Genomic DNA, 55440 nt, shown 5'->3' with positions numbered 1-55440 from the left:
AGCCCCGGCCAAATCCTCGATCGACTACTGTCAGCCCCACCACAAACCCCTGTTGCAACCAAACCTTGAATCCACCCCGGAAAACGTCGCAGCGGCTTATGTTTCGGCGAGGGAGCCGCGCCGCGCCGCGAGTCGGATACGTTGGTGAAGGCGGGGCGACTCGAGACGGGCCGCGCGCCCCGCAACTTGCGGCCAAGCGAGGAGCACGCGATGAATGCGTTCAGCCCAGATGCCATTCGCGCCGAAACGATCACCATCACCGGCCACGGCGGCGACGAGATCGAGGCCTACCGCGCGAGCCCGCTCGCCGAGGGATCACGCGGCGGGATCGTCTGGATCCACCACATGCCCGGCTACGACCGGGAGACCAAGGAGTTCGTGCGCCGACTCGCGGTCAATGGCTATCACGCCGTGGCCCCGAACTTGTATTCCCGCGAGGCCCCGGGCGCCGCGCCCGACGATGCCGCCGCGACGGTGCGGGCCGCGGGCGGAGTGCCCGACGAACGACTGGTCGGCGATGTCGCCGGAGCGGTGGAGCACCTGCGCACCCTGCCGGGCGCGAACGGGAAGTTCGGTGTCATCGGGCACTGCTCAGGCGGGCGGCATGCGTTCCTGGCGGCCTGCTCGCTGCCGTTCGACGCCGCGGTCGACTGCTACGGCGCGTTCATCGTCGAGGACCTGCCCGAGGGCATGCCCAAGGCCATGCAACCGATCCTGCATCTGGCGCCGAAGCTGAGTTGCCCGCTGCTGGGCCTATTCGGGCTCGACGACAGGTACCCGGCGCCGCCGGCGGTGGCCATCCTCGATGCCGAGCTGGCCAAATACGACAAGCCACACGAGTTTCACTCCTACGAGGGCGCCGGCCATTCGTTCTTCTCCGTCGACCGCCCGGCGTACCGGGTGGAGGCCGCGGTCGACGGCTGGCAACGCATCGACGAATTCTTCGCCACCCACCTGAAAGGCTAGGTGTCCCAAGTCATGTGCACATATCTCACCGAACACGTCGCGATCGACGGCAGCGGCAAGGGCGCAACCGGATGGTTTGGCGCCGACCGCGCGACGGTCTATGTCGATCACCCCGTGCACGCTCCCTACGGCCACACGGTCAACATCGACATCCTCAATCCGGCGCTGGGTCCGTCGGCGCGGGTCGCCCTCGAGCTCACCGAGGAGAGCGCGCTGAAGCTGGCCGACGCCATACACAAAGCGATCGCCCACGCTCCGGCCGGGCTGGCGTCGAAGGATCAGTAGGTGTCCCATGGCTAACGACATCGGGCACGGCGCCTTCCCGCAAATGGCCGCCAGCCGCGGCCGGATCGAGCCCGCGCCCCGCCGGGTCCGGGGTTTCCTCGGCCACGAACTCGTATTCGACACCACCTCGGCACGTTATGTGTGGGAATTGCCTTATTACCCAGCGTATTACGTGCCGTTGGCCGACGTCCGCGAAGGATTCCTGCGCGACGAGAACCATCCGCAGACGGTGCAGATGGGCCCGTCGCGGCTGCACTCGCTGGTGGGCGCGGACCAAACCTACCAATCCGCCGCGCGGGTATTCGACGCCGACGGCGCCAGCCCAGTGGCGGGCACCGTGCGCTTCGAATGGAATCCGTTGCGGTGGTTCGAGGAAGACGAGCCGATCTACGGCCACCCGCGCAATCCGTATTCCCGGGTCGACGCGTTGCGCTCACACCGGCACGTGCGGGTGGAACTCGACGGGTTGGTGCTGGCCGACACCCGATCGCCGGTGATGCTCTTCGAAACCGGTTTACCCACACGGTATTACATCGATCCGACCGACATCGCCTTCGAGCATCTGGAGCCCAGCCCGACGCAGACGTTGTGCCCGTACAAGGGCGTGACGTCGGGCTACTGGTCGGTGCGGGCCGGCGACACGGTGCATCCCGACCTCGCGTGGACGTACCATTACCCGCTGCCGGCCGTCGGCCAGATCGCCGGCCTGGTGGCGTTCTACAACGAGAAGCTCGACATCACGGTCGACGACGCCGCCCTGTCCCGGCCGCAAACTCAGTTCAGCTAAGGCATCGCGACGCGAACCGAAATGAATATTTAAACCGCCGCACACACGGTCGAAACATTTTCATTCGACGCTTCACCCGTCTACGGCGTCACTTCGCACCGCAGCTGATTTAAAGCCCGACGGCTCGAATTGGGGTGTGTCTGAACCATGTTGCCCTATCCCGACTGGCTAAATCCCGGAGACAACGCCTGGCAGCTAGTGGCCGCGACCTTGGTCGGCCTGATGAGCATTCCGGGAATCGCCGTCCTGTATGGCGGCATCGTCCAGAAGAAGTGGGCCGTCAACACCATGCTGATGGCCTTCACCGGGTTCTCGCTGGTGCTGGTCGTGTGGGTGCTGTGGGGTTTCAAGATGGGCTTCGGCGAGCCGCTGAAGCTCGGGCCGGGCATCCTGCAGGCCGCGGTCGGCAAGCCCCACACCATCCTGGGCTCGGCCAACCAGCAGCAGGCGGTGATTCCGCTCCTTGACGGGACGATGCCCAAGTTCCGCTTCTCTGAGACGACGCTGGCCTATTTCCACTTTGCGTTCGCGGCGATCACCCCACTGCTGTTCCTGGGCAGCGTGGTCGGTCGGATGAACTTCAAGGTCTGGCTGATCTTCGTGCCGCTGTGGTCGACGTTCGCGTATTCGGTCAACGCGTTCCTGCTGTGGGGTGGCGGCTGGTGGGCGCAAGCCCCGCACGCCGCCATGGACTACTCCGGTGGCTATGTGATCCACCTCGCCGCCGGCACAAGTGGTTTCGTCGCGGCGGCGGTCATCGGGCCCAGGCTGGCCCGAGACCGGGAACGAGCAGTGCCCAACAACCTGCCACTGGCAGCGATCGGTGCGGGCATCCTGTGGCTGGGCTGGAACGGGTTCAACGGCGGCGACATGTACTTCTCCGGCGCCAACGCGTCGCTGGCCGTGATCAACACGAACCTGGCCACCGCCGTCGGGGTCATCACCTGGGTGGTGTGGGACATTTTCGCGAGCAAGCAGCGCAAGCCGACGTTCCTCGGCGCCATCAACGGCATGATCACGGGCCTGGTCGCGATCACCCCGGCAGCCGGTTACGTCAACAGCTTCGGCGCGTTGATCATCGGCGTGGTCGCCGCTTCGCTGGTCTGGATGTCCTGGAATTGGCTCGGCAGGGCCAGGCTCTTCAAGAAGGTCGATGACACTCTGGGTGTGTTCCACACCCACGGCGTCGCGGGCCTGGCGGGCGGATTGCTCGTCGGGGTACTCGCCGACCCGAAGATCATCGTTTACCTGGGTGGCAGTACAGGGCAGGACGTGTCGATGTCGGGCTGGCTGTGGGGCCATCACCCGAAACAGCTATTGATCCAGCTCGGCGCGGCGGGCACTGTCATCGCCTGGGACGCGTTCGTCACGTTCGTCATCCTGAGAGTCCTTGGCCTCTTTATGAAGTTGCGGCTGCCCGACGAGGTCTTGGAAACCGGCGACCTCGGAGTGCACGACGAAGAGGCTTACCCCGACGAAACGCTTGTCACGGGTCGGCACGTCGAGCAGTTAGTGACAACGCGGGCTGAGGCGGTACCCTCCAATCCCGCTGAGCCAGTGGATGATTGACCATGAAGCTGATCACTGCGGTCGTCAAGCCCTTCGCACTAGACGAGGTCAAGCACGCCGTTGAGTCCGCCGGCGTGCTGGGCATGACCGTTACCGAGGTCCAGGGGTACGGCAGGCAACGCGGGCACACCGAGGTCTACCGCGGAGCCGAGTACAACGTTGATTTCGTCCCGAAGGCCCGTGTCGACGTCGTGGTCGACGAGGAATATGTCGAACGAGTCGTTGGAGCCATCGTCACAGCGGCCCGCACCGGCAAGATCGGCGACGGCAAGGTATGGGTCTGCCCGGTGGACAGTCTGGTTCGCATCCGCACCGGAGAGCGCGACCACGAGGCGCTTTAAGCGCTACCGGGACAATGCTTTTCGCTGCACTCGCGTGTGTCGAGCGGGAAATCTGCTGCGCGGCATCCCGTTTCGACCCTGCCCGCGATTAGGTAATTGTTCGGCTAACGACACGCGACAACGCATAAATGTGACGTTTGCCTCGTTTTAAGATTAATTATAAGAATTTCTTACTCGACGCCCGGCGACGCGGGCGCGCCAAGCGTTAGCGATCCCTACCAAAACAACTGCTGGAAGCGATACGCAATGTTCGCTGCGCCATAGGCTGGCGGATAACCGGCAATCGCAATCTAAGCGCAGCCTGAGTGGCCGGCGTGACGTGTGTAACAGCTCGCGAATTAGCCGCTTCTGCACCGATATTCCGTGACTAAACTCTGACGAAAGCAGTCACCTAAACGGTGCTGGAATCCGGTTAATCCCGTGTGGCGCACAGCGCTCGTCAAGAGCTTGCGCGCGCGTGGATGCCGACGAAAGGCGGTACCAGCATGACCAGTGTCAACGGCCCCACGGCCGCCCATGACGGCCTGGATCGCCCGGTCCTCGAGCTCGGCAACGCGCCCGGTTTCCCGATCGTCGTCGAGGTCGCCGTGCATGAGGGTCCCATCAGCGGCATCGCGACCAGCTCCGATGGCACCCGGCTGTTGGTGACCAACTACGGCAACGACAGCGTCTCGGTCATCGACACCCACTCCTGCCGGGTGGTGGAGACCATCGCGGGCCTCGACGAGCCATTCACGATCGCCGTGGGCAGCGAGAACGCCGAGCGTGCCTACGTCAGCGCGGTGTCGGCCGCATACGACTCGATCGCGGTCATCGACCTGCCCACCGGCGCGGTCGTTGCGACCCACCCGGTGGCGCTCAGCGTCACCGATCTGGCGGTCAGCCCCGACGGTAGGCACGTCTACATCAGCCGAAACGCCGCCCGCGGCGCCGACGTCGCCGCCTTGGACACCACGACCGGCGACGTCGAGGCGCTCGACATCGCAACCGCGCCGGGAACCTCCGCCGCATGCGTGCGCGTCAGCCCTGACGGCGACCGCCTGTATGTCGGGACCGACGGGCCGGCCGGCGGTCGGCTGATCGTGATCGGCACGCGCGGCGACTCCGGGCAGACCGGATTGAGCCTCCTGGGCACCGTCGACATCGGTTTGCCCGTTCGCGACGTCGCGCTTTCTCCCAACGGCGCCGTCGCCTACGTGGCCAGTTGCGATCCCGGGTTGGGCGCGGTGCTCGACGTCGTCGACACCGCGACCCGCAAGATCGTCGGGACGCGCAAGCTCGGCGAGATCGGCGGCACTCTCACCGGTTTGACGCTCAGTCGCGACGGCGACCGCGCCTACCTGGTCAGCGAGGACGGCATCGCCGTGCTCTGCACACTGACCCACGACGTTGTCGGCACCGTGACGGGGGCCAATCAACCATCGTGCGTGGTCGAAAGTCCGGACGCGAAGTACCTCTACATCGCGGACTACTCGGGCCGGGTCACCCTGGCGGCGGTCGCCGCGATCGTCGCGTTGGGTACCGAGACCGAGGCGCCTGAAACGCAGATCCCGACCGATTGGGTCACGCCCGAGCTGCTGCACTACGAGCCGGCGCTCGCCTAGCCGCGCGGCCGCAGGGCACGGGTAAACGCGCGTTGTCGGGGGAACCCATTTCTCATCGTTGCGCGCGGCGATAGCATTCGCCCGATTGATCATCAGGCGGTGCTGCGCCGAGACCCGTAAGGCGGTACATCGATGGACAGCACGATGCAGGACTTTCCGCTGACGGTCGCCGCGATCATGCGACACGGCTGCGGTGTCCACGGAGGACGCACCGTCACGACCGCCTCCGACGCCGGCTATCGGCACATCAGCTACCGCGAGCTGGGTCAGCAGGCCGCCCGCCTGGCCAACGCGCTACGCCGCCTAGGCGTCGCCGGGGACCAGCGCGTCGCGACGTTCATGTGGAACAACGCCGAACACCTGGCGACCTACCTCGCCGTGCCGTCGATGGGCGCCGTGCTGCACACCCTCAACATCCGGCTCTTTCCCGAGCAGATCGCGTACGTCGCCAACGAGGCCGAAGACCAGGTCGTGCTGGTCGACATGTCCCTGGCCAAACTCCTCGGGCCGGTGCTGGGCGAGCTGAAAACCGTTCACACGGTGATCGCGGTCGGCGAGGGCGACACGGCGCCCCTGAGCGAATCGGGCAAGAACGTGCTGCGCTACGCCGAGGTGCTCGACGGCGAGTCGACCGAGTTCGACTGGCCGCAGATCGACGAGAAGTCGGCCGCCGCGATGTGCTACACCAGCGGCACCACCGGCAACCCCAAAGGCGTTGTCTACAGCCACCGTTCGAGCTTCTTGCACACGATGGCGGCCTGCACGACCAACGGGATAGGGATCGGATCCAGCGACCGCGTGCTGCCCGTCGTGCCGATGTTCCACGCCAACGCGTGGGGCCTGCCCTACGCGGCGCTGATGGCGGGCGCCGACTTGGTGCTACCCGATCGCCACCTCGACGCCCGGTCGCTGATCGGCATGGTCGAGGAGCTGCGGCCCACCGTGGCCGGCGCGGTGCCGACCATCTGGAACGACGTGCTGCATCACCTCGAGAAGGACCCAGCGCACGACATGTCGTCGCTGCGCCTGGTGGCCTGCGGCGGCTCGGCGGTGCCGCTGTCGCTGATGCGCACCTTCGAAGACAAGCACGACGTCCAGATCCGGCAGCTGTGGGGCATGACGGAGACATCGCCGCTGGCCACGATGGCCTGGCCCCCGCTGGGCACGCCGGAAGACGAGCACTGGAAGTTGCGCGCGACCCAAGGGCAACCGGTGTGCGGTGTGGAGATGCGGATCGTCGACGACGACGGGCAGGTGCTGCCCAACGACGGCGACGCGGTGGGGGAGGTAGAAGTCCGCGGCCCGTGGATCGCCGGCTCCTACTACCTGGGGCGCGACGACTCCAAGTTCGACTCCGGCTGGCTGCGCACCGGCGACGTCGGCCGAATCGACGAGCAGGGCTTCGTGACCCTGACCGACCGGGCCAAAGACGTCATCAAGTCCGGCGGCGAATGGATCTCCTCCGTCGAGCTGGAGAACTGCCTGATCGGGCATCCCGATGTGCTGGAGGCTGCGGTGGTCGGTGTGCCCGACGAGCGCTGGCAGGAAAGGCCGCTGGCCGTCGTCGTGCTCAACGAAGGCGCATCGGTCGAGGCGGGCGATCTACGAATGTTCCTCTCGGACAAGGTTGTTCGCTGGTGGCTGCCCGAGCGGTGGGCCTTCGCGGACGAGATACCCCGCACCAGCGTGGGCAAATACGACAAGAAGACCATTCGGTCCCGCTACGCCGAGAACGCCTACCAGGTGATCGAGGCGCGCGACTGACCGGTGCCCGCGCCGATGGTGTAGAACGAGTCCATGGGACTGCGGGTCGTTCAATGGGCAACCGGGTCGGTCGGTGTGGCGGCGATCAACGGCGTGCTGGATCATCCCGAGCTCGAACTCGTCGGGTGCTGGGTGCATTCCGAAGCCAAGGCGGGCAAGGACGTCGGTGAGATCATCGGCACGTCGCCGCTCGGCGTGACCACGACTAACGACGTCGACGACGTGCTCGCGCTGGACGCCGACGCGGTGATCTACGCACCCCTGATGCCCAACGCCGACGAGGTCGCCGCGCTGCTGCGGTCGGGGAAAAACGTCGTCACCCCGCTCGGCTGGTTCTACCCGAGCGAAAAGGAGGGTGCCCCGCTGGAAATCGCCGCGCAGGCGGGCAACGCGACGCTGCACGGCGCCGGCATCGGCCCCGGGGCGGCCACCGAGCTGTTTCCCTTGCTGTTCACCATGATGTCCACCGGAGTGACTTTCGTTCGCGCCGAAGAGTTTTCGGACCTGCGTACCTACGGCGCCCCGGATGTGCTGCGCTATGTGATGGGTTTCGGCGGGACGCCGGACAGCGCGTTGACCGGGCCGATGCAGAAGCTGCTCGACGGCGGTTTCCTTCAGTCGGTGCGGCTGTGCGTCGACCGGTTGGGCTTTGCCGCCGACCCCGAGATCCGCTCTTCGCAGGAGGTCACGGTCGCGACCGCGCCGATCGATTCGCCCATCGGCCCGATCGAGCCGGGACAGGTCGCCGGGCGTCGCTTCCACTGGGAAGCCGTCGTCGGCGACAAGGTGGTCGTTCAGATCACGGTGAACTGGCTGATGGGGGAGGAAAACCTCGATCCGCCTTGGTCTTTCGGGCCCGCGGGCGAGCGCTACGAGATCGAAGTGCACGGCAACCCGAACGCCTTTGTGACGGTCAAGGGCTGGCAACCGGAGAGCGTGGAGGCCGGGCTGAAAAGTAACCCGGGTATCGTCGCGACCGCGGCGCATTGCGTCAACGCCATCCCCGCGACGTGCGCCGCACCGGCGGGCATCCAAAGCTTCTTCGATCTGCCGCTCTTCACCGGCCGGGCTGCCGCAGCCCTGCGGGCAGACAATTGAAAGGCATTGCAACCATGGCACATTCGCTCGTCGTCGAGGAATCCCTCGTCATCCCCGTCCCCGCCGAGCAGGCGTTCCACAACACGCTGCCGGCACCGCTCCCGGAGATTTTCAAGCGCTGGCACGGGCCCTTCCCGCCCGTCAAGGAGGTGCGCGAGCAGACGGGCGCGTGGGATGCGGCCGGCCAGACCCGCACCGTCCTGCTCGCCGGCGGGGGCAGCACGCGCGAGGAACTGACCAGCATCGACGCGCCCCGCTCGTTCGGCTACCGGCTCACCAACGTCACCGGCCCAATGGCGCTCCTGGTCGACCACGTCGAAGGCGAATGGCTCTTCACCCCGGCGCCCGACGGAACCGAGGTGACCTGGCGCTGGACCATCCATTCCAAGTCGCCGCTGACCTCGTGGCTGCTCCCGCTATTCGGCTCCCTGTGGAAGGGCTACGCGCGCAAAGCGCTGCGCGATCTCGCGACGACGCTGACGGCCTGACGTCATGTGCCGACTCTTCGGCCTGCACGCCGGGACGCACGCGTGCACCGCGACGTTTTGGCTGCTGGACGCCCCCGACAGCCTGGCCGAGCAGAGCAGAACGAACCCCGACGGCACGGGCCTGGGCGTCTTCGACGAGCACGCCCGGCCCCGGCTGCACAAGCAACCCATCGCGGCCTGGCAGGACGCCGCCTTCGCCACTGAGGCACACCGGCTGACCGGGACGACCTTCATCGCGCACGTTCGCTACGCGACGACCGGTTCGCTCGACCTCCGCAATACCCACCCGTTCCTGCAGGACGGGCGGATCTTCGCCCACAACGGAGTGCTCGAGGGCCTGGACGCCCTCGATGAACGGCTGCGCGAGGTCGGCACCGACGACCTGTTCCTGGGCGACACCGATTCCGAGCGGGTGTTCGCGTTGATCACCGCCTCGATCCGCGCGCACGGGGGCGAGGTGACGGCCGGTCTGGTCGATGCGACGAAGTGGCTCGCGTCGAACGTGCCGATCTACGCGGTCAATGTGCTGCTGACTACGGCGACGGACATGTGGGCGCTGCGGTACCCGGAGACTCATGAGCTGTACATCCTGGAACGGCCCGACGAATCCCGAACCGCGCCGCCCGAATTCGACCTACGCACCAAGCGAATTCACGCGCGGTCGGAACATCTGTGCACGCGGGCATCGGTGGTGTTCGCGTCCGAACCGATGGACGACGACCCCCGCTGGCGTCTGCTGGATTCGGGAGAGCTGGTCCACGTCGACGCCGCGTTGCGGGTCGAGCGCCGCGTGGTGCTGCCCGACCCGCCGAAACATCCGCTCCGGCGGGAGGATCTGAGCGGGCCGGTCCAGGCCGCGCAGCACGCCCTCCCGAGCACCCGGCGGCTAGCCTGACGCCGGGTCACGCAAATTAGGGCGGTACATATCGGGAACCAAGTTGTAATCTCGGGGGCCGGTACGCTAACTTCTACGCTATTCCAAGGATAGTTGGAGAATGCCTTGCCGGACCCGCGGAAACTCGGTCGATGCGCGAGTTTGTCAGCACGCGAGCTGTGCGCGTTGCAGCGCCGACACTGGCAAGACACTTATCGAGCACACCCCGACATGTACGGGTCTGCGCCGTCAGCCCCGGCGGTGTACGCAGCGAATCTGTTTAAGGCCGCTGGCGTCAAGCGGCTGCTGGAATTGGCTGCCGGTCACGGCCGCGATGCCATGTATTTCGCCAGAGAAGGCTTCACGGTGACGGCTATTGACTTCAGTGATGTTGCGATCGAACGAATCCGCGGAGTAGCCCAAGCCCAAGGCGTAGGGGCGCAATTGTCGACAGTTGTGCACGACATGCGCGAGCCCCTCCCCCTAGAAAACCGCGCCGTCGATGCGGTGTTCGCGCACATGGCGTTGTGTATGGCCCTGTCGACGACCGAGATACACGCCGTCGTCAGCGAGGTCCGGCGCGTGCTGCGGCCTGGCGGGATACTCGTTTACACTGTGCGCCACACCGGCGACGCCCACTGCGGTGCCGGAAAAGCATACGGAGACAACACTTTCGAGCATGGTGGCTTCGTTGTGCACTTCTTCAACCGGCAGCTGGTCGAGGCTTTGGCCGAGGGCTGGACGCTTAACGAGGTGTATGCCTTCGAAGAAGGAGACCTGCCTCGTCGGCTATGGCGCGTCACGATGATACGCGGTTGAGACGTCGTGGCATCGTCGTTCGGTGATCCCTAGCCGCGGTCGCCAAGAATGACGTGTCAGCCTGCTTGCCCCGTGGGTTCCTCTACCGGCAGTCCAGCGAGGCGCCATTCGAGCATGCCTTCGTCGAGGCGTTTCACCACGCGCCCAGCGCTTTTCACGATGCGAGCGGCCTCGGGTGCCATGACACAGTACGCGCCGCGGCAGTAGGCGACGATCTCCTGGCCGGCCGGCAGTTCGGATAGTCGGTCTACCAGCTCGGCGAGGGGCATGCTGATCGCGCCGGGAATGTGCCCGGCTGAGTACTCCTCATGCGGTCGCACGTCGATCAGCGTGACCTCGCCGGCGTCGAGGCGGCGTATCAGTTCCTGCCGCGTGATGGCGTCTTCGGGCGAACCAAGCACCGCGGCGGCCGCGACGGCCACATCGGCCAGGTGCGCCTCAGCGACTGTCTGTACCAGTGAAAACAGCCGGCCCACGTCCTCTCCGGCGAGCCGGTAGTACTGACGGGTGCCATCACGACGGGTTTCGACCAGACCGCCGGCCTTGAGCGATTGCAGGTTCGCCGAGGCGGTGGTCAGGTTCATCCCCGTCGCAGTGGCGATCGCGTCGACGGTGCGCTCGCCCTGAGCGAGCAAGTCGAGGATCTGCAGTCGGCGCCCGTTGCCCAGCGCCTTACCGACCCGCGCGATCTCGTCCAAAAGTGCCGCTTTGGAACCAGCCGGCTTTCCCATCTTGCTTCTCCAATAATCTTTGGAATATCGTATAGATCTTAGCACGCGGCGACGGTCCCACCAGATCATCGACGTCTGACCAACTCCGTCGGGAGGTGAGCGTCCATGAACAAGACCGTTGTCGTCCTGGGGGCCGGCGTCGGAGGCCTGACCGCGGCCGCAGAGCTGCGCAAGGTACTACCCACCCAAGATCGGATCGTGCTGGTCGACCGGAGCTTTACCGGCGGCTTGGGGTTGTCGCTGCTGTGGGTGATGCGCGGCTGGCGGACCGCGGAGCAAGTGCGCGTAAAACCCACGGCGGCGGCGCTTCCCGGTGTGCAGATGGTGACCGCGGAAGTCGATCGCATCGACGACGTCGAGCAGGCGGTGCACTGCCGCGGTTCGAGCCCGGTCCGCTACGACGCTTTGGTGATCGCCCTTGGCGCCGCCCTCGACGCTTCAGCCCTGCCAGGTTTATCGGAGGCGTTCGAATCTGGTATCGCGGACCAGTTCTACACACTCGAGGGTGCCGCGGATCTGCACCGCACGATCGGGACGCTGGAGTCGGGACGGGTGATCGTGCTGGTCGTCCGTGCGCCGTTCAAATGCCCGGCCGCACCATTCGAGGCGGCGTTCCTGATCGCCGACCAATTAGGCGCTAGGTATGCCAGCGGCGCGGTGCGAGTTGACGCGTTCAGCCCCGATGCGCTCCCGATGCCGGTCGCCGGCCCGGAAGTTGGTGAAGCCCTAGTCGCCATCATGGAAGCGAAAGGCATTGGTTTCCATGGTGATAAGTCCGCGACATGCATCCATCCGGATAACCACGTCGTGGAATTCGCGGACGGAACTACTGAATCGTTCGATCACCTCGCGGTGGTTCCGCTACACCAGTCACCAGCAACAGCGGTGATGTCGACCGAACTCCACGCTGGCGGCTGGATCCCTGTCGATCCGCAAACTCTCGCCACAAGGACGCCGAATGTCTGGGCGATCGGCGATGTCACCGCACTTGAGCTGCCCAACGGCAAACCGCTACCGAAGGCAGCGATCTTCGCCCGAGCCGAAGCCGAGATCGTCGCGCACCAGGTGGCCCGCCATCTAGGCCGTGACGCGCCCGACACCCGCTTCACCGGCGAGGGCGCCTGTTATGTCGAGATCGGCGGGGGTCTGTCCGCTAAGGCTGAGGGTAATTTCCTGACGCTGCCCGCGCCTCAGATCGCATTGCGTGACCCGTCGCGGGCGTATCACGTGGAAAAGGAGCAGGAGGAGCGAGATTGGCTGGTGCGCTGGAACATTCGCTAAGCAACCCGGAGACGCCGGCGCGACAACGGCACGGCCAGGAACCGTAGGAAACGGAAAACGGAGGACATAATGAAGCGCTCACTCACCATCGCCTACGGCGCCACGTGCTATCTCGTCTTTTTGGCGGCGTTCCTATACGCCATCGGCTTCGTGGGCAACCTTGTTGTGCCGCGCAGCATCGACAATGGTGTCGCGGCGTCGATTCGGGAGGCGGTCGTCGTCAACGCGGTGTTGCTCGCGTTATTTGCCGTGCAGCACAGCGTGATGGCACGACCGACGTTTAAGCGTTGGTGGACGCGGTTGATACCTGAGAATATCGAGCGCAGCACCTACGTGCTGTTGTCGAGTTTGGTTCTGTTCCTGTTGTTCTGGCAGTGGCGGACGATGCCGGCGGTCATCTGGGACGTCGCATGGCTACCGGGCCGGATCGGGCTGCAGGTCCTGTTCTGGCTCGGCTGGGCCACGGTTCTGGCTTCGACATTCATGATCAATCACTTTGATCTGTTCGGCCTTCGTCAGGTCTATCTGGCGTGGCGTGCAGAACCCTACAGCGAGACGGGCTTTCGTTCGCCACTGCTGTATCGGGTCGTCCGGCACCCTCTCATGCTCGGTTTCATTGTCGCGTTTTGGGCCGCCCCGACGATGACGGCAGGGCATCTGCTTTTCGCGTTGGCGACCACCGGGTACATCCTGATAGCGCTGCAGATTGAGGAGCACGACCTCACAGCGGCGCTCGGCGACGAATATCGCGAATATCGTCGCCGCGTGCCGATGCTCATTCCGGGACTTCAGCGGCCCGGTCACCGTACCGACGCTGAAGCCACTACAAATCGGGCTTGACAATTAATCGGCAGCATCTCGTGATCATTGACCGTCTGTGGGGGGTGCGTGAAAATGCGGGTATGGGCGAGGTTCGAGTCAAGAACCTGATGAGTCCGGACGAGACACTCGAGTTCAAAGGGATCAAGGTCCAGCAGGTCGATGTGGGTGACCTGACTGTCGGGCGGATCGTGACGCAGCCAGGATGGCGGTGGTCGACGCACGTGCGTCCACAAGTCGGCGGGGATTGGTGCGAGGCGCGCCACGTAGGGATCGTGGTGTCGGGCCGGTTCGAAGTCGCGATGCGCGACGGGACGACGCTGCAGTTCGGCCCGGACGACGTATTCGAGATCCCGCCCGGTCATGACGGATACACGCTTGGGAACGAGCCGTGCATCCAAATCGAGTGGTCGGGGTTGCGAGCCTTCGCGGGATTCCGGCTCATCGGCACTCAGAACCGGGCGCTGGTCACGCTGCTGTTCACCGATCTCGTTGACTCTACGGTGACGGCAAAGCGACTTGGCGATGTCGCATGGCGAGACGTGCTCTCGGCACACTATGAGGCGACGCGGGCCGCGTTGGAACGCCATCATGGCCACGAGATCAACACGACCGGAGACGGACTGCTCGCGACCTTCGATGGGCCGGCAAGCGCCTTGCGCTGCGCTGCGGCGATCGGCCGGGCCGCTCGGCGGGAAGGCCTGCAGATCCGCGCGAGTGTACACGTCGGAGAAGTGGAACTGGTTGGGAACGACGTGCGCGGCGTCGCGGTACATGAAGCGGCACGGATCCTCAGCGCGGCGACGGCCGACGAAATCCTGGTGTCGGCCACGACGCGGGCATTGGCGAGCAACGCGGGCTTTGTGTTCCGGCCCCGCGGTACACACACGCTCAAGGGCCTGCCGGGCGAATGGAATCTCTTCGCATGCTTCGAGGACGAGAAGCCCACACGCACTTGAACTGCGAGGACACCTTTGAGGTGCTAGAGGGGTATAAGCGCAACCCCAGGAGCGCGTACTTTCGCGCCGGCGTGTTGCTATGAGTAGCTGTTTGTGCCCGCACGGCGCATGACGCACGCAAGGCAGGCGTTGGGTCAGCAAATTAGGGCGGTACATATCGGTCGCGATGTGCCAGCATTAACTCGTGGGCGCACGTCGATTCGCACGTCTGCTGGTTGCCGCGGTGATGACAACCTGGGCGACGCTGCTGACCCCGCCGATACTCGTCGCCTCCGCGTCCGCCGCGCCCTGCCCCGACGTCGAGGTGACGTTTGCCCGCGCCACCACCGAAGCGCCCGGCGTTGGTGGGGTCGGACAGGCATTCATCGACTCGCTGCGCTCGCAGATCGGGGGTCGATCCCTCGGGGTGTATCCCGTCAACTACCCCGCCACCGAAGATTTTGGCCCTTCCGCATCCGCCGGTGCCCGCGATGCGAGCGCTCATGTCGAATCCATGGCCGCGACCTGTCCCAACACCAAGCTGGTGCTGGGTGGATATTCCCAAGGCGCGATGGTGATCGATCTGATCACCATCGCCCAAATAGAGGTTGCAGGTTTGGTCCCCTCGTCGCTGCCGCAGGACGTGGCTGATCATGTTGCTGCGCTCGCCCTCTTCGGGAATCCATCGGACAGATATCTAGGAGCGCCGGTGAGCACGGTCAGCCCGTGGTACGGGGCTAAGGCCATCGATTTGTGTGCGCCCGGCGATCCGATCTGCACTCCGGGCGGGGCCCTGGCACCGCCGACGCATGACGAAATGTTCTCCGCGGCGCACCTGTCCTACAAGCAGTCCGGGATGCCAAGCCAGGCAGCGACCTTCGTGGCCAGCCACCTCTGACGCGGGCGCGCCCGGCGCCGGCTGGCAGAGTGGGTCGACGTGGCAACCAAACGCGCGCTCGTGTTGGCCGGCGGAGGAATAGCGGGAATCGCCTGGGAGACAGGTGTTCTGCGGGGTATCGCCGACGAGTCGCCGGAATCGGCGCGGCTGCTGCTGGATTCCGACGTGCTGGTCGGGACCTCGGCCGGCTCGGCGGTCGCCGCCCAAATCAGCGGCGGGAGCACGCTCGAGGCGCTGTTCGACCGGCAGGTCGCCGCGGCATCCGTCGAGATCGATTCCGGCGTCAACGTCGACGACATCGCCGAGATCTTCCTGGTCGCGCTCGCCGAACCATACGACGAGACGGCGGACAAGACCCGCCAGCAGTTGCGGCGGATCGGAGCGGTGGCGCTGACGACCGAAACGGTCGCGGAGCCGGTCCGCCGCCAGGTGATCGCGCAACGCTTGCCCTCCCACGACTGGCCCGACCGGCAGTTGCGGGTGACCGCGATCGACACCGAGACAGGGGAATTGGTCGTTTTCGACAATCGGTCGGGTGTCGAGCTCGTCGACGCGGTGGCGGCCAGTTGCGCGGTGCCCGGAGCGTGGCCGCCGGTGACGATCGCGGGCCGGCGCTACATGGACGGCGGGGTCGGCAGCACGGTCAACCTCGGCGTCGCCCGCGACTGCGACGAGGCGGTGGTGCTGGTGCCCTCGGGCGTCGATACCCCGTCGCCGTTCGGCCCTGGCCCGGCGGCCGAGATCGCGGCCTTCCCCGGCGCCGCCTTCCCCGTGTTCGCCGACGCAAACTCGTTGGCGGCCTTCGGGCCCAACGCGCTGGATCCCCGCTGCCGCATCCCCTCGGCAACCGCCGGACGCGAACAAGGACGGCGCGAGGCCCGCGCGGTCGCGAAATTCCTGGGAGCCTAAGCGACTTAAGCGCGTTCAGCCCTCGATCGCGGGTGGGACCGGCTGGTCCTCCTCGCGCTCGAAGGCGTCCAGCGCCTGCGTGGCCAGCTCGCGGCCCGCGGCGATCACCTCCACCGCCCGATGAAATTCCAGGCTTCGGCACGTCGTGCGCGGCACCTCGATCAGCAGGTCGGCCGGGTAGGCGGCCAGCGTGTGGCGGGCCAGCGCCGATTGGGCGATGTCGATCGTCCGATTCATCACCTCGAAGCTGCCCAGCTTCGGCACTTCGGGAGCCTCCAGGGCGGCAAGGGCGTCGAGTTCGGTTGCGGTCGGTTCGATGTCGGCATCCGCGGACCAGGCATCCGGTTCCGCGGCCGCGCCGCCGAATCGGCTCAGCATCGCCCGCGCCGCGGGCCGGTCCAGCAGCGAGCGTGCCGCGGTGGCATCGAGCAGCGCGGAGGTGCTGCGCACCATGCGGTTCAGCCACTCGACGGTGGCGCCGGGCTCCTCCTCGCGGCTGACGATGGTCTCGCTGCCGTTGAGGCTCACCGCGATGGTCAGATCGGCGTTGACCGCGGCGATCGGGGCCATCGGCAGCGGATCCAGAATGCCGCCGTCGGCGAGCAGGCGCCCGTCGATCGCGTGCGGGGCGATCACCCCGGGAATCGCGATCGACGCCCGGATGGCCTCGTCGAGCGGGCCGCGCTGAAACCACACCGACTTGCCAGCGAGCAGGTCGGTCGCCACGGCGGTGTAGGGGATGGGCAGTTCCTCGATCGTGACCGGGCCGAGGATGTCGCGCACGGTGTCCAGGATCTTCTCGGCCCGCATCACGCCGGCCGCGCTGATGGAGAAGTCCAGCAGCCGCAGGATCGTGCGCTGGGTTAGCGACTTCGCCCAGTCGGCGAATTCGTCGAGGCGCCCGGCGGCCTGCAGACCGCCGACCATCGCGCCCATCGACGAGCCGGCGATGCCCACGATGTCGTAGCCGCGCTCGGCCAGCACCTCGATGACTCCGATGTGGGCGTAGCCGCGGGCGCCGCCGCTGCCGAGCGCCAACGCCACCCGTATCGGTGCTGATCGACGGTCGACAACTTCGCCAGGCACTCCCTCATTTTGCGCGGCGGAAGGCGCCCCGAGCGGGCCGGGTGGGCAGTTTTTTCACCCGTGATCTGAATTGCGTGAGGCCGGCCGCGGCTACCCGCATTCGTCGTTGGCGGCCGCGCGCGCCGCGGTGATCAGGGCCGCCTGCCGTGCCAGGGTCAGCTCCGCCCACCGGATGTTCCAGCTGCCCGCGGTGCCCGATGGCGAGGCCTGAACCATCGCCAGATACGGCTCGAACAGCGACTGACCCGTCTTGGGCTGGCCGTCCATCCACTCTTTCGCGGCATGACAGGCCTGGTAGTACTCCTCCTCGGTCGAATCCGCGGGGACGTCGACCCTGGTCGTGACGCCCGTGGGGGACAGACCCACGGCGCCCGGCGGCGCGCTGGCCGGGCCGGCGGGGATGCCCGACGGCCGCGCCGACGACGAGGTGGGCGCGCCGGTATGGGCGCCGCGCGAGCACCCGGTGACCGTCACCAAACCGGCCGCCAGGACGACCGCGACCCATCCTAGGAGCCAACGACTGCGCCAACCCACGATGTCAATCTATGCAACACTGGCGGCCGTGATGGAGCGCTTCGGATTTTGCGAGTGTTGTCGGCCCTAACTTGCCGCCGCTCGTCCCGATCCGTCCTCCCTGGAGCACTCCCCAATGTCTTTGCCCTCGTCCATCGAGTTGCGCCCCTACACCGTCGCATCGCCCTCCGCCGGCCCCACCCGGCTGCGGGTCCCCGACCTGTTGCACGCCACCGACCAGGCAGCCGACGACGTGCTCAGCGGGCGCTGCGACCACCTGCTGCCCGAGGGGGGCATACCGCACGCCGAGCGCTGGTTCACCCGCATCCACGGCGATGACGAGCTGGACGTCTGGCTGATCAGTTGGGTCCCCGGTCGGGCCACCGAACTGCACGACCACGGCGGTTCCCTCGGCGCACTGACCGTGCTGTCCGGTTCGCTCAACGAATTCCGTTGGGACGGACGCGGACTGCGGCGCCGCCGTCTCGACGCGGGCGACCAGGCCGGGTTCCCGCTGGGCTGGGTGCACGACGTGGTGTGGGCGCCCCGGGCCGTCACCGGGCCCGCCTCGGCGAGCACGATCAAGGGTCCGGTCGAGCCGACGCTGAGCGTGCACGCCTACTCGCCGCCGCTGACCGCGATGTCGTATTACGAAGTCACCGATGCCAACAGGTTGCGCCGCCGGCGCACCGAATTGACCGACCAACCTGAGGGGCCGCAGTGAGCCGCATCGACGTGGTGTTGAGATCCGCCCGGCGCAGGTACCGCCGCCTGCCCGCCGCCGAGGTGCCCGACGCGGTGCGACGCGGCGCGGTGCTGGTCGACATCCGGCCGCAGGCGCAGCGATTCCGCGAGGGTGAGATACCGGGCGCGCTGGTGATCGAGCGCAACGTCCTGGAATGGCGCTGCGATCCGACCAGCGACGCCCGGCTGCCGGAGGCCGTCGGCGACGACGTCGAATGGGTGATCGTGTGTTCGGAGGGCTACACGTCCAGCCTGGCCGCCGCGGCGCTGCTCGATATTGGCCTGCTCCGCGCCACCGACGTCATCGGCGGCTACCACGCGCTGGCGGGTGCCGGTGTGCTGGAACGGCTGGCCGGCGGCGCGGTCGACCCGCGCCCCGGCGGACTGGCCGACGCCGGGACGACCGGTCGCCGCTGGCTCTAGTCACTCGCTGGCGTGCAGCAGCGGGCGCAGCCTTTCCGTCTTGTCCGGCGTCCATCCGGGCGGTGACAGCACCGCGGCCCAGCCGTCGGCCACATCGGCGACGTAGCGGTGGCCATGCCCGTCGGGCACGTCCACGGCGACCGCCATATCCGCCGAGACTTGCAAGAACGTCACCACCGGAATCCATTGTGTCTGCGGCAGCACGTCGTATCCCCGTCTTTCGCGCAGCCAATCCGGTTCACTGAACAGCAGATCCGGCGTCCACCACGCGATCGGGTCCGACGCGTGCTGCAAATACACCACGCGGGGGTGACCCCACGTCGAATCCGGGCGCGCCAAATTGCTTGGGCGAGCGACGAATCGGACGTTCTTGCCGTCGTTGTAGATCGGCAGCCACTGCGGGGACCCCGCGTCGCGCGTCGACGTCAGGTCCGTCCAGATCGTGTTGTTGAAGGTCGGGCCGCTGAACAGCGCTCCGTCGGTGCGGGCCAGCACGTTGTTGAGGCTCATGAACGGTGCCTCGCCGCCGAAGGATCCGAGGCTCTCGCCGAACACGACGAGCTTGGGACGCTGCCCTTCGGGCATTTGGCGGATAAGCCTGTCGACCGCCTCGAACAGTGCCTGGCCGGCGTGCCGCGCGTTCTCCTTGTCCACCAGGAACGACAGCCAGCTCGGCAAGAACGAATACTGCACGCTCACGATCGCGGTGTTGCCGTTGTACATGTATTCCAGCGCCGAGGCCTCCGCCTCGTTGATCCAGCCGGTGCCGGTGGTCGTCGCGACGGCGACGACCTGCCGCTGCAGGCCCCCTTCGCGTTGCAGCTCGCGCGCCGCAAGCTCGGCGGCCGCCGTGATGCCGTCGGCGGACGTCAGGCCGGCGTAGGCGCGGATCGGTTCGGCGGCCGGCGCACCGTTGAAAGCGGTCAGCTCGCTGATAGTCGGGCCGCCGTTGACGAAGATGCGGCCCTGGTGGCCCAGCGATTCCCACGAAACCAGGGACTGTGGGCCGCCAGATCGCAGCGGGCTCTTCGGCGGCGCGATCTCGGGATTCATCTCGTTGTTCGCCGTGGCGAACGTGTTGTTCATGGTGCGCATCGCGAACTTGAGCACGACGCCGTTGAGCAAGGTGACCGTCAGGAACACCAGCACCACTACGACGATGGTCACCGACAGGCGGAAGGGGGCGATCCGGTCGACTTCGCCCACCAAAAATCTGACCAGCCAGCGAATGAACTGGCCGATTTCGACGACGGTGAACAGCACCACCACCGACAGCCCCGCGGCGATCGGGTAGTCGTACCACTGCAGGTGCGCCACGCCCATCAAGTCGCGCACGTCGTCCTGCCAGACGTGAAACCAGATCGCCATCAGCACCTGGCCGATCACGGCGATCGGGATCAGTACCTTCCACGCCCAGCGCGGCGCCGGCGGGCTGGACTTCGATTCACGCATGTAGCGAACCAGCCACACCGAAAAGACGCCCAGCCCATAGCCGATGGCGCCGGAGATCCCGCTGACCAGCCCCTGGAACAACGGGCCGCGGGGCAGCAGCGACGGCGTCATGGAGAACCAGATGAAGATGAGGCCGACCGCGGTCCCGGTGAACGTGTAATGCCTTACCCACCAAGGCTTTCGGATACCCTCGGGCGCTTCGGCGGTGCCGTGCGCGCTGGCCGGCGCCTCGGCGTCGGGGCTGGCGACGGATTCGTCGTCGGCTTCGGTACTGGTGACAGAGCCCGTTTCGCTCATGGAGCGTCCTACCGATGGGTGAAGTTGGGGGTGCGCTTCTCGATGAATGCGGCCATGCCCTCGGACTGGTCGTGCGTCGCGAAGGTCGAATGGAAGAGCCGGCGTTCGTAGAGAAGTCCTTCGGACAGCGTCGATTCGAAGGCCCGGTTGACGGCTTCCTTGGCCATCCGGGCCGCCGAGCGCGACATCTGCGAAATAGTGGTGGCAACGGCCTTGGCCTCGGTCAGCAAGTCGTCGGCGGGCACCACCCGCGAAACCAGGCCGCTGCGTTCGGCTTCTGCGGCGTCGATGGTGCGGCCGGTCAGGATCAGGTCCATGGCCTTGGCCTTACCGATGGCCCGGGTGAGACGCTGCGAGCCGCCCATGCCCGGCAGCACGCCGAGTTTGATCTCCGGCTGACCGAATTTCGCGGTGTCAGCCGCGATCAGCAGGTCACACATCATGGCGAGCTCGCATCCTCCGCCCAGGGCGTGGCCGGCGACGGCGGCGATCGTTGGGGTGCGGATCGCCGCCAATTTGCCCCAGGCCGCGAAGAAGTCGGCCTCGAACGCGTCGGAAAACGTCAACTCGGCCATTTCTTTGATGTCGGCGCCGGCGGCGAACGCCTTGGCTGACCCGGTGATGATGATTGCCCCGATACCGGGATCGTTGTCCAACTCCGTTGCCGCACTGGTGACTTCATTCATCACCTGACTGTTGAGGGCGTTGAGGGCCTTGGGCCGGTTCAGCGTGATGATCCCAACTCGCTGGTCGCGCTCGACCAGGATGGTTTCGTAGGTTGTAGAGGTCACCTCTGTCATCCAAACCGCCTTTCTAGAAACTCAAGTCGTCGTCGACGGGCGCGAAGTACGCGTCGACGTCGGCCGCGCTGACCGCGTCCAGCGTCGCCGGCGACCATTTCGGATTGCGATCCTTGTCGATGATCTGCGCGCGGATGCCCTCGACCAGGTCGTGCGAGCGCGCCGACGCGGACGACACCCGATAGTCCTGGATCAGAACGTCTTCCAGCGTGTCGAGTTTCGCGGCCCGGCGCACCGCCTCCAACGCCACCGACACCGCGATGGGGGAGCGGGTGGCGATCAGGTTGGCGGCGTCGTTTGCCGGCCCGGCGCCGTGGCCGCGCAGCGCCGCGACGATGTCTTCGACGCTTTCGCCGGCGAAGCAGTCGTCGATCCAATCATGTTGTGCGGCAAGCTCACTCGGTGGGGGTTCGACGGCATAGCGGGCCAGCGCGCTCTCGATGCCGTCGGAAACGATCGCCGCGGTGAACGCGTCGAGTTCGCCGTGTGGCACGTAGTGGTCGGCGAATCCCATCGCGATGGCGTCGGCCCCGGAAAACGGCGCGCCGGTGAGCGCGGCGTGCAGCCCCAGCGCGCCCGGAGCCCGGGACAGCAGAAACGCGCCGCCGACGTCGGGGATGAAGCCGATGCCGACCTCCGGCATCGCCACCTTTGACGTCTCGGTCACCACCCGAACGGTGCCGTGCGCGCTGACGCCGACGCCGCCGCCCATCACGATGCCGTCCATCAACGACACATACGGCTTGGGGAAACGCCCGATCTGGCCGTTCAGCAGATACTCGTCGCGCCAGAACTTGCGGACCTCCACGCCGTCCTTGCGGGCGCTGTGGTAGACGGCGACAACGTCGCCGCCGGCGCACAACCCGCGGTCCCCGGCGCCGGACAACACCACGGCGCGCACCGCGTCGTCGGCTTCCCAGCGGGTGAGGATCGCGCGCAGGGCGTCCACCATCGGTTGGTTCAGCGAATTGATCGCCTTGGGGCGGTTGAGCGTGATCAGGCCGACGCCGCCGTCGACCCGGGTAAGGACCTCGTCGGATTCCTCCGTCACGCCCACGCCTTAGCCTCCTAATCGCCGGAAAATCCGTACCCAGAATGCTGCCCGACAAGGCAGTCGGAGTCTCGACCAGCAATCTAGATCGTCACTACCGCCCCAGTACCCGCGGGTAAGGTTTATGTTTAACCGGACGAGAACGTCCGAGCCCGGAATTATCGACAAAACCCCAGCTCCGCTGGGAACCCGGGCGGGTCGCTGATCGTTGAGCAGGTGTTCGCACAGCTCCAAGCCACAGTCTTCAGAGAGGATCCGACAGTGCGGGAGACAAGTAACCCGGTATTTCGCTCGCTGCCCAAGCAGCGCGGCGGGTACGCGCAATTCGGCACTGGCGCGGCCCAGGTGCAGCAGGGGTACTACCAGGGTGACCCCTACACGGCGGCTCCCTACCAGGAGGCCAAGGTATCCCGTCCGGTCACGATCGATGACGTCGTCACCAAGACGGGCATCACGCTGGGCGTGCTGACGGTCGCTGCGATCGTCTCCTACTTCCTGGTGGCGTCCAATCTCGCGCTGGCGATGCCGCTCACCCTGATCGGCGCGCTTGGCGGCTTGGGGCTGGTGCTGGTCGCGACGTTCGGTCGCAAGCAGGACAGCCCGGCGATCGTGCTCAGCTACGCCGTCCTCGAGGGCCTGTTCCTCGGCGCGGTCTCGTTCGTCTTCGCGAACTTCACGGTGTCGTCCGCCAACGCCGGCGCCCTGATCGGGGAGGCCGTGCTCGGCACCTTCGGTGTGTTCTTCGGGATGCTCGTCGTCTACAAGACCGGCGCCATCCGGGTCACGCCCAAGTTCACCCGGATGCTGGTCGCCGCGATGTTCGGCGTGCTGGCCCTGATGCTCGGCAATTTCGTGCTGGCAATGTTCCACGTCGGCGGCGGCACGGGCCTGGGTCTGCGCAGCGGCGGAACGATCGCGATCATCTTCTCGCTGGTGTGCATCGGTATCGCGGCGTTCAGCTTCCTCATCGACTTCGACGCGGCCGACCAGATGATCCGCGCCGGGGCGCCGGAGAAGGCGGCTTGGGGCATCGCCCTGGGGCTGACCGTGACGCTGGTCTGGCTGTACCTCGAGATCCTGCGTCTGCTCAGTTATCTGCAGAACGATTAGCGCTTGACCCGAAAACCGGCACGCCGTTCGGCGTGCCGGTTTTTTGTCGCGCGTGATGTCACATCCACGACCGCTGGATGCGTCTGCTGGTTGTCAGCACCCATTCACTCGCGAAAGGCAGCATCATGAAGCACATCGTGATCATCGGCGCCGGCTATGCCGGCATGGCGGCCACCGCCCGCTTGGCGCGTCGGGTCAAGGGCCGCGACGACGTGCGCGTCACCCTGGTCAACCCGCAGGCTCGGTTCACCGAGCGGTTGCGCCTGCACCAGGCGGCTTCGGGCCAGCGGCTGGCCGAGCTTCAGATCCCGGACATGCTCGCCGGTACCGGCGTCGAGTTCGTCCAGGGCTGGGTCACCGGCCTCGACGCCGACGCGCGGACCGTCCGTCTCGACGACGAGCGCGTGATCGGCTACGACACCCTGGTGTATGCCCTTGGCAGCGTCGCCGACACCGAGGCAGTGCCCGGCGTCGACGAATTCGCCTACACCCTCAACAGCGCCCACGACGCCGGCTTGCTGGCCCAGGAGCTGGATCGGCTCGGCGCCGGGACCGTCGTGGTCGCCGGCGGTGGCCTGACGGGCATCGAATCGGCCGCCGAGATCGCCGAGCGGCACCCGGAACTCGACGTCGTCCTGCTGAGCCGGCAGACACCCGGATCGATGATGGGCCCCAAGGCGCGTGCCCGCCTGCACGCCGGGTTGGCGCGGTTGGGCGTGCGGATCCGTTCCGGTGTCGACATCGTCAAGGTGATGCCCGACGGAGTCGCCCTGGCCGACGGCGAGGTCGTGCCGGCCGGCGCGGTGCTGTGGGCCACGGGTGTGCGGGTGTCGCCGCTGGCGGCCGCCGCGGGCCTGCGCGTCGACGAGCGGGGCCGAATCATCACCGACGCGGCGCTGCGCTCGGTGTCCCACCGGGACGTGTACGTCGTTGGCGACGCCGCGGCGGTTCGGCAAGGATATGGCCTCGTGCACGGCACCTGCCAGAGCGGCATCCCGACCGGGGTGCACGCCGCGGCCAACATCGTCCGGGAACTGAAGGGCAAGCAGCCCAAGCGGTTCCGTTTCGGCTATGTCCACCAGCCGGTGAGCCTGGGACGCCACGACGGCGTCATCCAGTTCACCCATCCCGACGACAGCGCGTCGCGTTTCTATCTGGCCGGTCGGTGGGCGGTCGCCTACAAGGAGACGGTGAGCGCCAGTCCGTGGACGACCTACCGATTGCTCAAGCTGCTGCCGGCGCTGGGCGCCGTGACATGGCGGCGCGGTGGGGGCTTCACCCGATGAGCGCCGACGAGCACACGTTCGTCGAACATCGGAAACTGTTGTTCGCCATCGCCTATCGGATCCTGGGCTCGGCGGCAGACGCCGAGGACGTGGTTCAGGATGCCTGGCTGAAGTGGTCGGCGGCCGATCGGGGTCAGGTCGCCGACCCCAAAGCCTATCTGTCCCGCATCGTGTCGAATCTGTCGATGGAACGGCTGCGCTCGACTCGGCGCCAGCGGGAGACCTACGTGGGCCCGTGGCTTCCCGAGCCGATCCTCACGAGCGAAGACACGGCGGAGGACGTCGCGGCCGCCGAATCGGTGTCGATGGCGATGCTGGTCGTACTCGAGACGCTGAGCCCCCTGGAGCGTGCGGTGTTCGTCCTCAAGGAGGTGTTCGACTTCAGCTACGCCGAAATCGCTTCGGCCGTCGATCGTTCCGAGGCCGCGGTGCGCCAGGCGGGCCACCGCGCCCGCAATCACGTGCAGGCGCGCCGGCCCCGGTTCGAGGCCGACCGCGGCAAGAAGCGCGCGGTCACCGAACGCTTCTTCGCCGCGGCGACCGGCGGGGACATCAACGATCTCATGCAACTGCTCGCCCCCGATGTCACGCTGTGGACGGACGGCGGCGGAAAGGTGCGCCAGGCGCTGCGTCCGGTCGAGGGCATGGCCAAGGTCGCCGCGTGGCTCGCCGGCGTCACCAAGCGCCCCTACGAAGGCGTCGAGATCGCCGATATGACAGCCCAAGTCGTCGACATCAACGGGGGGCCGGGCATCGTTTTCTCCGCCTCGGGCCGCGTGATCGCAACCCTCACAGTCGAACTCGGCGCTGACGGGCGCATCGTCACCATCCACAACGTGGCCAACCCGGACAAGCTGCGCGCCGTCGCGGACGGGGTGCAGCGCGGCTGACGCCTTTGGTTGTGCACTCACGGCGCCCCGGGCGCACACTCGGCGCCCAGGACGCACACTCGACGGGCAGGGCTAGCTGAGCCGCTCGATCACCATCGCCATGCCCTGCCCGCCGCCGACACACATGGTCTCCAAACCAAGCGTCTTGTCGTGCGTCTGCAGGTTGTTCAGCAGCGTGGTGGCGATGCGCGCGCCGGTCATGCCGAACGGGTGGCCGAGTGCAATCGCCCCGCCCGACACGTTCAGCTTGTCCTCGTCCATGCCGAGCTCCCGCGCCGAGCCCAGCACCTGGACCGCGAACGCCTCGTTGATCTCGTACAGGTCGATGTCGCTGATCGACATGCCGGCCCGCTCCAGCGCCTTCTTGGACGCCTCGATCGGGCCCAGCCCCATGATCTCCGGCGACAGTCCGCTGACGCCGGTCGACACGATGCGGGCCAGTGGTGTCAGGCCCAGTTCCTTGGCCTTGGTGTCGCTGGTGATCACCAGCGCGGCGGCGCCGTCGTTGAGCGGACAGGCGTTGCCCGCCGTCACCGTGCCGTTGGGGCGAAACACCGGTTTGAGCTCGCTGACCTTCTCGTAGGTGGTGCCCGGACGCGGGCCGTCGTCGGTGCTGACGGTGCTGCCGTCGGGCAGCGTCACCGGGGTGATCTCGCGTTCGAAGAACCCGCTCTTGATGGCCTCCTCGGCCCGGTTCTGGCTGCGCACGCCCCAGTGGTCCTGGTCCTCGCGGCTGATGCCGGTCAAGATGGCGACGTTTTCAGCGGTCTGGCCCATCGCGATGTAGACGTCGGGCAGGTTGTCGTCGGCGCGGGGGTCGTGCCATTCGTCCGCGCCGCCGGCCGCGGCGGCGGTCCGCTCCTGGGCCTCGTCGAACAGCGGATTCTTGGTGTCCGGCCACGAGTCGGAGTTGCCCTTTCCGAACCGGGACACGGTCTCCACTCCCGCGGAGATGAACGCGTCACCCTCGCCCGCCTTGATCGCGTGGAAGGCCATCCGCGTCGTCTGCAGCGACGACGAGCAGTACCGGTTCACCGTGGTGCCCGGCAGGAAGTCGTAGCCCAGTTCGACGGCGACGACGCGCGCCATGTTGAAGCCGGACTCGCCGCCGGGCAGGCCGCAACCCAGGATGAGGTCGTCGATTTGGTGCGGGTTGAGGGCGGGCACCTTGTCGAGCGCGGCGCGGACCATCTGCGCCGCGAGGTCGTCGGGCCGCATGGAGACCAGCGACCCCTTCATGGCGCGGCCGATCGGCGAGCGGGCAGCGGAGACTATGACGGCTTCAGGCATGGCGGTTCTCTCCCATGGGACGCGGGCTAGCTAGGAACGGGTGGTACGTCCACCTCGACGGGTAGCACAAATCTAGTCGGTGCCGACCGGCCGCTACGACGACGGGGCGCGCGAACCCGGCACCGGCCGCTGCCAGAGCCGCGGCATGACGCTGCGTCGGGTGTGCGCGGTGTCGAGCACCTGCGCCGGGGCGGGGGCCGGTGCCTGCTCCGCCGGGCCGTCGACCTGCTCGGCCAGTTCATCGCAGAGCGTCGCCAACAGCGCCCTGGCCGCGAGCGCGTACGCGGCCGGCGAGGGATGGAAGCCGTCGGCGGAGAACATCACCTCGGGCGTGGCCCGGAACTGGGGCGCCAGCAGGTGCGCCAACGGCACCGGCACACCGCCGGCCGCCCGGACCGACGCGGCCTGGGCGCGGGCGAGCTGCGAAGTGCGCGCATGCGCAAGGGAGCGAAGCGGTTGGGGGATGGCGCTGATCACGCCCAGGTCCGGGCAGGTGCCCACGATGACGATCGCGCCGCGGGTGCGCAACTTGCGCACCGCCGTGCCCAGCCGTTGCGCGGACTGGCTGATCCCATTGAGCGCGGTGACGTCGTTGGCGCCGATCATCATCACGGCCGCGTCCGGTGGCGCGCCAGCCACGAACATCGCATCCACTTGGCCGCAAACGCCTTTCGAGGTGGCGCCGACGATTGCCTTGGTGCTCAACCTGATGCGCTTGCCGGTCTGCTCCGCGAGTCCGCGTGCGATCAGCACGCCCGGCACCTCTTCGGCGCTGATGCAGCCGTATCCGGTGGCCGTCGAATCCCCGAACATCATCAAGTGCAGATCGGCGGGCACCCCGCGCTGCCACCGCTCCACCGGCCCGCCGCCCGGGCTGTACACGCCGTCGGCGCGGGGCGGGATGTCCCACGCCTTCGGGATGACGGTGCGCGCGTGCGTCGCCTGGCCGACGAGCAGGTTGCGAGCGCCCAGGTAGGCCGTGCCTGTCGAGGCGAGTGCACCCGCTGTGGCCAGGGCGATCGTCGAACGACGCGGCACCCGGATGGTCACAAAATCAGTTTAGATCGGCTCGAGTGTTTGCGCTGGCGGCTTAAAAACAATGTGATCACGTTGTGAATCACATGTGGTATCAAATCAGACTCTTCAAATGTTGTACCCGGAAAAGCCTGTCAAGCTAAGTCCAGCGAGTTGGCTGAACGACTCGGCGAATAGAAGATGAACCGGACGCTTAGCCGCCTCGTCACATGCTGTATCGGACTACAACGGCGTAGGAAGTGTTGAGCATGACCGCACCGAGCAAGGTCTCCGGTTCCGCCCCGAGAGCCATTTGCACCCACGACGTCCTCAGGGCACGTAGAGTTGAATCACGCAAATTCGCGATCAGCGATGGGGCGCCGGTCGAGGTCCTCGAATCGGGGCCGAGCGTTGCTGCGAGGCTTGCCAATCTCGCGTCACGGCTGACGATCCGGCCGATCCTGGCCGCTGGGAGCCACGCACCCAACGCACCCTGGCCCTGGGGCCTCATCGACCTTCTATCTCGGGTCGTGCTTCCAGTGACCGCCACGGTGCGACAGGACGTGAACTTGCCAAACGCGTCGGCACAGTTGGTCCGTGCCCCCGGGGTGCTGCCGGCGGACGGCACCCGTCGGATGGTTCTCTACTTCCATGGCGGAGCGTTCTTGACATGTGGAGCAAACTCACACGGCCGGCTCGTCGAAGCGCTCTCGAAGTTTGCTGACTCACCGGTCCTGGTGGTCAACTACCGGCTCCTGCCCAAGCATTCAGTGGGAATGGCGCTGGCCGATTGCTACGACGCCTACCAATGGGTGCGCCGGCGCGGCTACGACGCCGACCGCGTCGTGCTGGCCGGCGACTCGGCCGGCGGGTATCTCGCGCTCGCCCTCGCGCAACGTCTACAGGAGGAGGGCGAAGAGCCGGCGGCGCTGGTCGCGATCTCGCCACTGCTGCAGCTAGCAAAGGAATGCAAGCAGGCGCATCCCAACATCAAGACCGATGCGATGTTCCCCGCCACCGCCTTCGACGCGCTCGTTGCTTTGGTTGCTAGCGCCGCCGAAAAGAACATCGTCGACGGCAAACCCGAAGAGATCTACGAGCCGCTGGAGCACATCAAACCCGGACTGCCGCGGACGCTGATCCACGTCTCCGGATCCGAGGTGCTGCTGCATGACGCCCAGTTGGCCGCGAGCCGGCTGGCGGCGGTCGGCGTGCCCGCCGAGGTCCGGGTGTGGCCAGGCCAGATTCACGATTTCCAGCTCGCCGCGCCGATGGTGCCCGAAGCAATCCGTTCGCTGCGCCAAATCGGCGAGTACATCCGCGAAGCTACCGATTAGCGCGCCGCCGCGGCCGACCGCCGCGGGTATGCGCGGCCCGAAACGGCCTGAGACGATGAACGCATGCGAATCGCGCAGCACATCAGTGAGCTCATCGGTGGCACCCCACTGGTTCGCCTGAACTCCGTCATCCCCGCGGGCGCCGGCACCGTCGTGGCAAAGGTCGAATACCTCAACCCCGGGGCCAGCTCCAAGGACCGGATCGCGGTGAAGATGATCGACGCCGCGGAGGCAGCTGGGCTGCTGAAGCCGGGCGGCACTATCGTCGAACCGACCTCGGGCAATACCGGTGTCGGTCTCGCCTTGGTCGCCCAACACCGCGGCTACAAGTGCGTGTTCGTCTGCCCGGACAAGGTCAGCGAGGACAAGCGCAAGGTGTTGCTTGCCTACGGCGCCGAGGTGGTGGTGTGCCCGACGGCGGTGCCGCCCGACCATCCGGACAGCTACTACAGCGTTTCCGACCGGCTGGTTCGGGAGATCGACGGCGCCTGGAAGCCCGACCAGTACGCCAATCCCGAGGGCCCGGCCAGCCACTACGAGACCACCGGCCCGGAGATCTGGGCCGACACCGACGGCAAGGTCACCCACTTCGTCGCTGGCATCGGCACCGGCGGAACCATCACCGGCGCCGGGCGCTACCTCAAGGAGGTGTCCGGTGGCGCGGTGCGCATCGTCGGCGCCGACCCCGAGGGCTCGGTGTATTCGGGCGGCACCGGCCGGCCCTACCTCGTCGAAGGCGTCGGTGAGGATTTCTGGCCGGCGGCCTACGACCCGACCGTGCCCGATCAGATCATCGCGGTGTCCGACTCCGATTCGTTCAACATGACCCGGCGGCTGGCCCGCGAGGAAGCGATGCTGGTCGGCGGCTCGTGCGGGATGGCCGTGGTGGCCGCGGTGAAGGTGGCAGAGGAGGCCGGGCCCGATGCGCTCGTCGTCGTTTTGCTGCCCGACGGCGGGCGAGGCTACATGTCGAAGATCTTCAACGACGCGTGGATGTCGTCGTACGGGTTCCTGCGCAGCCGCCTCGACGGCTCGACCGAGCAGCCGACGGTCGGCGACGTGTTGCGCGGGAAGTCCGGCGCGCTACCGGATTTGGTGCACACCCATCCGTCGGAGACGGTGCGCGACGCCATCGGCATTCTGCGTGAGTACGGCGTCTCGCAGATGCCGGTCGTCGGGGCCGAGCCGCCGGTGATGGCCGGCGAGGTCGCCGGCAGCGTCTCCGAACGCGAACTACTTTCGGCCGTTTTCGAGGGACGCGCCAAATTGGCCGACGCCGTCGCCGAACATATGAGTCCGCCGCTGCGGATGATCGGCGCCGGCGAGTTGGTCACCGCGGCCGGCAAGGCGCTGCGCGAGTGGGACGCGCTGATGGTGGTGGAGCAAGGCAAGCCGGTGGGAGTGATCACGCGGTACGACTTGTTGGGGTTCCTCTCGGAGCCGCGGCGGCCCTAGCGCGGCGTCCCCAAAGGTCTCGCCTGGCCAGTGGGTGCTCAGGTACTGTGATTCGGCCTAGTTCAGCTCATCCGAAGTGGAAGGGTTGCCATGACCGATCAACCGCCGCCCGGCGAATCTCAGCTCCCCGCTCCACCTCCGCCCGGCCAGGGTGAGCATGAGCCCGCGCCTTCGGCGCCCGGCGCCGCCTACCCGCCACCGCCCCCGCCACCGGGCGGCGGTTCGTACCCGCCGCCACCGCCGCCGTCCGGCGCTGTTGCGCCGCCACCACCGGGACCCGTCATCCGGACGCTGCCGACGGAGGCCTACACGCCGTGGCTCACCCGGGTGTTGGCCTTCATCATCGATGTCATCCCGTACGCGGTGGTGGTCGGCATCGGCACGGTGATCATGATCGCCACGCAGCAGACGTCCTGCGTCACCGATATCACGCAGTACGACGTCAACCAGTACTGCGCCAGCCAGCCCTCGATGATCGGTCAACTCGTGCAGTGGTTGGCGCACCTGGCCGGCCTCGCCTACCTGTTGTGGAACTACGGCTACCGCCAGGGCACCACGGGGTCGAGCCTCGGTAAATCGGTGATGAAGGTCAAGGTGGTCAGCGAGGTCACCGGCCAGCCCCTCGGTTTCGGGCTGTCCATCGTGCGCCAACTTGCGCACTTCGTCGACGCGATCATTTGCTACATCGGTTTCCTGTTCCCGCTGTGGGACGCCAAGCGACAGACTCTGGCCGACAAGATCATGACGACGGTCGTCCTGCCGATCGAAGAGGGCTAGCAATGGCCGGGCTGGCTAGGCTGATCGTCGATGAGCGGAGACGGTAAGCGACACCAGGAAATCACCGGCCTAGCCACCAAAGCCATCCATGCCGGCTACCGCCCCGATCCCGCGACCGGGGCGGTGAACACCCCGATCTATGCCAGCAGCACGTTCGCCCAAGACGGCGTCGGGGGCCTGCGTGGCGGATTCGAATACGCCCGCACCGGCAACCCGACCAGATCGGCGCTCGAAGCCTCGCTGGCGGCCGTCGAAGAGGGCACGTTCGCAAGGGCATTCAGTTCTGGGATGGCCGCCACCGATTGCGCGCTGCGGGCGATGCTGCGGCCCGGCGATCACGTCGTCATCCCGAATGACGCCTACGGCGGCACCTTCCGGCTGATCGACAAGGTCTTCACACCCTGGAACGTCGGGTATACACCGGTGGCGCTGTCCGACCTGGACGCCGTGCGCGACGCGATCACGCCGACGACGCGGCTGGTTTGGGTGGAGACACCGACCAACCCGCTGCTGTCCATCGCCGACATCGCGGCCCTTGCCGACCTCGGCCGACAGCACTCGGCAAAGGTGTTGGTGGACAACACATTTGCCTCACCCGCGCTGCAGCAGCCGCTGACGCTGGGCGCCGATGTGGTGCTGCATTCGACCACCAAATACATCGGCGGTCACTCCGACGTGGTGGGCGGCGCATTGATCACCAACGACGAAGAGCTCGACGACGCCTTCGGTTTCCTGCAGAACGGGGCCGGGGCGGTGCCCGGTCCGTTCGACGCGTACCTGACGATGCGCGGGCTGAAGACGCTGGTGCTGCGGATGCAGCGGCACAGCGAAAACGCTTTGGCCGTAGCGGAATTCCTCGCCGGGCATCCCGCGGTGAGCGCGGTGCTGTATCCGGGTCTGCCCGGTCACCCCGGGCACGAGATCGCCGCGAAGCAGATGCGCGGCTTCGGTGGCATGGTTTCCGTGCGCATGCGGGCCGGCAGGGCCGCCGCCGAGCAGCTGTGCGCCGGCACCAAGGTGTTCATCCTGGCCGAATCGCTGGGCGGGGTGGAGTCGCTGATCGAGCACCCCAGCGCGATGACCCACGCGTCGACGGCCGGCTCGCAGTTGGAAGTGCCCGACGACCTGGTGCGGCTTTCGGTGGGAATCGAGGACGTCGCCGACCTGCTGGCCGACCTCGAGCAGGCGCTGGGCTAACGACTAACGACGCCGAGTGTGAATCTCGCGACGCGACACGCCGCCGACCCGTCGCACGATTCACGCTTGACGCGGCGGGCGAAAGGCCGACCTCGAGCAGGCGCTCGGTTAGGAGTGGTAGGGCTCCGCGCTGACCAGCGTGACCTCGACGGTGTTGCCGTTGGGCACGGTGTAGCTGCGGGTCTCGCCGACTTTGGCGTCGATCAGGGCGCCGCCCAGCGGTGAGTTCGGCGAATACACCTCGAGCTTGCCCTCGTTGACGCCCTCCTGACGGGTGGCGATCAGGAACGTCTCGCTGTCGGACTTGTCGCCGTTGTAGTAGACCTTGACCACCGAGCCGGGCAGCGCCACACCGGACTGCTTGGGCGCCTCCCCGACCTTGGCGTTGTTGAGCAGGTCCTGCAGCTGGCGAATGCGCGCCTCTTGCTGGCCCTGCTCCTCGCGGGCGGCGTGGTATCCGCCGTTCTCCCGGAGGTCGCCCTCCTCGCGACGGTCGTTGATTTCCGCGGCGATGACGGGGCGATTCGCGATCAACTGATCGAGCTCGGCCTTGAGCCGGTCATGTGATTCCTGGGTCAGCCAGGTGACCTGAGTATCGGTCATCTCGTCGCGCTCCTCGTCTTTCCGGTCCGCATATCCGCGTAAGCTTCTGATCCCCGCTGTCGGGGTATTGGGGTCCCACCCCCGGTGCTACCGCGCCGTTCTGCTCACGGCCTTTAAGCAGCAATACACGGTCCCAGCAGGAACCGTGCATTCATCCATGTTACCACTGCGGAAACAGCTGATGACGACATATTCGCAGTTCTTTATCGTTTGTCGGGCGGGCGCAAATAGCCCGGCACGTCGGTGCCGCACCCGTAAATGTCCGCCATGGCCGGGGGCTGGGAGGACTTCACCGTCGTCGTCACCTGCACCGTGGTCTCGGTAGCCGGCGGAACCAGCACCTCGCGCCTGCCGGTCTCGCTGCCGTCCTTGGCGCGAACCCGCACGATGCAGTCCACCGGCCGCGACGGGTCGGATCGCGTCACGCTGATCGTCACCGACGCCGTCTCGTCATCGATCACCGAATAGCCGCCCAGCGACCCGGTGACGTCGCTGGTGCCAAGCCGTAGGTAGCCGACGACGGCGACCACGAGGCCGACCGCGACCGCCAGCAGGGCCGCCGCGATGACCACGCGGCGGCCCGAGACCCCCGACCGCCGCGAACGCCCGTAGCGGGCCTCCGGACGAGCGATGGGGGTTTCGGTCATGGGTGGGTATGCCTGGGCTGAGCGACTGCCGGACCTCGGCCGAGGGAATACAGCGATCGGCAACTGGAATTATAGGGTCGAAACCGGGCGTCCAGCAGACCGACAAGGGGGCATGTGAGCGAACTGCGGTTGATGGCTGTGCACGCCCACCCCGACGACGAATCCAGCAAGGGTGCGGCGACCCTTGCCCGGTACGCCGACGAAGGCCATCGGGTGCTTGTGGTGACGCTGACCGGCGGCGAGCGCGGCGACATCCTCAATCCGGCGATGGACCTGCCCGACGTGCACGGGCACATGGCCGAAATCCGCCGCGACGAGATGGCCAAGGCCGCCGAGATTCTCGGCGTGGAACACACCTGGCTCGGTTTCGTCGACTCCGGCCTGCCCAAGGGCGACCCGCCACCACCGCTACCCGAGGACTGCTTCGCGCTGGTCCCGTTGGAGGTGTCCACCGAGGCGCTGGTGCGTGTCATCCGCGAGTTCCGGCCGCACGTGATGACCACCTATGACGAAAACGGCGGCTACCCGCATCCGGATCACATTGCCTGCCACAATGTTTCGGTCGCCGCCTACGAGGCGGCCGGCGACCGTACCCGCTTCGCGGGCGCCGGCGAGCCGTGGAACGTGTCCAAGCTGTACTACGTGCACGGGTTCTTGCGCCAGCGGATGCAGCTGCTGCAGGACGAGTTCGCCAAGCGTGGCGAAGAGGGCCCGTTCGGTAAGTGGCTGCAGCACTGGAAACCCGAGCACGATCCTTTCGAGTCGCGGGTGACCACGCGGGTGGAGTGCTCGAAATATTTCAGCCAGCGCGACGATGCGCTGCGCGCCCACGCCACCCAGATCGACCCGAACGCCGAATTCTTCGCGGCACCGATCTCATGGCAGCAGCGGCTCTGGCCGACCGAGGAATTCGAGTTGGCCCGCTCGCGAGTGCCCGCCCAGCTGCCCGAGGATGACCTGTTCGCCGGGATCGAGAACGACTCGTGAGCAGCCTTCTGCTCACGGTGATCGCTGACGGATCGCCCGGCAACCACGGCCCGGATTTCGGCAAGGCGAGCCCGTTGGGGTTGCTGGTCGTCGTGCTGCTGCTGATCGCCACGTTGTTGCTGCTGCGGTCGATGAACCGGCAGCTGAAGAAGGTCCCCAAGACGTTCGACCCCGAGCACCCCGAGCCCGATCAGGCCGCCGACGAGGGCACCGACACCGTCGACGAGGCGCCGGAGCGACGCCCCGGGCGGCCCGACGGATCGGCACCGCCAGGTTCCGGCGATGAGCCCGGCTGAGGGCGCCGGGACCAACACACTCGGGCTGGCCACCAGCCCGTATCTACGTCAGCACGCCGAAAACCCGGTGCATTGGCAGCAGTGGACGCCGCAGGCGCTGGCGGAGGCCGCCGCGCGCGATGTGCCGATCCTGCTGTCCATCGGCTACGCCGCGTGCCATTGGTGCCACGTCATGGCGCACGAGTCGTTCGAGGACGACGAGGTGGCCGCCGCGATGAACGCGGGATTCGTCTGCATCAAAGTGGACCGCGAGGAACGGCCGGACATCGACGCGGTCTACATGAACGCCACCGTCGCACTTACCGGGCAGGGCGGTTGGCCGATGACGTGTTTCCTCACGCCGGACGGACGCCCCTTCTTCTGCGGCACGTACTACCCGAAAGACAGCTTCCTGCAACTCCTTTCGGCCGTATCCGAAACGTGGCGAACCCGCCGCGGTGAGGTCGACGAGGCGTCCGAACACATCGCCGGCGAGTTGCGCAAAATGTCGTCCGGGCTGCCCGGCGGCGGCCCGGATGTGGCACCCGCCCTGTGCGACCAGGCCGTCGCGACGGTGCTGGGCGAGCAGGACACCGTGCACGGCGGATTCGGTGGCGCCCCGAAGTTCCCGCCGTCGGCGATCCTCGAGGCGCTGCTGCGCCACTACGAGCGCACCGGCTCGTCGGCGGTGCTGCAGGCGGTTACGCGCACCGGCAACGCGATGGCCCGCGGCGGCATCTACGACCAGCTGGGCGGCGGCTTCGCCCGGTACAGCGTCGACAACGCTTGGGTGGTACCGCATTTCGAGAAGATGCTCTACGACAACGCGCTGCTGCTGCGCTGCTATGCGCACTGGGCCCGGCGGACCGGGGATCCGCTGGCGCGCCGGGTCGCCGCCCAGACGGCGGGGTTTCTGCTCGACGAACTCGCCGACGGCGCCATGTTCACCTCGTCGCTGGACGCCGACGCCGACGGGCGCGAGGGCTTGACCTATGTGTGGACGCCGGGCCAGCTGACCGAGGTGCTCGGCGTCGACGACGGGCGTTGGGCCGCAGAGATTTTCGCGGTCACCGAGCCCGGAACGTTCGAACACGGGACGTCGGTGCTGCAGTGCCCCGCCGATGCCGACGATCCCCAGCGGCTCGACCGCGTCCGGGCCGCGCTGCTGGCAGCCCGGCGCACGCGCCCCCAGCCCGGGCGCGACGACAAGGTCGTCACGTCGTGGAACGGGCTGGCGATCGCCGCGCTGGCCGAGGCCAGCGTGGCCCTGGACGAACCCGAATTCGCAAGCGCCGCACGGGATTGCGCGACTGCGCTGCTGGACTTACACGTCGTCGACGGCCGGCTGCGGCGCGCCAGCCTCGGCGGGGTGGTCGGCGACAGCGCCGCCATCCTGGAGGACCACGCGATGCTGGCCAGCGGACTGCTCGCGCTGTATCAACTGACCGCCGACGACGCCTGGCTGGGCAGGGCGACCGAGCTACTCGACATCGCGCTGGCGCACTTCGCCGACCCGCAGCGGCCCGGCCGCTGGTTCGACACGGCCGACGACGCCGAGCAACTGATGCTGCGGCCCGCTGACCCGCTGGACGGCGCGACGCCGTCGGGAGCTTCGACCGTCGCCGATGCGCTGCTGGCCGCGGCCCACCTGGTCGACGGCGACCGGGCGCAGCGGTATCTGCAAGCGGCGTCCGATGCGCTCAGCGCGCACTCCGTGCTGCTGGCGCGCGCGCCGCGGTCGGCCGGACATTGGCTGGCCGTCGCCGAAGCCGCGGTTCGTGGCCCGCTACAAATCGCGGTCGCCTGCGATCCGTCGGGCTCGGCGCTGCTTGCCGACGCGCGCCGACTGGCACCCGGCGGAGCGATCGTCGTCGGCGGCGAAAAGGACTCGTCGGTGCTGCTCGCCGGGCGGGACCGGGTGGCCGGCGCCGACGCGGCATACGTGTGCCGGGGACGCGTCTGCGATCTGCCGGTCACCACTGCCGAACACCTCGCGGAGGCGTTGGCCACGCCACGGTAGCGTGACCGTTTATGCCGAGCGCCGAACACATCACCGAAACGGTCAACCGCTACATCGAACTGATGGCCAAGGGCAGCGCCGACGACGTCGTCGAGTTGTACGCCGACGATGCCACCGTCGAGGACCCGGTCGGCGGCGAGGTCCACATCGGTCGCCAGGCGATCCACGGCTTCTACTCGGCGGTCAACGATCTGCAGCGGGAGTGCGAACTGGTCTCGTTGCGCGTCGCGGGCAAAGAGGCGGCTTTTCAGTTCCGGCTGACCGTGGCCGCGGGCGAGCACCGGATGCTGATCGAGCCGATCGACGTCATGGTGTTCGACGAGCAGGGCAAGGTCGCCGCGATGAAGGCCTACTGGTCGGCGGACAACGTCACCCAGCTCTAAAAGACCACGAACCACATCGCGATGTAGTGGCAGATCGCCGCCACCGCGGTGCAGGCGTGGAAGAACTCGTGGTAACCGAACGTGTTCGGCCACGGGTCGGGCCAGCGCAGCGCGTAAAGAATGCCGCCGATGCTGTACAGGGCGCCGCCGACGAACAGCAACACCATCGCAGTCACCCCGGCGTTGTGCAGGATCGTGCCGGTGTACCAGACCGCGACCCAGCCCAGCAGCAGATACAGCGGCACCCCCACCCAGCGCGGCGCCGACGGCCAGCACATCTTCAGCAGAATCCCGGCCAGCGCGCCGCCCCACACGATGGACAACACCGCTCGCCCCGCGGCGGGCGGCATGGCCAGCAGCGCGAACGGGGTGTAGCTGCCGGCGATGAACACGAAGATCATCGAATGATCGGCCCGCTTCATCCATTTGCGCGCGGTCTCGGACCGCCAGTTGACGCGGTGGTAGGTCGCGCTGACCGTGAACATCACGATGGTGGCCGCGGTGTAGACGAATGTCGCCAGCCCGGCCTTGGTTGATCCGACCGCCCACGACACCGCGATCAGCGAGGCACCCGCGGCCACGGCGGCCCCGGCGGAGTAGACGTGGATCCAGCCGCGGAAGCGGGGCTTGGTCAGAACCCGCGCGACGCCGTCGACGAGATGCTGCGCGGCATTGGCCGCGGGGCCTTGCGATTCGGACTCCGGGTGGGTGACCGTGGTTATCTGGCCGCTCATACCGCTAAACATTAGCGGCCGTCGGCGCAGTCGCTGGTCAGACGTGCGGTGAGATTGCCGGAACTGCGGACGGGAAATTGGCGCAGCTCACAGTAGGGTGAATCTTCGTGGAGGTCATCCCGCCGCGGCTCAAAGAGCCCCTGTACCGCATTTACGAGCTGCGGCTACGGCAGGGTCTGGCCGCGTCGAAGTCCGAATTGCCCCGGCACATCGCGGTGCTGTGCGACGGAAATCGCCGATGGGCGCGCGATGCCGGCTACGACGACGTCAGCTACGGCTACCGCATGGGCGCCGCGAAGATCGCCGAGATGCTGCGCTGGTGCCAGGCCGCGGGTATCGAGATGACCACCGTCTACCTGTTGTCCACCGAAAACCTGCAGCGCGACCCCGACGAGCTGGCCGCGCTCATCGAGATCATCACCGACGTCGTCGAGGAGATCTGTGCGCCCGCCAATCGGTGGAGCGTGCGCACCGTGGGGGATTTGGAACTGCTCGGCGACGAACCCGCCCGGCGGCTTCGCGGCGCGGTGGAGTCCACGCCGGCGGTCGCGCCGTTTCACGTCAACGTTGCCGTCGGCTACGGCGGGCGCCGGGAGATCGTCGACGCCGTGCGGGCGCTGTTGAGCAAGGAGCTCGCCAACGGGGCCAGCGCGGAGGAACTCGTCGACGCGGTGACCGTCGACGCCATCTCCGAAAACCTTTACACCTCTGGGCAACCCGACCCCGACCTGGTCATCCGCACATCGGGGGAGCAGCGACTGTCCGGCTTTCTGTTATGGCAGAGCGCGTACTCCGAGATGTGGTTCTGCGAAGCGCACTGGCCCGCGTTCCGCCATGTGGATTTCCTGCGCGCGCTGCGTGACTACAGCCAGCGCCATCGCCGCTACGGGAAATAACCCGTGACAAACTAGAGGCATGGCTGCGCTGTCGGCGGTGGTGTTCACGCTGAGCGGGTGGCTGGGGTTGTACCTGCTGGCCCGCGATCCGCGTAAGCCGGTGCTCGCGTTGGCGGCGATCGGACTGTGCGGTTTCGCGCTGGTGGTGGCGCTGGACGCGGTGCGCACCGTCGGCGTTGCGCGCAGCGGATTGCTCAGCCAGATCGAGATCTACCTGGCCGCCGTCCCCAGCGTGGCCTGGTTCGCGGTCCTCGTTGAGCTGTCGCGGCCGTCCGATGGCTGGCGGGCGCGCACCTGGGAGCTGTTGCTCGTCGGCGGTGTCGCCGCGCTCACCCTGTTCGGCGCGGCCATGGCCGGCAGCGTCGATGGCCCGCTGCGGCCCGGGCATGTGCTGATGATGGCGGTCATCTCGATATCCACCCTGGGAGCGATGGTGGCCGCCGTGCGGCGTCCCAAGCAGCCGGTGCCGGTGGCCGGCATCGTCGTCGTCGCGACCCTGTTCTTCGCGCTGGCCAACGCCATCCTGATCATTCCGCTGGGCCTGGTGCCCAGCTGGCTGGCCCTGGCGTCCACGGGCTTCGATGTGCTGACACTCGGCGTGGCGGTCGCACTGTGGGATGCGTTCGACGAGGGCCAGGCGCTGCGCGCGGACATGCTGCGCTCGTTTGTCGGCTGTTCGGCGGTTGCCGTCCTGTTCGGCGGCCAGGCGCTGATCGGCTTGGCCGTCATCCGGCATGAGACCACCGCGCAGACGGTGCTGACCGTGCTGCTGTTCACCACCCTGGCGATCGCGATCACGGTGCAGGTCCTGGCCGATCCGCTGGCCGGGGTGCTGGACTGGCTGGCGTTCTCGAAATCGCCCACGCTGCGCGCTGATCGGGCCGCTCTGCGGCACACCGGGGCGGCGCTGCCGCTGCGCTCGGCCGATCCCCTCAGGGCCCTGCACGGCGTCGACGACGACACGTTCGCCCGGCTCACCCGCCGGGCGCTGGGCCACTACGCCGACCTGACCAAGTTGGTCGCGAGCCCGCTGACGGCGCTGCCGGTCATCGACGAGCGGCTGGCCGCGCGCGGCGCGCCCGACCACCCGGTGGAGCGTGCCAACGAACTCAAGGCCGTCCTCGCCGACGGCATCGCGCGGCTCAAGCCCCGCGACGGGGGCGATTTCGGCACCACCGAGGAGTGGCGCTACTACAACTCGCTGTACTTCCCCTACGTCGTCGGGGTGCGCGCATACGCGCAGAACGCCACGGCCGCGGGCCTGGATCCGACCGCCAGGCAGGCCTGGCAATGGTTCGTGACCGAGGTCCCGCAGCGCTCGCTGCACAACTGGCAGAACGCCGCGGCCCGGCTCATCGCGGCGGATCTGCGCGGGCGCGTCCCCGTCGCCAGCGAATAGGCATCGGCGAGTCGCCGCCCTCGAGATATAACCCATTGCGAGCGTCGTCGGCGTGTCTTCGCCACTGGTTATGTGTCGCGGTCGCGGGGCAGCCCGATCACGCCGCCAACCCCACGGTTTGAGACACGTGTGGAATTTGGCGCGGCCGAGCGGGAATAGCCCGATGAACTACCTGGTCATAGAACTCGTGGCAGTGATTGGCAGTGCCACGCGTCGATATGGCAGTGCGTGGGCGGCACGCTCAAACCTGTTCGACTATCGCCATCGCGAGGAGTAATCATGACCGCTGTATCTGGTATTCCAACCAGGCCCCTCTACGATTCGACCGACTCGCTGCTGCGTTTCGCCATGCGTGCCGATGCCACGTTGACGGGATTGTGCGGTCTGGCGGTCGCCGTCGTCGCCGACCCACTTTCGTCGCTGACCGGCCTGACGTCCCTTCAGGAATACGCCCTGGGCGCGTTCTTCGTGCTCTATGGCCTGGCGGTGTTCGGCCTGGCGGCGGTGCAGGACTTGCGTCGGGTTGGGATCGGCGTGGTCGTCGCCAACATCGTTTACACCCTGGCCGCGATCGTGGCCGCCGGCGTTGTGCCGATGACCGCATTCGGGGTCGCCGCGACGCTGGCCACCGGTGTCTACACGGCGGGCTTCGCCGCGCTGCAATACCTGGGAGTGCGGCGCCTCGCGGCTTAGCCTCCCCTCCCGCCGGTGCGGGGCGCCTCCGCCAGGAGCGCCGCCCCGCACGGGCCTTTCGCGGGTCGTCAGAGCTTGCGCAAACGGAGGCGGTTGATCGAGTGGTCGGCGTCCTTGCGCAGCACCAGGGTCGCGCGGGGACGGGTGGGCAGAATGTTCTCGACCAGATTCGGCCGGTTGATCGATCGCCAGATCTCGCGGGCGGCCGCGACGGCCTTGGTGTCGTTGAGGGCCGAGTAGTGGTGGAAGTGTGATTCCGGGTCGGCGAAGGCCGTACCGCGCAGCGAGAGGAACCGCGACACGTACCACTGCTCGATGTCTTCGATCCGGGCGTCCACATACAGCGAGAAGTCGAACAGGTCCGACACCATCAGCGTCGGGCCGGTCTGTAAAACGTTGAGGCCCTCCAAGATCAGGATGTCTGGATGGCGGACCACGTGCTTGGCCCCCGGGATGATGTCGTACTTCAGGTGCGAATACACCGGCGCGCACGCGTAATCGGAACCGGACTTCACCGAGGTCACGAACCGCATCAACGCGCGACGGTTGTAACTCTCCGGAAAACCCTTGCGGTGCATGAGGTTTCGCCGATCCAATTCGGCATTGGGGTAGAGGAAACCGTCGGTGGTGACAAGGTCGACCCGCGGGTGGTGATCCCAGCGCGCCAGCAGCGCCTGCAGCACGCGGGCGGTGGTCGACTTGCCCACCGCCACGCTTCCGGCCACGCCGATCACGAACGGCACGGGCCGGTCGGGGTTTTGTTGCGGCTCGCCGAGGAACTCCGCGGTGGCGGCGAACAACCGCTGACGCGCGGCGACCTGAAGATGAATGAGCCGGGCCAGCGGCAGGTACACCTCTTCGACCTCGAGCAGGTCGAGCTGCTCGCCCAGACCGCGCAGGCCGATCAGTTCCTCTTCGGTGAGGGCCAGCGGCGTCGACATGCGGAGCGCGCGCCACTGCTTTCGGTCGAACTCCACGTAGGGGCTCGGCTCGCTCAGCCGCGGCATAGTGCCAGTGTCGCAGGGGCCGACGCGCGCCCCACGGCTGGGCTGGCCAAAAACGCGGCTCGATAGACTGGCGGCCGTGACTGCCGCACCCGACGCCCGCACCACCGCATCCCTGATGTCGGCCCCCCTTGCCGAGGTTGACCCCGAAATCGCCGAGTTGCTGGACAAGGAACTCCACCGGCAACGCGACACGCTCGAGATGATCGCTTCGGAGAACTTCGCGCCGCGCTCGGTGCTGCAGGCGCAGGGCAGCGTGCTGACCAACAAATACGCCGAAGGCCTACCCGGCCGGCGCTACTACGGCGGCTGCGAACACGTCGACGTCGTCGAGAACATCGCCCGCGACCGCGCCAAGGCACTCTTCGGCGCCGAGTTCGCCAACGTGCAGCCGCATTCCGGCGCCCAGGCGAACGCGGCCATACTGCACGCGTTCATGCAGCCCGGGGAACGCCTGCTGGGTCTGGACCTCGCCAACGGCGGCCACCTGACGCACGGCATGAAGCTCAACTTCTCCGGCAAGCTTTATGACGTCGGTTTCTACACCGTCGATCCGACGTCGCATCTGCTCGACATGGACACGGTGCGCGCCAAGGCGCTCGAATTCCGGCCCAAGGTGATCATCGCGGGCTGGTCGGCCTACCCGCGGATCCAGGACTTCGCGGCCTTCCGGTCGATCGCCGACGAGGTCGGCGCCAAGCTGTGGGTCGACATGGCCCACTTCGCCGGGCTGGTGGCCGTGGGCCTGCACCCGACCCCGGTGCCCCACGCCGACGTGGTGTCGACGACCGTGCACAAGACCCTCGGCGGCGCCCGGTCCGGGATGATCCTGGGCAAGCAGGAGCACGCCAAAGCCATCAACTCCGCGGTTTTCCCCGGGCAGCAGGGCGGACCGCTGATGCACGTCATCGCCGGCAAGGCGGTCGCGTTCAAGATCGCCGGCACGCCCGAATTCGCCGACCGGCAGCAGCGCACCCTCTCCGGCGCCCGGATCATCGCCGAGCGGCTGCTGGCATCCGATGTCGCCAAATCCGGTGTGTCGGTGGTCAGCGGCGGGACCGACGTCCACCTGGTGCTGGTGGACCTTCGCGATTCGCCGCTCGACGGCAAGGCGGCCGAGGATCTGCTCCACGAGACCGGCATCACGGTGAACCGCAACGCCGTCCCCAACGACCCGCGGCCGCCGATGGTGACCTCGGGCCTGCGGGTCGGCACCCCGGCCCTGGCCACTCGCGGTTTCGGCGACGCCGAGTTCACCGAGGTCGCCGACATCATCGCCACCGCGCTCGCGGCGGGCACCGCAGCGGACGTGCCCGCTCTGCGGCAGCGGGTGACGCGGCTGGCGCGGGACTTTCCGCTGTACGAGGGGCTCGAGGACTGGACGCTGGTCGATCGCTAGCCACCGCCCGCACGGGGGCCGCGACACGACTGCACCAATTTCACGAAATCTGTGTACGGAGGTTACAGTTACTTTATGGCACAGAAACCTGTACCTAATGCGCTGACCCTGGAGCTCGAACCGGTGGTCGAGCAGCTGATGGATCACCACCTCAACACCGAGGACATCTGGTTCGCCCACGACTACGTGCCGTTCGACCAGGGCGAGAACTTCGCCTTCCTCGGCGGGCGCGACTGGGACCCGTCGCAGACGACGCTGCCGAGGACCATCACGGACGCCTGCGAGATCCTGCTGCTGCTCAAGGACAACCTGGCCGCCCATCACCGCGAGCTCGTCGAGCACTTCATTCTCGAGGAGTGGTGGGGTCGCTGGCTTGGCCGGTGGACCGCCGAGGAGCACCTGCATGCCATCGCGCTGCGTGAGTACCTGGTGGTGACCCGCGAGGTCGACCCCACCGCCAACGAGGAGGCCCGCGTCCAGCACGTGATGAAGGGCTATCGCGGCGACATGTACACACAGGTCGAAACCCTGGTGTACATGGCGTTCACCGAACGCACCCACGCCGTCTTCGCCCGCAACCTCGCCGCGCAGATCGAGGAGCCCGTCCTGGCCGGCCTTATCGACCGCATCGCCCGCGACGAGGTGCGCCACGAGGAGATCTTCGCCAAGCTCGTCGCGCACTGCCTCGAGTACACGCGCGACGAGACGATCGCCGCGATCGCCGCACGCGCGGCGGACCTCGAGGTCGTCGGCGCCGACATCGACGCTTACAAAGACAAGGTGCAGCACGTTGCCGAGGCGGGCATCTTCGGTCCCGCCGAGCTGCGGCAGGCGATTTCCGATCGCATCACGGCGTGGGGAGTGGCCGACGAGCCCACCCTCAAGCAGTTCGTCGTCGGTTAACCCAACCTTCGCCCGCCGGCGTACATTTCGCGGCTCGGATCTTTCGCTCGCGCGGCGGATCTCGGCGCGCCTGCCCGGCAGCCGAGCGGCCACGAGAGTAGCGTCATTCTTCGATGGCCAGCGACAGACTCTGCTGCCAGGGCGGCACCTCCCGTCACGACTACGGCAGGACCGGCCCCGGTCCTGGTGCCGCGTTTCCCGCCGACATGCCTGTGTGGGTCCGCGCGGGCTTTCCCGCTCGAGGAGCGCTTCGTGACCGATACCCGGACCTATGTGATCGACACGTCCGTCCTGCTGTCCGATCCGTGGGCGTGCAGTCGGTTCGCCGAGCACGAGGTGGTGGTTCCGCTGGTGGTGATCAGCGAACTGGAGGCCAAACGCCACCACCACGAGCTGGGGTGGTTCGCCCGTCAGGCGTTGCGTCTGTTCGATGATCTGCGCCTCGAACACGGGCGGCTGGATCAAGCGATTCCCATTGGCACACAAGGCGGTACGCTGCACGTCGAACTCAACCACACGGACCCGACGGTGCTGCCCGCCGGCTTCCGCACCGACAGCAACGACTCCCGCATTCTGAGCTGCGCTGCCAACCTCGCCGCCGAGGGCAGGCGAGTCACGTTGGTCAGCAAGGACATTCCGCTTCGAGTCAAGGCCGCCGCGGTGGGCCTGGCCGCGGACGAATACCACGCCCAGGACGTCATCGTCTCGGGGTGGTCGGGGATGCACGAGATCGAGACGGCGGCCGAGGATATCGACACATTGTTCGCCGACGGCGAGATCGACCTGGCCGAAGCGCGAGACCTGCCGTGTCACACCGGGATTCGTTTGCTCGGCGGCAGCTCCCATGCGCTGGGCCGGGTCACTCCGGCCAAGCGCGTCCAACTGGTCCGCGGTGACCGCGAGGTGTTCGGCCTGCGCGGCCGCTCAGCCGAGCAGCGGGTCGCGCTTGACTTGCTGCTCGACGAGTCGGTGGGCATCGTCTCGCTGGGCGGCAAAGCCGGAACCGGCAAGTCGGCGCTGGCGCTGTGCGCGGGTCTCGAGGCGGTGCTGGAACGCCGGACCCACCGCAAGGTGGTGGTTTTCCGCCCGCTGTATGCCGTCGGCGGCCAGGAGCTGGGCTACCTGCCCGGCAGCGAGAGCGAAAAGATGGGCCCCTGGGCGCAGGCCGTCTTCGACACGCTGGAGGGCCTGGCCAGCCCGGCGGTGCTGGAGGAGGTGCTCTCCCGCGGCATGCTCGAGGTGCTGCCGCTGACCCACATCCGGGGCCGCTCGCTGCACGACTCGTTCGTCATCGTCGACGAGGCACAATCGCTGGAGCGCAACGTCCTGCTCACCGTGTTGTCCAGGCTGGGCGCCGGATCGCGGGTGGTCCTGACCCATGACATCGCCCAACGCGACAACCTGCGGGTTGGCCGCCACGACGGGGTAGCGGCCGTCATCGAGAAGCTCAAAGGCCATCCGCTGTTCGCACACATCACCCTGCTGCGCAGCGAGCGATCGCCGATCGCCGCGCTGGTCACGGAGATGCTGGAGGAAATCGCCGGGCCGCACTGAGTCCGCTTGCCGACCTTGCGTGTGCGCTGATGGCGCCCTATACGCACACTCGACGCCCAGGTCGCACACTCGATGCCGGGTAGGCTTCCACTGTGCCGAAACGACCCGACAGCCAGGCCTGGCGGTACTGGCGCACCGTTTTCGGTGTCGTGGCCGCCGGTGCGGTCCTGGTGATCGGCGGGCTCACCGGCCACGTCACCCGCGCCGACAACCCGGGCTGCTCGGTGGTCAAGTGCGTCGCGCTGACATTCGACGACGGTCCGGGTCCGTTCGACGACCGGCTGCTGCAAATCTTGAAGGACAACGACGCGAAGGCCACCTTCTTCCTGATCGGCAACAAGGTGGCGGCCAACCCCGCGGGGGCCAAGCGCATCGCCGACGCCGGCATGGAGATCGGCAGCCATACCTGGGAACACCCCAACATGGCCACGATCCCCACCGACGACATCGCCGGCCAATTCTCCAGGGCCAACGACGCGATCGCCGCCGCCACCGGGCGCACGCCGACCATCTACCGTCCGGCCGGCGGGCTGTCCAGCGATGCGGTCCGGCAGACCGCGGCCAAGTTCGGGCTGGCCGAAATTCTTTGGGACGTCATCCCTTTCGATTGGGCGAACGACTCGAACACCGCGGCGACGCGATCCATGCTGATGACGTACATCAAGCCGGGCTCGGTGGTGTTGTTCCACGACACCTACTCGAGCACCGTCGACCTGGTGTACCAATTCATCCCGGTACTCAAGGCCAACGGCTACCGGCTGGTGACGGTCAGCGAACTGCTGGGCCCGCGGGCGCCCGGCAGCAGCTACGGCAGCCGGGAAAACGGCCCGCCCGCCAACCAACTCCATGACATCCCGGCCAGCGAGATCCCGACGCTGCCCAACACGCCCTCGCCCAAGCCGATGCCCAACTTCCCGATCACCGACATACCGGGCCAGAACTCCGGCGGGCCGAATAACGGTGCTTAGCCCGACGCGCGGCTACCGTTAGAGGGTGACCAAGGCGGGCTCCGCGAGCACAGGGCGGCGAAAAAGCGCCCGCAGGTTATCGATTCAATACGCGATCGACCTCGCTCTGGCCTACATCATCGCCGTCGTCGATGCGTCGGCCATCCTGATCCCGCTGCGCGGCCACACGTCCGTCGCGGCGGACGTCGACTTCGCGCAGAAGAACACCACGACGGTCGTGATGCTGGTGACGGCGGGGATCATCGGTGTCGCGGTGGCCGGTGTGGTGAGCCTGGCGCCCTCGCTGGAGTGGTACGCCGCGGGGAAAGAACCGACGCAGGCCCAACGGGAAGCCGCAATGAAACTCGCCGGCCGCCAGACGGTGATCCTGTTGGTGGCCTGGGGCGCCGCCGGCGCAATTCTCATGGTGCTCAATCGGGACGGCGGGGCCGCACTGCTGTTGCCGATCGCGCTCGGTGTGCTGCTGGGTGGGCCGGCCGCCGCGGGCACCGGAATGCTGTTCGCCCAGCGCACCCTGCGGCCTCTCATGGGCGCCGCCACCCGGGGTGCCGAGCCTCGTCTGTTGGTACCCGGTGTGTTCGCCCGTCTGGTTCTGATGTGGTTTATGTGCAGCGCGCTACCCATCCTCGTGATCGCGACTCTGGTCGTGCTTCGCTCGTACGGCTGGCTCATCCAGAAGTCCGCGGCGCTGGAGGTGCCCGTTCTGGTGGTGTCGCTGGCGGCGTTGCTGCTCGGGCTGCCGACGATGATCCTTACGTCGCGATCCATTTCCGATCCTCTGTGCGAGGTTGTGGATGCGATGGCCGAGGTCGAACACGGAAACATCGACACCTATGTGGGCGCCTACGAGCGCTCCCAAATCGGGCGCCTGCAAACGGGATTCAATCGGATGGTGGCCGGCCTTGCCGAGCGGGACCGGTTGCGCGACCTATTCGGGCGCCACGTCGGCGCCGACGTGGCCCAGCGCGCCATCGAGGAGGGCGTATCGCTGTCGGGAGACGTGGTGGAGGCGGCGGTCCTTTTCATCGACCTGGTGGGCTCCACGCAGCTCGCGGAAAGCCGCCCGCCGCAAGATGTTGCGTCCGTGCTCAACGACTTCTTCCGGATCGTCGTCGACGCCGTCGACGAACATCATGGGCTGATCAACAAATTCGCCGGCGACGCGGCGCTCGCGGTTTTCGGGGCGCCATTGCGGACCGATGACCCCGCTTCGGCGGCGCTGGCGACGGCGCGTGCCCTTGGCACGCAGCTGCGCCGGCTGCCCGTTGATTTCGGCATCGGCGTCTCGGCGGGCCGAGTCTTCGCCGGCAATGTCGGTGCCGAAAACCGGTATGAATACACGGTGATCGGGGACGCCGTGAACGAGGCCGCGCGGCTGGCCGATCTCGCCAAGACCGCCGACCGGCGGATCCTATGCTCGGCGGCAGCCATCGACCGGGCGGGTGAGGACGAGCGGGCGCACTGGGCCGAATGCTATTCCACGGTGCTGCGCGGACGCTCCGAAGCCACGCACGTGTGCGCGCCGGTCGCCGCGACTACTTCGAAACCTTGAGCGCCGAAATCACCTGGCCGAGGGTCGCCGCCGACGCCGCATCGCCAATGGGCGTGGCGCCCAAGAAGATCGTCACCGGTTTGGTGTCGACCGCGATGACGACGACGGAGTCGCCCTTCACGTTGCGGGAGGGGTCGGCGATCGTGACGTCGGCGTCCACCCGAGCCGCCTTGGTCCCGTCGACGGTGATCGACGACGTCTTCATCGGGCCCAGGGTGGGCGACGCGTTCGAGTAGCCGGGGCCATTGGCCACGCACTGCATCAGCTTCGACGCCTGCGCGCTGACGTCCATGCTGCTGACGAAGTTGGTGACGGCGACCTCGGCCTGCATAACCCACTGGCTGGCGCCGGGGACCTCTTGGGCGAGGCCCACCGCGCCGATGAGGTTCGGGGTCTGGTCGTCCGAGAACGGCATCCACCCGGGTGCTGCCGTGGCCGGGAACGACAGCTTGCCCGCGCTGATCGGGGCGCCGCCTGCGGGCTTGTCACCGCCGGACACGTTGGGGCCGCAGTCGGTCGCGGTTTGGCCGCCCCCGCCGGGCTGCGACGTCGGGGCGCTCGTCGTCACCGAAGGCGACGTGGCCTGGGGGGACTTGTTGCCGCCGTTTCCGTTGCCGCCGAACACGACTATCAGTGTCGCCACCAACGCGATGACGCCCAGCACGGCGAGAACGGCGACGATGATCCAAGGCGCCTTCGAGCCCGGCCCCCTCGGCGGTGGGCCCGGCGGGAACGGTCCACCCGGCCAGCCGGGCGGAATCTGCTGGCCCGGCTGCGGGTACTGCTGGGGCGGATAGGGACTGGCGTACTGGCCCGGCGGTGGGTACGGGTAGGGGCTGCCCTGCTGGTAGGGGTACGGGCCGCCCTGCGGCTGGCCGCCTTGGGGCTGGCCGCCCCAATATGGGTCCTGCCCATACGGATTCGTTCCGTAGGGACCACCGGGCGGAGCCGTCATCGTCCAACCACCATCCTCTAGTCCTCCGGCTAGGTGTCGTCCTGTACGCGGGCCATCGCCAACACGTCGAGCCGACGGTCCAGCTCTTCGATCGACAGCTTGTCGCCGATCAGGCCGCGGTCGATGACGGTCTGGCGGATGGTCTTGCGCTCCTTGAGCGCCTGCTTGGCCACCGCGGCGGCCTCCTCGTAGCCGATGGCCGAGTTCAGCGGCGTCACGATCGAGGGCGACGATTCGGCCAGCTCGCGCAAATGCTCGACGTTGGCCGACAAGCCGGTAATGCAGCGCTCCGCGAACAGCTTTGACACATTTGTCAGCAGCTTGAAGGACTCCAAGATGTTGCGGGCCATCATCGGGATGTACACGTTGAGCTCGAAGGCGCCGTTGGCGCCACCCCACGCCACCGCGGCGTCGTTGCCGATCACCTGCGCTGCCACCTGCGTAACCGCTTCGGGCAGAACCGGATTGACCTTGCCGGGCATGATCGAGCTGCCAGGCTGCAGGTCCGGTAGCTGGATTTCGGCCAGGCCGGTCAGCGGGCCCGAACCCATCCAGCGAACGTCATTGGCGATCTTGGTCAGTGACACCGCGATGGTGCGCAGCGCACCGGACGCCTCCACCAACCCGTCGCGGGCGGCCTGCGCCTCGAAAGAGTTTGCCGCGGTGCGTAATTCGCTCAGGCCGGTCTTGTCGATCAGCGCCTCGACCACCTTGGCGCCGAAGCCGTCGGGAGCGTTGAGGCCGGTTCCCACCGCGGTACCGCCGATCGCCAGTTCACCCAGCCGAGGCAGCGTGCCGCGTACCCGCTCGATCCCTGCCTCGACCTGGCGGGCGTATCCGCTGAATTCCTGTCCGAGCGTGACGGGTACGGCGTCCATCAGGTGGGTGCGACCGGACTTGACCACGGTGCGCCACTCGCGGGCCTTGGTCGCCAGCGCGTCGTGCAGGACCTCGAGCGCGGGGATCAGATGACGCACCGCGGCCTCGGTCGCCGCGATGTGGGTGGCGGTCGGGAAGGTGTCGTTGGACGACTGCGACATGTTGACGTCGTCGTTGGGGTGCACCGTGACGCCGTTGGCCGCGGCGATGGACGCGATCACCTCGTTGGTGTTCATGTTGGAACTGGTGCCCGAACCGGTTTGGAACACGTCGATCGGGAACTGGTCGTCGTGGCGCCCATCGGCGATCTCGGTCGCCGCCGCGATGATCGCGTCAGCCTTTTCCGGCGCCAGCAACCCCAGGTCCTTGTTGACTTGCGCGCAGGCGCCCTTCAGCAGACCCAACGCGCGGATCTGAGTGCGTTCCAGACCCCGGTCCGAGATCGGGAAGTTTTCCACCGCACGCTGAGTTTGGGCGCGCCACAACGCTTTTGCGGGTACCCGGACCTCGCCCATGGTGTCGTGCTCGATGCGGTACTCGGTGTCGGCCATAGATTGGCTTTCCTCGCTTTGGATTGATCAGGGCAGGGGATAGGCGGCAGAGCTGTCGCCGGTGAAGTCGATCGCGGAGTATTCGTTCAGCTTCGAAAGCCGGTGGTAGGCCTCGATCAGCCGCACGGTGCCCGACTTCGAGCGCATCACGATCGACTGGGTCGTGCAGCCGCCGGGGTAATAGCGGACGGCCTTGAGCAGGTCGCCCTCGGTGACCCCGGTAGCGCAGAAGAAGACGTTCTCGCCGGACACCAGGTCCTCGGTGGTCAATATCTGGTCCAGGTCGTAGCCCGCGTCGAGCGCTTTGCGACGTTCGGGTTCGTCCTTGGGCGCAAGCTGCGCCTGAATCGCGCCGCCCATGCAGCGGATCGCGGCGGCGGCGATGATGCCCTCCGGGGTGCCGCCGATGCCGGCCAGCATGTCGGTGCCCGATTCCGGGCGGCATGCGGAGATCGCCCCGGCGACGTCGCCGTCGGTGATCAGCCGGATCCGGGCGCCGGTGTCACGGACGTCCTTGATCAACTGGGCGTGCCGGGGGCGGTCCAGGATGCACACGGTCATGTCGCGCACCGACAACGCCTTGACCTTGGCGACCGCGCGGATGTTCTCGGCGATCGGCGCGGTGATGTCCAGCACGTGCGCTGCCTCGGGCCCCACGGCGATCTTGTTCATGTAGAACACGGCCGACGGGTCGAACATCGCCCCGCGATCGGCGACGGCGAGCACCGAAATCGCGTTGGGCATGCCCTTGCTCATCAGCGTGGTGCCGTCGACGGGGTCCACGGCGAAATCGCACTCGGGGCCGTCCCCGTTGCCGACCTCTTCGCCGTTGTAGAGCATTGGGGCCTGGTCTTTCTCGCCCTCGCCGATGACCACCACGCCACGCATCGACACCGTGTTCACCAGTTCGCGGATGGCGTCGACCGCGGCGCCGTCGCCACCCTCCTTGTCGCCGCGACCGACCCATCGCCCGGCGGCCATGGCGCCGGCTTCGGTGACCCGCACCAATTCCATGGCCAGGTTGCGATCCGGTGCTTCGCCGCGCGGGCGTGCCTGCGACGAGCGGTCGCCCTCACGTGTCATGGCCGTGATTCTCCCAGAAGCGGATCCGTCCTCTGGAGCTGGGCTCTGGGCGGTGATCACGGACTGGAATACTCACAGGATGACCGAGGAGCCGCAGCCCAACGCCGATGTGGCCGGCGAGCAGGCCCCCGCACCGGGGCCGGTTCCCCGGCCGGCGAAACCGCGGCTGCTGCAGGACGGGCGCGACATGTTCTGGTCGCTGGCACCGCTGGTGCTGGGGTGCATCGTGCTGGCGGGCTTGGTGGGGATGTGTTCCTTCCAGCCGGGCGGGACGAACAAGGGAACGGTCCCGTCCTACGACGCGGCGACGGCATTGCGGGCGGATGCGCAGGCGCTCGGCTTCCCGATTCGGCTGCCGCAGTTGCCCGCCGGCTGGCAGCCCAACTCCGGTAGCCGCGGCGGTATCCAGGGCGGGCGAACCGACCCGTCGACGGGTCAGCGGCTGAACGCGGCGACATCGACCGTGGGATATCTGAGCCCGACCGGAATGTACTTGTCCCTGACCCAGAGCAACGCCGACGAAGACAAGCTGGTCGGCTCGATCCACTCGACCGCGTACCCCACCGGGGCGGTCGACGTCGCCGGCACCCACTGGGTCGTCTATCAGGGCGCCGGACAAGGCGGCGCGGACGCCGAGCCGGTGTGGACCACCCGGCTTACCGGTCCGGGCGGCGCCACGCAGGTCGCCATCACGGGTGCCGGAAGCACCGACCAGTTTCGTACGCTGGCCGCGGCGACCCAATCCCAGCCGCCCCTGCCAACCCGATAGGAGGGACCCGCGTGACCGCACCCGAAGCCGACCTGTCCGGCTGGTCCGCGTCACCGTTCACCGGTGGCGGCTACACCCATGACGTCTACCGCAAGGGCGCCGGACCGGGGGTGGTGCTGATTCCCGAGATACCCGGCATCCACCCCGGCGTGCTGGCGCTGGGTAACCACTTGGTGGACAACGGGTTCACCGTCGCTATGCCGTCGCTCTTCGGTGAGCCGGGCAGGGCCGCGACGGCCGGCTACACGGCCGCGACCATCGCACGCGCCTGTGTCGCAAAGGAATTCGCGGCCTTCGCGACCAACAAGCCCCGACCGGTGTCACTGTTCCTGCGCGCGCTGGCCCGTGACCTCAACGCGTCGACGCCGGGCAAGGGCGTCGGCGTGATCGGCCAGTGCTTCACCGGCGGCTTCGCGCTGGCCGCCGCGGTTGACGACAGCGTGCTGGCCCCGGTGCTTTCCCAGCCGTCCGTCCCGCTGCCGTTGGGCCGGGCGCAGCGCCGCGACACCGGGTTGAGCGAACCGGAGATGGCCACCATCGCCGATCGCTGCGCCAACGATGGCCTGTGCGCGATGGGTCTGCGGTTCAGCGAGGACAGGATCGTGCCACGGGAACGGTTCGCGGCGATCAAGGAACGCCTCGGCGATGCGTTCGAGATCATCGAGATCGACTCCCGCCCGGGCAACGAGGGCGGTTTCAGCAAGATGGCCCATTCGGTGCTGACCGACGAGGTCCGTGAGGTCGACGGCCAGCCCGCCTACGAGGCGCGCAAGCGGGTGGTCGAGTTCCTCACCGCCCGGCTCAGCTAGGGGCCGCATGGTGATCGACGAGCGTGTGGTCGAAACCACCTATGGCCCGGTTCGGGGCGCTGACGCCGGAGGCGCCAGGGCGTGGAAGGGCATCCGCTACGCCGCGCCGCCCGTCGGTGACCTGCGCTTCCGGGTGCCGGAGCCCCCGCAGCGATGGGCCGAGGTCGCCGACGCCACCTCCTACGGGCCCGCCTGCCCGCAGCCGTCGTTCCCCAACATGCCGCTGGACCTGGGGGCACCGCAAAACGAAGACTGCCTGAGCCTGAACGTCTGGGCGTCGGAAGACACCGCACCCGGCGACGGAAAACCGGTGATGGTGTGGCTGCATGGCGGGGCCTACGTCCTGGGGTCCGGCAGCCAGGCACTCTACGACGGTCGCAGGTTGGTCAGCGGCGGCGAGGTCGTCGTGGTGACGGTCAACTATCGGCTCGGCGCGCTTGGCTTCCTCGACCTTTCGTCGTTCAGTACCGCGCGGCGGCGCTTCGACTCGAACATCGGCCTGCACGACGTCCTTGCCGCGCTGCGTTGGGTACGCGACAACATCGCGGCATTCGGCGGCGATCCGCGGCGGGTCACGCTGTTCGGCGAATCCGCGGGCGCCGGGATCGTGACCACTCTGCTCGCCACCCCGGCGGCCCAGGGCCTGTTCACCGCCGCCATCGCGCAAAGCTCGCCGGCCACATCGGTTTACGACCGCGACCGGGCTCGTCAGGTCGCGGTGAGCATGCTCGACAAGCTGGGAATCGCGCCGTCGGACGTCGACCGGTTGCCCGGCGTGCCGACCTCCGCCCTGCTGGCCGCGTCGCAGCGGGTGTTCGACGAAGTGCCCGCGCGCAACCCGGGCACGCTCGCATTCGTCCCGATCGTCGACGGGGATCTGCTGCACGACTACCCAGTGAAGGCGGCGCAGGAGGGCCGCTCGCACCCGGTCCCGTTGATCATCGGTACCAACAAGCATGAGGCGGCGCTGTTTCGGTTGCTGCGCTCGTCGCTGATGCCGATCACGCCGCGCGCGATCACGTCGATGTTCACCCAGATCGCCGCCGAGCAGCCCGACCTGCAGTTGCCCACTTCAGAGCAGATCGGGTCGGCGTATTCGCAATTCCGGCGGGGTAAGGCAAGGTCCTTGAGTATCGCCACCGACGTCGGCTTCCGAATGCCGACGGTGTGGCTCGCCGAGGGGCACAGCAAGGCGGCGCCGGTGTATCTGTACCGGTTCGACTACGCGACGCCGTTGCTAAAGCTGCTGTTGGTCAGCGCCGCCCATGCCACCGAATTGCCTTACGTATGGGGCAATCTCGGGGCGCCGAAGGATCCCACCTTGAAACTCGGCGGCGCCAAGACCGCCAGGGCGGTCTCGAAACGGGTACGTACCCGGTGGATCAACTTCGCCGCGGACGGCAAGCCCGCGGGCCCTGCCGGCGAGCCAGAGTGGACGGCATACAGGGAAAGTGATCGCGCCTGCCTGATCATCGACAAGGTCG

Annotated in this window: 55 protein-coding genes; 40 read left to right on the top strand and 15 right to left on the bottom strand. The window is 67.4% G+C overall.

All coding sequences use genetic code 11. The annotated features are described in order from the left end of the window. Positions 1-210 precede the first annotated feature (210 nt). From A5736_RS02315 to A5736_RS02265, 11 genes are all read left to right on the top strand, one after another. A complete protein-coding gene (locus tag A5736_RS02315; protein WP_076244312.1) occupies positions 211-966 on the top strand; it encodes a dienelactone hydrolase family protein in 756 nt (251 codons plus the stop codon). Between the two features lie 12 nt (positions 967-978). Next, positions 979-1251 (top strand): DUF6295 family protein, encoded by a 273-nt coding sequence (locus A5736_RS02310; RefSeq protein ID WP_076244311.1) that lies wholly within the window; start codon positions 979-981, stop codon positions 1249-1251. A gap of 7 nt (positions 1252-1258) precedes the next feature. Then, positions 1259-2038, top strand: coding sequence for a DUF427 domain-containing protein (locus A5736_RS02305; RefSeq protein ID WP_076244300.1), 780 nt, complete (start codon positions 1259-1261; stop codon positions 2036-2038). A gap of 147 nt (positions 2039-2185) precedes the next feature. After that, the gene (locus A5736_RS02300) at positions 2186-3607 is read left to right on the top strand and encodes an ammonium transporter (RefSeq protein ID WP_083667105.1); all 1422 of its coding nucleotides are present in this window, start codon (positions 2186-2188) and stop codon (positions 3605-3607) included. Positions 3608-3609: 2 nt separating this feature from the next. Next, a complete protein-coding gene (locus tag A5736_RS02295; RefSeq protein ID WP_076127567.1) occupies positions 3610-3948 on the top strand; it encodes a P-II family nitrogen regulator in 339 nt (112 codons plus the stop codon). A gap of 485 nt (positions 3949-4433) precedes the next feature. Then, entirely contained in the window at positions 4434-5552 is a 1119-nt protein-coding gene (locus A5736_RS02290; protein ID WP_076244299.1) for a YncE family protein, read from the top strand. A gap of 132 nt (positions 5553-5684) precedes the next feature. Continuing rightward, entirely contained in the window at positions 5685-7316 is a 1632-nt protein-coding gene (locus tag A5736_RS02285) for a long-chain fatty acid--CoA ligase (RefSeq protein ID WP_076244297.1), read from the top strand. Between the two features lie 33 nt (positions 7317-7349). Beyond that, on the top strand, positions 7350-8414 hold the full coding sequence (locus tag A5736_RS02280; protein WP_076244295.1) for a dihydrodipicolinate reductase: 1065 nt from the start codon (positions 7350-7352) through the stop codon (positions 8412-8414). Positions 8415-8428: 14 nt separating this feature from the next. Further along, a complete protein-coding gene (locus A5736_RS02275; protein WP_076244293.1) occupies positions 8429-8902 on the top strand; it encodes an SRPBCC family protein in 474 nt (157 codons plus the stop codon). Positions 8903-8906: 4 nt separating this feature from the next. Then, a complete protein-coding gene (locus A5736_RS02270; protein WP_076244291.1) occupies positions 8907-9797 on the top strand; it encodes a class II glutamine amidotransferase in 891 nt (296 codons plus the stop codon). Between the two features lie 240 nt (positions 9798-10037). Then, positions 10038-10595: a class I SAM-dependent methyltransferase gene (locus tag A5736_RS02265; RefSeq protein WP_254848270.1), complete on the top strand. Its 558-nt coding sequence runs from the start codon at positions 10038-10040 to the stop codon at positions 10593-10595. A gap of 56 nt (positions 10596-10651) precedes the next feature. Here the strand turns inward: A5736_RS02265 and A5736_RS02260 are convergent, their stop codons facing one another. Then, positions 10652-11326: a metalloregulator ArsR/SmtB family transcription factor gene (locus tag A5736_RS02260; protein WP_076244287.1), complete on the bottom strand. Its 675-nt coding sequence runs from the start codon at positions 11324-11326 to the stop codon at positions 10652-10654. 105 nt (positions 11327-11431) lie between these two features. Here A5736_RS02260 and A5736_RS02255 point away from each other — a divergent pair, with 105 nt between their 5' ends. From A5736_RS02255 to A5736_RS02235, 5 genes are all read left to right on the top strand, one after another. Further along, the gene (locus A5736_RS02255) at positions 11432-12607 is read left to right on the top strand and encodes an NAD(P)/FAD-dependent oxidoreductase (protein WP_076244285.1); all 1176 of its coding nucleotides are present in this window, start codon (positions 11432-11434) and stop codon (positions 12605-12607) included. A 69-nt stretch (positions 12608-12676) separates the two neighbouring features. Beyond that, a complete protein-coding gene (gene mddA, locus A5736_RS02250) occupies positions 12677-13447 on the top strand; it encodes a methanethiol S-methyltransferase (protein ID WP_076127585.1) in 771 nt (256 codons plus the stop codon). Positions 13448-13509: 62 nt separating this feature from the next. Further along, a complete protein-coding gene (locus A5736_RS02245; RefSeq protein WP_076127587.1) occupies positions 13510-14385 on the top strand; it encodes an adenylate/guanylate cyclase domain-containing protein in 876 nt (291 codons plus the stop codon). A 184-nt stretch (positions 14386-14569) separates the two neighbouring features. Continuing rightward, a complete protein-coding gene (locus A5736_RS02240) occupies positions 14570-15262 on the top strand; it encodes a cutinase family protein (RefSeq protein ID WP_305800065.1) in 693 nt (230 codons plus the stop codon). A 39-nt stretch (positions 15263-15301) separates the two neighbouring features. Further along, entirely contained in the window at positions 15302-16171 is an 870-nt protein-coding gene (locus A5736_RS02235) for a patatin-like phospholipase family protein (RefSeq protein ID WP_076244283.1), read from the top strand. Positions 16172-16186: 15 nt separating this feature from the next. On the opposite strand, the gene A5736_RS02230 is transcribed toward A5736_RS02235, so the two are convergent. Beyond that, complete coding sequence (locus tag A5736_RS02230) at positions 16187-17257, bottom strand: patatin-like phospholipase family protein (protein WP_175611163.1); 1071 nt, start codon at positions 17255-17257, stop codon at positions 16187-16189. A 90-nt stretch (positions 17258-17347) separates the two neighbouring features. Beyond that, entirely contained in the window at positions 17348-17791 is a 444-nt protein-coding gene (locus A5736_RS02225; protein ID WP_076244281.1) for a lipoprotein LpqV, read from the bottom strand. A 115-nt stretch (positions 17792-17906) separates the two neighbouring features. Here A5736_RS02225 and A5736_RS02220 point away from each other — a divergent pair, with 115 nt between their 5' ends. After that, positions 17907-18494 (top strand): cysteine dioxygenase, encoded by a 588-nt coding sequence (locus tag A5736_RS02220; RefSeq protein ID WP_076127596.1) that lies wholly within the window; start codon positions 17907-17909, stop codon positions 18492-18494. Beyond that, positions 18491-18937 (top strand): rhodanese-like domain-containing protein, encoded by a 447-nt coding sequence (locus tag A5736_RS02215; RefSeq protein WP_076244279.1) that lies wholly within the window; start codon positions 18491-18493, stop codon positions 18935-18937. The genes A5736_RS02220 and A5736_RS02215 overlap by 4 nt, the downstream gene beginning before the upstream one ends. Here the strand turns inward: A5736_RS02215 and A5736_RS02210 are convergent, their stop codons facing one another. The 3 genes from A5736_RS02210 to A5736_RS02200 are packed head-to-tail and all read right to left on the bottom strand — an operon-like array spanning position 18938 to position 22537. Continuing rightward, complete coding sequence (locus tag A5736_RS02210; RefSeq protein WP_076244277.1) at positions 18938-20686, bottom strand: alpha/beta-hydrolase family protein; 1749 nt, start codon at positions 20684-20686, stop codon at positions 18938-18940. It abuts the gene before it with no gap. An 8-nt stretch (positions 20687-20694) separates the two neighbouring features. Further along, positions 20695-21486 (bottom strand): enoyl-CoA hydratase, encoded by a 792-nt coding sequence (locus A5736_RS02205; protein ID WP_076127602.1) that lies wholly within the window; start codon positions 21484-21486, stop codon positions 20695-20697. Positions 21487-21499: 13 nt separating this feature from the next. Next, positions 21500-22537, bottom strand: coding sequence for an enoyl-CoA hydratase/isomerase family protein (locus A5736_RS02200; RefSeq protein ID WP_076244307.1), 1038 nt, complete (start codon positions 22535-22537; stop codon positions 21500-21502). Between the two features lie 261 nt (positions 22538-22798). Here A5736_RS02200 and A5736_RS02195 point away from each other — a divergent pair, with 261 nt between their 5' ends. From A5736_RS02195 to A5736_RS02185, 3 genes are all read left to right on the top strand, one after another. After that, positions 22799-23647: a Bax inhibitor-1/YccA family protein gene (locus tag A5736_RS02195; protein ID WP_076061815.1), complete on the top strand. Its 849-nt coding sequence runs from the start codon at positions 22799-22801 to the stop codon at positions 23645-23647. 125 nt (positions 23648-23772) lie between these two features. Beyond that, entirely contained in the window at positions 23773-24933 is a 1161-nt protein-coding gene (locus tag A5736_RS02190; protein ID WP_076244305.1) for an NAD(P)/FAD-dependent oxidoreductase, read from the top strand. After that, on the top strand, positions 24930-25823 hold the full coding sequence (locus A5736_RS02185) for an RNA polymerase sigma-70 factor (RefSeq protein ID WP_139333081.1): 894 nt from the start codon (positions 24930-24932) through the stop codon (positions 25821-25823). The genes A5736_RS02190 and A5736_RS02185 overlap by 4 nt, the downstream gene beginning before the upstream one ends. Before the next feature lie 72 nt (positions 25824-25895). Here the strand turns inward: A5736_RS02185 and A5736_RS02180 are convergent, their stop codons facing one another. Both A5736_RS02180 and A5736_RS02175 read right to left on the bottom strand, forming a co-directional pair. Then, positions 25896-27113: an acetyl-CoA C-acetyltransferase gene (locus tag A5736_RS02180; RefSeq protein ID WP_076127604.1), complete on the bottom strand. Its 1218-nt coding sequence runs from the start codon at positions 27111-27113 to the stop codon at positions 25896-25898. A 93-nt stretch (positions 27114-27206) separates the two neighbouring features. Further along, complete coding sequence (locus A5736_RS02175; RefSeq protein WP_139333082.1) at positions 27207-28151, bottom strand: SGNH/GDSL hydrolase family protein; 945 nt, start codon at positions 28149-28151, stop codon at positions 27207-27209. 245 nt (positions 28152-28396) lie between these two features. Here A5736_RS02175 and A5736_RS02170 point away from each other — a divergent pair, with 245 nt between their 5' ends. The 4 genes from A5736_RS02170 to A5736_RS02155 all read left to right on the top strand — a co-directional run bounded on the left by A5736_RS02170 (position 28397) and on the right by A5736_RS02155 (position 32893). After that, entirely contained in the window at positions 28397-29464 is a 1068-nt protein-coding gene (locus tag A5736_RS02170; protein ID WP_076127608.1) for an alpha/beta hydrolase, read from the top strand. A gap of 63 nt (positions 29465-29527) precedes the next feature. Beyond that, on the top strand, positions 29528-30919 hold the full coding sequence (locus tag A5736_RS02165) for a cystathionine beta-synthase (RefSeq protein ID WP_076244273.1): 1392 nt from the start codon (positions 29528-29530) through the stop codon (positions 30917-30919). Positions 30920-31009: 90 nt separating this feature from the next. Beyond that, on the top strand, positions 31010-31696 hold the full coding sequence (locus tag A5736_RS02160) for an RDD family protein (protein WP_076127612.1): 687 nt from the start codon (positions 31010-31012) through the stop codon (positions 31694-31696). A gap of 30 nt (positions 31697-31726) precedes the next feature. After that, the gene (locus A5736_RS02155) at positions 31727-32893 is read left to right on the top strand and encodes a cystathionine gamma-synthase (RefSeq protein WP_076244271.1); all 1167 of its coding nucleotides are present in this window, start codon (positions 31727-31729) and stop codon (positions 32891-32893) included. A 108-nt stretch (positions 32894-33001) separates the two neighbouring features. Here A5736_RS02155 and greA read toward each other — a convergent pair whose 3' ends face one another. Next, a complete protein-coding gene (gene greA / locus A5736_RS02150) occupies positions 33002-33496 on the bottom strand; it encodes a transcription elongation factor GreA (RefSeq protein WP_066915156.1) in 495 nt (164 codons plus the stop codon). A 203-nt stretch (positions 33497-33699) separates the two neighbouring features. Beyond that, positions 33700-34143: a DUF4307 domain-containing protein gene (locus A5736_RS02145; protein ID WP_076127616.1), complete on the bottom strand. Its 444-nt coding sequence runs from the start codon at positions 34141-34143 to the stop codon at positions 33700-33702. A gap of 114 nt (positions 34144-34257) precedes the next feature. On the opposite strand from A5736_RS02145, the gene mca reads away from it, so the two are divergent. From mca to A5736_RS02125, 4 genes are read left to right on the top strand one after another with little or no spacing between them, the layout of a single operon-like run. Beyond that, on the top strand, positions 34258-35130 hold the full coding sequence (gene mca, locus A5736_RS02140) for a mycothiol conjugate amidase Mca (protein WP_076244269.1): 873 nt from the start codon (positions 34258-34260) through the stop codon (positions 35128-35130). Continuing rightward, on the top strand, positions 35127-35426 hold the full coding sequence (locus A5736_RS02135; RefSeq protein WP_076127620.1) for a hypothetical protein: 300 nt from the start codon (positions 35127-35129) through the stop codon (positions 35424-35426). Before mca ends, A5736_RS02135 begins: the two co-directional genes overlap by 4 nt. After that, the gene (locus A5736_RS02130; RefSeq protein WP_076244267.1) at positions 35413-37425 is read left to right on the top strand and encodes a thioredoxin domain-containing protein; all 2013 of its coding nucleotides are present in this window, start codon (positions 35413-35415) and stop codon (positions 37423-37425) included. Before A5736_RS02135 ends, A5736_RS02130 begins: the two co-directional genes overlap by 14 nt. A gap of 11 nt (positions 37426-37436) precedes the next feature. After that, positions 37437-37808: a nuclear transport factor 2 family protein gene (locus A5736_RS02125; RefSeq protein ID WP_076244265.1), complete on the top strand. Its 372-nt coding sequence runs from the start codon at positions 37437-37439 to the stop codon at positions 37806-37808. Here A5736_RS02125 and A5736_RS02120 read toward each other — a convergent pair. Further along, a complete protein-coding gene (locus A5736_RS02120; protein ID WP_076244263.1) occupies positions 37805-38542 on the bottom strand; it encodes a hemolysin III family protein in 738 nt (245 codons plus the stop codon). The two genes, A5736_RS02125 and A5736_RS02120, sit on opposite strands and share 4 nt — an antisense overlap. Before the next feature lie 107 nt (positions 38543-38649). On the opposite strand from A5736_RS02120, the gene A5736_RS02115 reads away from it, so the two are divergent. From A5736_RS02115 to A5736_RS02105, 3 genes are all read left to right on the top strand, one after another. Then, on the top strand, positions 38650-39438 hold the full coding sequence (locus tag A5736_RS02115) for a (2Z,6E)-farnesyl diphosphate synthase (protein ID WP_076127628.1): 789 nt from the start codon (positions 38650-38652) through the stop codon (positions 39436-39438). 19 nt (positions 39439-39457) lie between these two features. Further along, the gene (locus A5736_RS02110) at positions 39458-40837 is read left to right on the top strand and encodes a hypothetical protein (RefSeq protein WP_076244261.1); all 1380 of its coding nucleotides are present in this window, start codon (positions 39458-39460) and stop codon (positions 40835-40837) included. A gap of 279 nt (positions 40838-41116) precedes the next feature. Further along, the gene (locus A5736_RS02105) at positions 41117-41530 is read left to right on the top strand and encodes a hypothetical protein (protein WP_076244259.1); all 414 of its coding nucleotides are present in this window, start codon (positions 41117-41119) and stop codon (positions 41528-41530) included. Between the two features lie 68 nt (positions 41531-41598). Here the strand turns inward: A5736_RS02105 and coaA are convergent, their stop codons facing one another. Continuing rightward, the gene (gene coaA, locus A5736_RS02100; protein WP_076127635.1) at positions 41599-42537 is read right to left on the bottom strand and encodes a type I pantothenate kinase; all 939 of its coding nucleotides are present in this window, start codon (positions 42535-42537) and stop codon (positions 41599-41601) included. A gap of 115 nt (positions 42538-42652) precedes the next feature. On the opposite strand from coaA, the gene glyA reads away from it, so the two are divergent. The 5 genes from glyA (at position 42653) to A5736_RS02075 (ending at position 48910) form a co-directional block, all read left to right on the top strand. Continuing rightward, on the top strand, positions 42653-43933 hold the full coding sequence (gene glyA / locus A5736_RS02095) for a serine hydroxymethyltransferase (RefSeq protein WP_076244303.1): 1281 nt from the start codon (positions 42653-42655) through the stop codon (positions 43931-43933). A gap of 75 nt (positions 43934-44008) precedes the next feature. Continuing rightward, entirely contained in the window at positions 44009-44836 is an 828-nt protein-coding gene (locus tag A5736_RS02090; RefSeq protein WP_076127637.1) for an acyl-ACP desaturase, read from the top strand. Positions 44837-45088: 252 nt separating this feature from the next. Next, positions 45089-46390, top strand: coding sequence for a PhoH family protein (locus A5736_RS02085; RefSeq protein WP_076127639.1), 1302 nt, complete (start codon positions 45089-45091; stop codon positions 46388-46390). A 92-nt stretch (positions 46391-46482) separates the two neighbouring features. Beyond that, entirely contained in the window at positions 46483-47358 is an 876-nt protein-coding gene (locus A5736_RS02080) for a polysaccharide deacetylase family protein (RefSeq protein WP_076244257.1), read from the top strand. 82 nt (positions 47359-47440) lie between these two features. Then, a complete protein-coding gene (locus tag A5736_RS02075) occupies positions 47441-48910 on the top strand; it encodes an adenylate/guanylate cyclase domain-containing protein (RefSeq protein WP_076127897.1) in 1470 nt (489 codons plus the stop codon). Here A5736_RS02075 and A5736_RS02070 read toward each other — a convergent pair. The 3 genes from A5736_RS02070 to glpX are packed head-to-tail and all read right to left on the bottom strand — an operon-like array spanning position 48894 to position 52378. Continuing rightward, positions 48894-49865: a hypothetical protein gene (locus A5736_RS02070; RefSeq protein WP_076127642.1), complete on the bottom strand. Its 972-nt coding sequence runs from the start codon at positions 49863-49865 to the stop codon at positions 48894-48896. The two genes, A5736_RS02075 and A5736_RS02070, sit on opposite strands and share 17 nt — an antisense overlap. Before the next feature lie 29 nt (positions 49866-49894). After that, positions 49895-51295 carry a class II fumarate hydratase gene (locus A5736_RS02065; protein WP_076127644.1) on the bottom strand — a complete coding sequence of 467 codons (1401 nt, stop codon included), beginning with the start codon at positions 51293-51295 and terminating at the stop codon, positions 49895-49897. Between the two features lie 27 nt (positions 51296-51322). Beyond that, positions 51323-52378 carry a class II fructose-bisphosphatase gene (glpX, locus tag A5736_RS02060; protein ID WP_175611162.1) on the bottom strand — a complete coding sequence of 352 codons (1056 nt, stop codon included), beginning with the start codon at positions 52376-52378 and terminating at the stop codon, positions 51323-51325. Positions 52379-52457: 79 nt separating this feature from the next. Between glpX and A5736_RS02055 the strand changes: the two genes are divergently transcribed. From A5736_RS02055 to A5736_RS02045, 3 genes are all read left to right on the top strand, one after another. Next, positions 52458-53147 carry a DUF4245 domain-containing protein gene (locus A5736_RS02055; RefSeq protein ID WP_076244255.1) on the top strand — a complete coding sequence of 230 codons (690 nt, stop codon included), beginning with the start codon at positions 52458-52460 and terminating at the stop codon, positions 53145-53147. An 11-nt stretch (positions 53148-53158) separates the two neighbouring features. After that, positions 53159-53956 carry a dienelactone hydrolase family protein gene (locus tag A5736_RS02050; protein ID WP_076244253.1) on the top strand — a complete coding sequence of 266 codons (798 nt, stop codon included), beginning with the start codon at positions 53159-53161 and terminating at the stop codon, positions 53954-53956. A 7-nt stretch (positions 53957-53963) separates the two neighbouring features. Continuing rightward, a partial coding sequence (locus tag A5736_RS02045) for a carboxylesterase/lipase family protein (RefSeq protein WP_076244251.1) occupies positions 53964-55440 on the top strand: 1477 nt, incomplete at its 3' end.

Origin of the sequence: Mycobacterium sp. SP-6446, from assembly GCF_001954045.1 — a bacterium.
In the GTDB taxonomy this organism is placed as follows: domain Bacteria; phylum Actinomycetota; class Actinomycetes; order Mycobacteriales; family Mycobacteriaceae; genus Mycobacterium.
Note: the sequence above shows the minus strand (reverse complement) of the source record. Positions and strands in the feature narration are given on the sequence as shown.

Excerpts from the sequence above, each read along its gene's own strand:
- A5736_RS02315 (WP_076244312.1), top strand. The coding sequence starts at position 211 with ATGAATGCGTTCAGCCCAGATGCCATTCGCGCCGAAACGATCACCATC.
- A5736_RS02310 (WP_076244311.1), top strand. The coding sequence starts at position 979 with ATGTGCACATATCTCACCGAACACGTCGCGATCGACGGCAGCGGCAAG.
- A5736_RS02305 (WP_076244300.1), top strand. The coding sequence starts at position 1,259 with ATGGCTAACGACATCGGGCACGGCGCCTTCCCGCAAATGGCCGCCAGC.
- A5736_RS02300 (WP_083667105.1), top strand. The coding sequence starts at position 2,186 with ATGTTGCCCTATCCCGACTGGCTAAATCCCGGAGACAACGCCTGGCAG.
- A5736_RS02295 (WP_076127567.1), top strand. The coding sequence starts at position 3,610 with ATGAAGCTGATCACTGCGGTCGTCAAGCCCTTCGCACTAGACGAGGTC.
- A5736_RS02290 (WP_076244299.1), top strand. The coding sequence starts at position 4,434 with ATGACCAGTGTCAACGGCCCCACGGCCGCCCATGACGGCCTGGATCGC.
- A5736_RS02285 (WP_076244297.1), top strand. The coding sequence starts at position 5,685 with ATGGACAGCACGATGCAGGACTTTCCGCTGACGGTCGCCGCGATCATG.
- A5736_RS02280 (WP_076244295.1), top strand. The coding sequence starts at position 7,350 with ATGGGACTGCGGGTCGTTCAATGGGCAACCGGGTCGGTCGGTGTGGCG.
- A5736_RS02275 (WP_076244293.1), top strand. The coding sequence starts at position 8,429 with ATGGCACATTCGCTCGTCGTCGAGGAATCCCTCGTCATCCCCGTCCCC.
- A5736_RS02270 (WP_076244291.1), top strand. The coding sequence starts at position 8,907 with ATGTGCCGACTCTTCGGCCTGCACGCCGGGACGCACGCGTGCACCGCG.
- A5736_RS02260 (WP_076244287.1), bottom strand. The coding sequence starts at position 11,326 with ATGGGAAAGCCGGCTGGTTCCAAAGCGGCACTTTTGGACGAGATCGCG.
- A5736_RS02255 (WP_076244285.1), top strand. The coding sequence starts at position 11,432 with ATGAACAAGACCGTTGTCGTCCTGGGGGCCGGCGTCGGAGGCCTGACC.
- mddA (WP_076127585.1), top strand. The coding sequence starts at position 12,677 with ATGAAGCGCTCACTCACCATCGCCTACGGCGCCACGTGCTATCTCGTC.
- A5736_RS02245 (WP_076127587.1), top strand. The coding sequence starts at position 13,510 with ATGGGCGAGGTTCGAGTCAAGAACCTGATGAGTCCGGACGAGACACTC.
- A5736_RS02220 (WP_076127596.1), top strand. The coding sequence starts at position 17,907 with ATGTCTTTGCCCTCGTCCATCGAGTTGCGCCCCTACACCGTCGCATCG.
- A5736_RS02210 (WP_076244277.1), bottom strand. The coding sequence starts at position 20,686 with ATGAGCGAAACGGGCTCTGTCACCAGTACCGAAGCCGACGACGAATCC.
- A5736_RS02205 (WP_076127602.1), bottom strand. The coding sequence starts at position 21,486 with ATGACAGAGGTGACCTCTACAACCTACGAAACCATCCTGGTCGAGCGC.
- A5736_RS02190 (WP_076244305.1), top strand. The coding sequence starts at position 23,773 with ATGAAGCACATCGTGATCATCGGCGCCGGCTATGCCGGCATGGCGGCC.
- A5736_RS02185 (WP_139333081.1), top strand. The coding sequence starts at position 24,930 with ATGAGCGCCGACGAGCACACGTTCGTCGAACATCGGAAACTGTTGTTC.
- A5736_RS02180 (WP_076127604.1), bottom strand. The coding sequence starts at position 27,113 with ATGCCTGAAGCCGTCATAGTCTCCGCTGCCCGCTCGCCGATCGGCCGC.
- A5736_RS02170 (WP_076127608.1), top strand. The coding sequence starts at position 28,397 with ATGACCGCACCGAGCAAGGTCTCCGGTTCCGCCCCGAGAGCCATTTGC.
- A5736_RS02165 (WP_076244273.1), top strand. The coding sequence starts at position 29,528 with ATGCGAATCGCGCAGCACATCAGTGAGCTCATCGGTGGCACCCCACTG.
- A5736_RS02160 (WP_076127612.1), top strand. The coding sequence starts at position 31,010 with ATGACCGATCAACCGCCGCCCGGCGAATCTCAGCTCCCCGCTCCACCT.
- A5736_RS02155 (WP_076244271.1), top strand. The coding sequence starts at position 31,727 with ATGAGCGGAGACGGTAAGCGACACCAGGAAATCACCGGCCTAGCCACC.
- greA (WP_066915156.1), bottom strand. The coding sequence starts at position 33,496 with ATGACCGATACTCAGGTCACCTGGCTGACCCAGGAATCACATGACCGG.
- A5736_RS02145 (WP_076127616.1), bottom strand. The coding sequence starts at position 34,143 with ATGACCGAAACCCCCATCGCTCGTCCGGAGGCCCGCTACGGGCGTTCG.
- A5736_RS02130 (WP_076244267.1), top strand. The coding sequence starts at position 35,413 with ATGAGCCCGGCTGAGGGCGCCGGGACCAACACACTCGGGCTGGCCACC.
- A5736_RS02125 (WP_076244265.1), top strand. The coding sequence starts at position 37,437 with ATGCCGAGCGCCGAACACATCACCGAAACGGTCAACCGCTACATCGAA.
- A5736_RS02120 (WP_076244263.1), bottom strand. The coding sequence starts at position 38,542 with ATGAGCGGCCAGATAACCACGGTCACCCACCCGGAGTCCGAATCGCAA.
- A5736_RS02110 (WP_076244261.1), top strand. The coding sequence starts at position 39,458 with ATGGCTGCGCTGTCGGCGGTGGTGTTCACGCTGAGCGGGTGGCTGGGG.
- A5736_RS02105 (WP_076244259.1), top strand. The coding sequence starts at position 41,117 with ATGACCGCTGTATCTGGTATTCCAACCAGGCCCCTCTACGATTCGACC.
- coaA (WP_076127635.1), bottom strand. The coding sequence starts at position 42,537 with ATGCCGCGGCTGAGCGAGCCGAGCCCCTACGTGGAGTTCGACCGAAAG.
- glyA (WP_076244303.1), top strand. The coding sequence starts at position 42,653 with ATGTCGGCCCCCCTTGCCGAGGTTGACCCCGAAATCGCCGAGTTGCTG.
- A5736_RS02090 (WP_076127637.1), top strand. The coding sequence starts at position 44,009 with ATGGCACAGAAACCTGTACCTAATGCGCTGACCCTGGAGCTCGAACCG.
- A5736_RS02070 (WP_076127642.1), bottom strand. The coding sequence starts at position 49,865 with ATGACGGCTCCGCCCGGTGGTCCCTACGGAACGAATCCGTATGGGCAG.
- A5736_RS02065 (WP_076127644.1), bottom strand. The coding sequence starts at position 51,295 with ATGGCCGACACCGAGTACCGCATCGAGCACGACACCATGGGCGAGGTC.
- glpX (WP_175611162.1), bottom strand. The coding sequence starts at position 52,378 with ATGACACGTGAGGGCGACCGCTCGTCGCAGGCACGCCCGCGCGGCGAA.
- A5736_RS02055 (WP_076244255.1), top strand. The coding sequence starts at position 52,458 with ATGACCGAGGAGCCGCAGCCCAACGCCGATGTGGCCGGCGAGCAGGCC.